Here is a 57,671-nt window from a genome sequence, read left to right on the forward strand (position 1 = left end):
AAACGCAAGCACGTCAGAAACGGAATGCTGTCACCCGTCGAGTTCGAGCGCTTGCAGAAAACATAACGCGAGGGTGTCTACGAAACTCGGGGCTATTCAAGATTTGAATCCTGCGCGTTGCCGAAATTTGTAGCGCATTGGCTTCCGTTCGAAGAATTCACGACGCCAGTGAGTTCATGCCCGCTCCCATGACCTGATGAGACGACAGAAAAATCTGCTCTGCCTCGTAGAACGCGTAGAAGCGACCGCCTGATTTCTCTCCAGACAAATCGTTCGGCCGGTTCGCATCCATGGCGAGGTAACAAGCGTTCTTCACCTTGCCGTCGCTGACTTTGTTTAGGCAGAGCGCTCGTGCACGCTCCGGCACAACCCGGGAGATTTGATAACCACCTTCGCCGACGTGGCTAATAAGCCAAGTGGAAATCGTGGCGGCCTCGGCAGCCGCCGCACCGAAGGCGGTGGCGAAAGACACTCCGACAAGAGCAAAAAGGCGAGAGCCAGACGACAAGGTGGGTCTCCTGAAATCGTGGTTCGATAGGGCCAGGGTCCGAACACGGGAGACGATCATCGCCATGAACTGGTTAACAGTGTATTTCTAGTAGAGTTGCACGAACTGAGAATGATCGGCTACCTCAGCTAGTGGTCACGCGATTTCTCGGATTTTGAAACGGCTCATGGCATTCGCTGATTGGGCATCTCACTTCGCTCGACGCCTACACCCGCCGCCAGTCGCGAATTGGAAGCTGGCTGCAATCCAGGGGGCAAAGATCCTTTAATACCTGAAATTTTCGCTCGATCGTCTGGAAAGGGCGTTCTCTTGTGCGCTGGAGCAGGGGGTGAGCCCTCGCGATCTACTGGCTGCGTTGCCGGCGGGACATTCATTCCCACACTTGTCGACCACTCGGTCCAAGCACCGAAACTCGCCGGATTAGGCATGGCGCTTCACCTGATCTAGCGGCGGGACCTGAGGGCGGTCGAGTAGATTCAGGAGGGCGTCGCCACGTGCGCTTAAAGCGTTGGCCTGACCGAAAACACAACTGCGAAAATGCAGCCCATCCTGACCAAAATGGCTGACATGGAGAAATCAGTTGGTGCATTCGACGCAATGGAACGAACTTGGCGGCAGACTTTATCTGGACCGACCAATCGACCCAGGGTGCCGTCTCCCGGCGTCATGGAAAGTCATTAGTAAATAACTGTTTAGATACAAAAATTAGCAATATAAAACAAACTGTTATATAGAAATTGCCGCTCAAATTTGTGGATTTCAACCTTGACAGGGTTGCACTTTCGCTGTCTGTTCTTCGCCGGGATCGACGCGGCTCCGCGTCGGGCATGAGGAGCTTCCAGGAGGACCTATCGTTATGCTGAGATTTGCCGTTGTCGGAATCGATCATGGGCACACATTCGACCATGTGAAGGGGTTGCTTGCCGCAGATGCCGAGTTCGTTGGCTACTGCCCGCAGACCTCCGTGCCGGCACTCCTGGAGACCTTCAAGAAAACATATCCAGAGGCGCGGCAGATCGACCGGGAGGCGATCTTTGCCGATCCATCGATCGACGTGATCTGCATCGCCGCTATCCCGCGTGACCGCGCGGGTCTTGCGGTTCGCGCCATGCGGGCCGGCAAGGATGTGATGACCGACAAGCCGGGCGTAACGACCGCTGCGCAGTTGGAGGACGTCAAGCGCGCGGTGGCTGAGACTGGCCGCATATTTTCGATCTGCTTTTCGGAGCGCCATTGCGTGCGCTCGGCAGTCAAGGCCGGCAAACTCGTCAAGCAAGGCGCGATCGGCACTGTCATCCAGACGCTGGGCATGGGTCCGCACCGTCTGCAGCTTCCAACACGGCCAAAATGGTTCTTCGATCCCGAGCAGTTCGGCGGCATTATCGTCGATATCGCTTCGCACCAGATCGACCAGTTCCTTTTCTATACGGGTTCGACAACGGGCGAAGTTGTCGCCAGCACGATCGGCAATTTCGGGATGCCCGAGGAGCCCGCGTTCCAGGATTTCGGGGAAGTCCTGCTGCGCTCGGACAAGGCCTCCGGCTACGTCCGTGTCGACTGGTTCACGCCGGAGGCGTTGCCGACATGGGGTGACGGTCGCCTGACCATCCTCGGCACCGAGGGCTATATCGAGTTGCGCAAGTACATCGATATTGCCGGTCGACCGGGCAAGGATCACCTGTTCCTCGTCAACGGCAAGGAGATGTCCCACATCGATTGCAGCGACGAGCGCCTGGACTATTTCGATGCTTTCGTTGCCGATGTGACGAACCGGACCGAGACGGCGATGCCGCAAGCGCATGTCTATGAAGTCTGCCGCCTGTCGATCGAAGCGCAATCGAACGCTGCCCGTCTCGGGCATCGCTGAGGAGGCGGCCATGTCGAAGAAATTTCGTGTTGGTGTGATCGGCGCAGGCATTGCCTCGCGCCACCTTGCAGGATTTGCCTGGAACAAGGAATTGTTCGACGTTCAGGTGTTGTGTTCCCTGGACGAGGATCGTGGCAAAGCGCTTTGCGCTGAATACGCCATTCCCGAATACACCCAGGACGCCGAGGCGATGATCGCGCGTCCCGATCTCGACATCATCGATATCTGCACCCCGCCGAGTTCGCATTTCGAACTTTGCCGCAAGGCGATCGAGGCGGGCAAACATGTGATCTGTGAAAAGCCGCTGTTCGGCTCGATCGCCGAGATCGACGAAATGGCCCGCATCGTGGCGCGTGCCGAAGGTCCGCGGCTCATGCCGATCTTTCAGTATCGCTATGGTTCCGGCCTGCAGAAGCTGAAGATGCTGATCGATCTCGGCCTGACGGGTGCCCCCTTCCTCACCACCATCGAAACGCACTGGTGGCGCGGGCCTGACTATTACGCGGTTCCATGGCGCGGCAAGTGGGCGACCGAACTCGGCGGCGGGCTGCTCGGCCACGCGATCCACGCGCACGACATGCTGAATTATGTGCACGGTTCGTGTGCCGAAATCTTTTCCTACGGGACGACCCTGGTGAACTCGATCGAGGTCGAAGACACCGCTGCCCTGTCCGTCAAGATGCAAAACGGCTCGTTGGCGTCGTTGTCGATGACCCTCGGCTCGCGCAAGGAGATCTCACGCCTGCGGTTTTGCTTCGCCGACCTCGTGGTCGAAAGCATCCTCGAGCCCTATACCATGGGTCGCGATCCATGGACATTCGTCGCCGGTGAGGACGCGCATCAACGCCGCGTTGACGAGGCTCTGGCCGCCTACGAGCACAAGGAGGATGGTTATACCCGCCAGTTTGAGCTGTTCCATGAGGCGCTGGTGCGGGGCGAGGAGCCGCCCGTCACCTTGGCGGATGCGCGCAACTCGCTGGAGCTCGTGACGGCAGCCTATTATTCGCAGCGCGCAGGCCAGCCGACCGCGTTGCCCATTCTCTCCGATCATCCGCTCTACCATTCCTGGCTGCCCGGCTAGGCCGCGCGGAGCTCGCTGTAAACAACATCAGATGAAAAACATGCCGGTAAAGTAACGACTTTCTAAGCTCGATTTGCCAGCCTCTCCGCAGGCATTTTATTTTAGCGTTTTGTCGGGGTCTTTCATGCAGCGTGATAAGGACGTTTGGATCAATCAACGGGCTTATGCGCTTTGGGAGGAAGAGGGGCGACCGGATGGACGAAGTGCCGAGCATTGGCAGCAGGCAGCGGAGGAATACCGTCTGCTGGAGCTGACCAAGGCATCGACCGACGGCAGCGACCTCATCGAGCGCCTCAAGGCGATGGGCCGACTGATGCGGAGCGCTGATGCTCCGGTAGAGCCACAGCGGTTGCCTCGCGCCAAATCCGGCTGACGTCGGTATTTTCCGTTCATGCACGCGCAGCGCTTGGCGAGGCCTCGGTCGCGTGCGTTTGGCACGCCGCGAACTTACTGATATATCTGGCGCGCAAATCTGATCGCTATTTCTCAAATCAAGCGCAAAAAATTTCGAAAGAACACTAAAACACTAGACAAAGCCGGGCTGCCTTTTCTAAGGGCTGCCGGATAGTTTGCATTCAACCAACAGAGCATTCCAATGAGCAAGATTTCCCAGATCGATTACGCCACCGCTTCCGAGGAAATTCGCTCCGCTCACGACGAAGAAGTCCGCGTGCGTGGTCGCATGACCAATATGAAGCGCACGCTCCTGCATTCGCCTGCCGCGCATCGCATCTATGCCGAATGGTTCACCCTGCGCAGCGAGCTTTCTGCCATCCCCGACCGGCCGATCTGGATTTTCTCGCATGCGATCTCCAAAGCTTCGAAATCGAAGATCGCGATAACCTTTTTCCGTCGCGCCCTGATCAATGCGGGCTTCAACCCCGATGCGCTCGAACTTTCCGAGGAAGAAGCGTTGCTGGCCGTTTTCGGCGAGGCAATCGTTACCGACTCAAACGCCGTTCCTGCCGAAATATGGGCGAAGCTGAAGCAGCGATATGATGCGAAGACGCTGGTGGATCTCGTTGCCTTCGCCGGCATCATGATCGCGACGTCCATCTTCAACAACGTTGTCGAGGTCGATTTCGATTCTGAATTGGAAGCCTTCGCAGAGACTTCAAACTGATTGCCGATACAGCAAAACATCACTTAAGGGAGTTCAAAATGTCTACCTCGACCCGCTATTCGCGCCGCCTTCTCGGCAGCGTATTCGGTCTGGCGCTTGCGCTGGGCGCGACCGCCGTTCACGCCGATACGCCGAACAACGTGCTCGTCGTTGCCCAGTCGATCGACGATGCCGTGAGCTTCGACCCGGCCGAAGGCTTCGAACTGACGACGGTACAGTCGTTCAACAACATCTATCAGCGCCTCGTCCAATCCAACCGTGAGGACGGCACCAAGATTGAGCCGGCACTGGCCGCCTCTTGGGAATCCGGCAGCGACGGCAAGAGCCTGACCTTTGCGCTGGCGGACGCCAAGTTCGCGTCGGGCAATCCCGTTCGTCCTGAAGACGTCGTGTTCTCGCTGACGCGGGCAGTCAAGCTCAACAAATCGCCGGCCTTCATCCTGAACGAACTCGGCTGGACAGCCGGCAACGTCGATGCCGCGGTCACCAAGGTTGACGATAAGCACGTCAAGCTGACATGGAGCGCCGATGTCGGTGCAGGCTTCGCCCTGTCGCTTCTGACCGCGCCTATCGCCTCGATCGTCGATGAGCAGACCGTCGCAGCCCAGGCCAAGGACAACGATTTCGGCAACGGCTGGCTGAAGACGAATTCCGCCGGCAGCGGCGCATTCGCGATTTCGGCCTACACGCCTCATGAGGCGCTGGTGCTTGAGGCAAACGCTAATTCCAGCGACAAGCCGAAGCTCGAGAGCGTTATCATTCGCAACGTTCCGGATGTCAGCTCCCGTCGCCTGCTCGTCGAGCAGGGCGATGCGGATATCGCGCGCGGCCTGGCCGCAGACCAGATCGACGCACTGAAGGACAAGAGCGGCGTCAAGGTTCTGTCGGTTCCTTCCGCTCGCACCGATTACATCCTTCTCAACACCAAGGCCAATGAGACGCTCGGCAAGCCGGCATTCTGGGAAGCGGCACGCTACCTGGTCGACTACAATGGCATTGCGAAGGACCTGCTACGTGGCCAGAGCAATGTTCACCAGGCCTTCCTGCCGGTCGGCTTCCCCGGTGCCCTGACCGATACGCCTTTCAAGCTTGACGTCGAAAAGGCAAAGAAGGTCCTGGCGGACGCCGGCATCAAGACGCCGTTCAAGGTAGAGTTCATCGTCTTCAACGATCAACCTTTCCTGTCGATTGCTCAGTCGCTCCAGTCGACCTTCGCAAAGGCCGGCATCGAGCTCGACATCCAGCCAGGCGTCGCGAGCGACATCTACGCTCGTGGCCGCTCGGGCAAGTTCGAGATGACCTTGCGTTATTGGATCCCGGACTACTTCGACCCGCACTCCAACGCCAGCGCGTTTGCCATCAATCGTGACAACGCCACCAACACGGCTGCGAAGTATGCCGGCTGGGTCATTCCCGAGTTGACGGATGAGACGCTCGCTGCCGTCAAGGAACAGGATGCTGCAAAGCGCGTCGCGCTTTATCGGGACCTGCAGAAGAAGATCCAGACCAGCTCGCCGTTCGTCTTTATGCTTCAAGGCAACGATCAGGTCGTGCTAAGCGACAAGGTGAAGAACTATGCTCAGGGCCTGAACGCGGATCAGGTCTACTACGACAAGGTGGAAAAATAAGTGCCGCAAGCGGCAAACTCGTCAACTCGCCTTCAGGACAACTCCCGCCAGCAGAAACGCTGGCGGGAGTTGTCTTTCGCATGGCCGCTTCTGAAGTGGCTTTGGTCATTCGCGCTGACATTGTTCGGCTTGGCGCTCGTGACCTTCGCGATGACAAGGCTTTCACCGATCGATCCGGCTCTGCAACTCGTGGGGGATCATGCGAGCCAGTCGACCTACGACGCGGCCCGCGTCCAGCTGGGCCTCGACCAGCCGCTTCCTATACAGTTTCTCCGCTATATCGAAACGGCGCTCTCCGGTAATCTCGGCCAATCCGTTTCGACCGGGCAGCCGGTCGCGCGAGATATTGCGCGTACGTTCCCGGCAACCATCGAGCTGGCGACCGCCGCAATCATCATCGGTGCAATACTGGGTCTCGCCCTTGGCATCGCCGCCGCGCTGCACCAGAAGACCTGGGTCGACACCATCGCACGAATAGTGTCCCTCTTCGGATACTCGGTGCCGATTTTCTGGCTCGGTCTCCTGATGCTCCTGCTCTTCTATGCGCGCCTGCACTGGGCGCCTGGGCCGGGCAGGGCCGACGTGGTGTTCCAATATACCGTCAAACCCATTACCGGCTTCGCGTTGATCGACACATGGATGTCTGGCAAGGCGGGCGCATTCCGGGATGCGATCGCGCATTTGGCGCTGCCGGCCACCGTCCTTGCCTTTCACGCGCTTGCCTCGATCTCGCGATTGACGCGCGCGGCTATCCTGACCGAGCTCGGCCAGGAGTATGTCACGACTGCGCGCGCCAAGGGCGCCGGTCCGCGTCGTGTCGTCTTCGTGCATATTCTGCCGAATGTTTCGGGAACGCTTCTGACAGTCATAGCGCTTGCCTACGCGAGCCTTCTGGAGGGCGCGGTCCTGACGGAAACGGTCTTCGCATGGCCCGGGATCGGTCGCTATCTGACGACGGCCATGTTCGCAGGCGATATGCCGGCCATTTTGGGCGCAACGCTTGTTGTTGGAGCGTCGTTCGTTCTGCTCAATGCCTTGACTGACCTCTTGGTCACGAACCTGGAGGCGGGGAGGAGACGATGAGCGCGATTTCAAAGCCGGTGCAGACCGGCCCAACTTTCCTCAGGCAGCTTCTGCGCTCGCCTTCGGCCACAGCCGGCCTGGCAGTTGTTGCCGTCATTCTGTTGGCAGCGCTTTTCGCCCCGCTGATTGCTCCCTATGATCCGACGCTGCAGGAGACGTCCAGTCGCCTCATGCCGGCAAGTGCCGCGCATTGGCTCGGAACCGATGCGTTTGGCCGGGATATCCTGTCGCGGTTGATCTACGGGGCCAGGCCCACCTTGCTGCTGGTGCTTGTCGTTGTTCTCGTCATGGCGCCGCTCGGCATTGCAGTCGGCATACTTGCCGGATTTTGGGGCGGCTTCGCGGAACGTGCGCTGATGCGCCTGACCGACATCGTCATGTCGTTTCCACGCCTGCTGCTCGCCTTTGCCTTCGTTGCGATCATGGGCCCGGGATTGATCAATGGCGCGTTGGCGCTCGCCTTGACCAGTTGGCCAGCCTATGCCCGCCAGGCGCGCGTCGAAACCGCCGCTCTGCGCCGCAGCGACTACCTCGCGGCCGCCGAAATGGTCGGGATTACGAGGCTCAGGCTCTTGTGGGGGCACATCCTGCCGCTCATCCTTCCATCGGCAATCATCCGTTTGGCGCTCGACCTCTCGGGCATCATCCTCGCCGCCGCGGGCCTTGGGTTTCTCGGGCTTGGCGTGCGCCCGCCGACGCCGGAATGGGGCTCCATGGTCGCCGACGGAACGCAGGTGATTTTCGACCAGTGGTGGGTTGCCGCGACGCCGGGCGTCGCGATCCTCGTGACCTCGCTGGGCTTCAATCTTCTGGCCGATGGCTTGCGCGATATATTGGATCCGCGTCATGGTTGAGCCTCTGCTGACAATCAATGATCTCCGCATCTCGTTTCCGTCGCCAAACGGGCCGGTGAGTGTCGTCAACGGCGTTTCGCTCGAGGTCGGCCGCGAGGTCGTCGCCCTGGTCGGGGAATCCGGATCGGGAAAATCCATGACCGGCCGCGCTGCCATGGGGTTACTGCCGTCGGCGGCAAGCATCGAGGCAAAGCAGTTCACCTTCGAAGGCCGGGATCTCACCCGACTTTCGGGAACACAGTGGAATGCGCTGAGAGGACTAGGGATCAGCCTGGTCCTTCAGGATCCCAAATATTCGCTCAATCCCGCCCACAAGGTTGGGCGCCAGGTCGAAGAGACGCTTCTTCTGCATACCAGGCTGTCGGCAAAGGAACGCCGTCAGCGTGCGCTCGAAATGCTTTCCAAGGTCGGGCTTGCCGATCCGGAGCGCGTCTATCAAAGCTACCCAGCCGCTCTTTCGGGCGGGATGGGACAGCGCGTGATGATCGCGGCGATGCTCATCAACAATCCACGCTTGCTCATCGCGGACGAGCCGACCTCGGCGCTCGACCGTGGCCTGCAGGACCAGATCCTGGCCTTGCTTCGGTCGCTGACAGCAGATCTCGGCATGGGGTTGCTGCTCATCAGCCATGATCTGCAGCAGGTTCACCGCTATGCTGATCGGGTGCTTGTCATGCGCCAGGGCGCCCTGGTCGAGGAATTGGCTTCGGCTAATCTCGCCAATGCAAGCTCCCCTTATACTCGTGCGCTTTGGGCAGCCCGCCCTTCCGCCGCGACCTACGGCACGCGTCTGCCGGTCTTTGAAGGTGAATGATGAGGGCAGTCCGCGTCGAGAATCTGTCGGTAACGTTCCATGGTGCGAGCAAGGGCTTCACTGCGGTCCATGACGTGAGCTTCGATGTCGAGGCAGGCCGTACCTTCGGTCTGATCGGCCCCTCAGGCTGCGGCAAGACCACAGTTTTGCGTGCGATCGCTGGCCTCAATACCGGCTGGAACGGCGAGATCGAAGTTTTCGGACAGTCTCTGCAACCCGAGCGAAAAATAACGGGTCCCTTGCGCAACGACATCCAGATGGTGTTCCAGGATCCGTATGCATCGCTGCACCCGCGTCATCATATCCGGCGGATACTGGGGGAGCCGCTCGCGATCAGGGGGGTGGCCGACGTGGATGGACATATCCAGACAGCGCTTGCTCAGGTCGGCCTGACAGCTGCGATGGCCGATCGCTACCCCCACCAGCTTTCCGGCGGCCAGCGCCAGCGCGTCGCGATTGCGCGTGCCTTGCTTCTGAAGCCGAAGCTGCTGTTGCTCGATGAGCCGACATCGGCCCTCGATGTTTCGGTGCAAGCCGAAATTCTTAATCTTCTCAATGATCTCAAGCGGTCTCACGGCATGACGTTCGTGCTGGTCAGCCATGATCCGGGTGTTGTCGCGCATATGTGCGACGATGCGGTCACGATGCTTGCCGGGCGCATAGAGCGCGAGCTCGATCGCGCTGCTTTGGCGGAAGGTGGGTGGGAAGTCGCCTAACGAACGGCGGTCTTCGTCTTCTCCGCAAGCTCGCGGGCGACAAAGACGGCATGCTCGGTGATTTGCGGCAGGCCCATCAGCTCTCCAAACGTCCCACGGGCCAGCGGGCCGGATATCAGCAGAGACGGATCCGCTTTGCCATCCGCGCCGATTGCCTCGGATCGCTCAGAGCAGCTGACACCCAGGCCGGTCGGGTCGAGTTGCAGGTGTGATTTGTCGCGCAGATCCGCAAGCCACGCCTGGCTTTCGAGAATACCGCCATGAGAGGGCCCGGTCGTGACGACGACAGCGTCGAAGCTGCGCTTTACCGACGGACCGTGGCGCAGCTTCAGGTTCGCCTCAATGACATCGCCGTTGCGATGCAGTTCGCCGAGAGAGGCGGCAAGGACCTCCATCCGGCCGGATGCGATCGCCTGATCGATCGCTTCTTCCACCTGCGGCGCGATCCGAAACCTGTGCACGTCCCAGAACGGTCTCACGTGACGGACGATCCGGCACCGTTCGGCGATCGGGAGATTTTGCCATATCTCATGACCATGACCCCGTACCTGATCGATGACCGCGTGCCAGGTCACGCCTGCGGCTTTCGCTTCGGCAATCGCCTGCCTGACGTGGCGCAAAAGGACAGTCGCGCTGTGCGCCGGGGCGGCTTCAAAATTTCCGAACGGCTCCTGTGGAACCGGTGCGTGTCCTCTCGAGCGCAGACCGCGCCGGGAAACCGACGTGATCGGCCCGCGATGGCCTTTTCGGGTCAGCGAGGCCACCACGTCGGCCGCCGTCAATCCGTTGCCGACAATCAGAACGCGATCGTCCGGGCGAACCACGTCCAGTGCCGTGGAGCCCGTGGAATCAGCCACAAAACGCGGGTGCCCGATCAGGCCGGAGAGGGCGCGGGGCGCGGATGGCGCAGGGTGGCTGGTGGCGATCACCAGATAATCTGCGGATGTCTGTCCACCCTGGTTGTCGAAGACCTGCCAGGCACCGCCCTCGCGGCGTACAGCATCGACGACCGTACGCCGATGCTCGATGCTACCCGCTTGAACGAGAGGCGAAAGGGCCGAGGCGACGTAGGCGCCGAAGACGTTGCGTCTCGGAAAAAGGGCGCCATCTGTCCGCAAGGCGTCACCGTCGTCCGCCACGGCGTTGTATCGCGCAATCCACTCGACGAAATCCTCGGGATGGTCTGGCAGCAAACTCATTCGGGCTGCGGGTACATTGATGCGGTGCGTGGGATCCGGGGTATCATAGGCGAGGCCCTTGCCCAGTTCCGCTCGCGGCTCGAACACGATGATTACCGGCGTTTCGTGCGCCGCCAGATGGGCAAGATGGTAGGCCACTCCAGCGCCGGAAACGCCTCCACCGATGATCGCCACGACTGGGCGGCGTTTGCCGTCCTTGTTAGCTTTTCCAGGAAGTATCACGCTGTCTTGCTTCACCGCGGCGGTCCAGGTCTTCATATAGGTTGGAGCGAATATTTGTCCTTCGCGCCAGGTTGGTTTAACTTAGAGTGCGGTAGACAAGCCGGCAACGACAATATTCTACAAAATCAGTAGAATTTTTATCCCGCTATTCCACTCAAGCGCCGAAGAGTTTTTCTGTGCTGCAGCGCAATAGAGATCGCCTTGCTTGGTTTATCTCACGCGGTTTTGAAATTATCTGGCCGTTCGGGGCTTGCCTCATCCATCAAGACGGGAAACACCACAATGAATAAGAAGACGTCCGCCACATCGAATTTGACGCGCCGCGCTAGCTTCGCCGCAATCGCTGCCTCGGCAGTTGCCATTGTCGCGTTCGCAGCACCGGTTGCTTCGTTCGCCGAGGACAAGTCGATCAAGGTCGGCATCATGAGCGGCGAAGACGAAGACGTCTGGCGCGTCGTTACCGCGGAAGCCGCCAAGAAGGGCCTGACGGTCGAGACGGTTGTTTTCAACGACTATACCCAGCCGAACGAAGCGCTCGAGCGCGGCGAAATCGACGCCAATGCCTTCCAGCACAAGCCATATCTCGACAACCAGGTCCAGCAGCACGGCTATCATATCGTATCCGTTGGCTACACCGCGGTCTGGCCGATCGGCCTCTACTCCAAGAAGCACAAGGCGGTCTCCGAGATCGCTGACGGCGCGACGATCGGCGTGCCGAACGATCCGTCGAACGAAGGCCGTGCGCTGCGCGTGCTGCAGAACGAAGGCCTCATCAAGCTGAAGGACGGTACGGGCATTCTCGCAACCGTCACCGACATCACCGAAAACCCGAAAAACGTCGAGATCAAGGAGCTTGATGCCGGCGTTGTCGGTCGTGCCATCGAAGATCTGGATGCTGCCGTGGTGAACACGGACTGGGCCTTGAAGGCCGGACTGTCTGCGTCCGACCGCATTGCGCAGGAGCCGGTTGCCGACAATCCGTACCGTAACTTCATCGCCGTCAAGCAGGGCAGCGAGAACGAAGCATGGGTGAAGACCCTCGTTTCGTCTTACCAGAACGATGCGGTTAAGGCGGAGTTCGACAAGGTGTACAAGGGAACTGGCGTCAGCGCCTACTGATCTATATTCGCGCCGAGGGGTTAGGCGCGTTGAACAAGGCGGTCCGGGCGTTCCTTGCCCGGGCCGCCTTGGGCGTTTCCGAAGGGAAAGAAGATGAACTCAATTATATCGGCCTCAGCAGTCGGGGCAAAGACGGAGGCGACATCGGAAGAGGTGGTCCGCCTCAAGGATGTGCAACGGCACTTTGGTGCGACCGCTGCGCTCGACGGCATATCGCTTACCGTCCACAAAGGCGAAATCCTTGGCATCATCGGGCGAAGCGGTGCTGGAAAATCCACGCTGATCCGCTGCCTCAACGGCCTTGAGCGTCCTGACAGCGGTGAGATCGAAATCGAGGGCCGCAGCATTGTCGGTCTCGACGAAAAAGATCTGCAGCCACTGCGCCGGCGTGTCGGCATGATCTTCCAGCACTTCAATCTGCTGTCGTCGAAGACAGTGGAAGAGAATGTAGCCTTGCCGTTGAAGATCGCGGGAGTCGGAAAGGCCGAACGCCTCAAGCGGGCCCACGAACTGCTGGATCTCGTTGGCCTCGCGGATAAGGCAAAGGCCTACCCGTCCTCGCTATCTGGCGGCCAGAAGCAGCGTGTCGGCATCGCGCGTGCACTTGCGGCAAGACCGGCGTTGCTTCTGTCCGACGAGGCGACCTCGGCACTCGACCCGGAGACGACGCGCTCGATCCTTGCCCTGCTCAAGGATATCAACCAGCAGCTTGGTCTCACGATAATCCTCATCACCCATGAGATGGAAGTCGTACGCAGTATAGCCGATCGCGTCGCCGTTATCGACGCCGGTCGCATCGTGGAGGAAGGGCAGGTCTGGTCGGTTTTCGCAGACCCCAAGGCACCCATCACCCAGAGCTTGCTTTCCGGCAGCCGTCCGCAGCTGCCGGAACACATTGCTGCACGCCTGTCGCTGACATCGGGAGACGAGGCGATCCTCAGCATCGACATGGCGGGGCCGGCGGCGCAGGGGGCGGTCTTTGCCGATCTTTCCTCCTCACTGCCAGGGTCCTTCCGGCTGGTACACGGCGGTATCGATCATATCCAGAACCAGCCGGTGGCGCGGTTCTTCATTGCCGTGCCGACGCGCGACCCAGCCTTGAAGGATAAGGTTCTGCAGTTCTTGAAGGCCCGCTCCGCGCGGGTGGAGGTTCTCGGCTATGACACCGATCATGTTTAATCTTCTGCTTCGTTCCCTCTGGGAAACGATCCTGATGACGGGTGCATCCGGGCTGATCTCGCTGGTCTTCGGCTTGCCGCTCGGTCTTGCGCTGGTTCTCACGAACAAGGGCGGAATTGCCGAGAACGCTTGGATAAACGGCACCCTTGGCGCCATCATCAACGGTTTCCGTTCGGTGCCGTTCATCATCCTGCTGGTCGCGCTGATCCCCGTCACCCGCCTGATCGTCGGCACGGCGCTCGGCACCTGGGCAGCCATCGTGCCGCTCGCCATCGCGGCAACACCCTACTACGCGCGTATCGCCGAGGTATCGCTGCGCGAGGTTGATCGTGGCCTGATCGATGCCGTGCGCGCCATGGGTGGTAATCGCTGGACGATCGTTCGCGAAGTGCTGGTTCCGGAAGCGCTGCCCGGCATCGTCGCGGGGTTCACTGTCACGCTGGTGACGCTGATCGGCGCCTCGGCAATGGCGGGCGCAATCGGTGCCGGTGGTCTTGGCGATCTTGCCATTCGCTATGGCTACCAACGCTTCGAGACGACAATCATGGTCGCGGTAGTCGCAGTTTTGATCGTACTCGTCTGCGGTATTCAATGGCTGGGCGATCGACTGGTCACCAGGCTCGACCACAAGTAATCAGTGACGAAACGCAGCGGCGGGATGCGAAAAAGGCAACCTGCCGCTGCCGCCGAACAACTTCTGTCTTAACGGCCCCTCGGCGTAATCGGCCTTGAACAGTCCTCGCTCCTGCAGGACCGGCACGACGAGATCGACGAAGTCGCGCAGGCTCTCGGGTGCAACGGTGCGCGCGAGGTTGAACCCATCCAGGCCGCCGTCGGAAATCCACGCCGCCAGCCGATCCGCCACCTGCTCGGCCGATCCGACAATCGGCTTCATGCGGCTGCCGAGGACCATCTGGTCGATGATCTCACGCAAAGTCACCGGTTTTGGTGCTTCCTTGGTGATTGCGGCGAGCGCGGACTGGTTGGCATTGGTGGATTTCTGTTCGATCGGGTCGTCCAGGCCGTATTTCGAGAAATCGACGCCCGTCGACGCCGAATAGTGCGCGAGTGAGGCTTCCACGCTCGCGTGCCTCCGGTAGTCCTCAAGCTTGTCCTGCGCTTCCCTCTCGGTGCGACCGACAACGACAGTGACCAGGCCGAGGACGCGCAGGGCATCGGCTCCGCGACCAATTGCTTCCGCCGTGCGTTTCAAGGCTTCCACGGTCGGTTTTGCCGCTTGCGGTGTCGGCGTCGCAATGAAGACGCATTCGGCATGGCGAGCCGCGAAATCCTGTCCGCGCGCCGAGGCGCCGGCTTGGAAGAGCAGCGGCGTGCGCTGGAGAGATGGCTGCGAGAGATGAACGCCTTCCATCTTGTAGTAGCGACCGTCATGTTTCACGGCCCGGACCTTGGATGGGTCGGCGAAGATAGCCTGTGTCCGATCGGCGCGCACCGCGTCGTCGTCCCAGCTGCCCTCCCAAAGCTTGTAGAGGATTTCGAGGTATTCCTCGGCGGCGTCGTAGCGTGCGTCATGCTCAGGCAGCGTGTCGAAGCCCATGGCCCGCGCGGCGCTGTCAAGATAGCCGGTGACGATGTTCCAGCCGATGCGCCCTTTGGTCAGGTGATCGAGCGTCGACAGCCGCCGTGCCAACAGGTACGGCGGCTCATAGGTAGTATTGACCGTGACACCGAAGCCCAGATGTTTGGTGGCGTAGGCCATGGCCGAGATCGGCATCAGCGGATCATTGACCGGAATCTGCGCGCCAGCCCTTATGACCGCTGCCGGGCTGCCCTCGAAGATGTCGTAGACGCCGACGATGTCAGCCAGGAAAATGCCGTCGAGCTTTCCCCGCTCGGCGGTTCGCGCAAAATCCACCCAGTAGTCGAGGTCGGTGTACAGCAAGGACGTATCGCGTGGGTGCGTCCACATGCCGTGATTGATATGGCTGACGCAGTTCATGTCGAATGCGTAGATCTGCATCTGCTTCATGTTTAGTTTCCTGTGCCGGCGGGCTTGCCGGTGGCGGGCTTTGAGAAGACAGCTGTCTTCTCGCTAGCTCTTACCTTTCCACGGAATGAGGGTGGCTTCCAAGAGCCTGATGGCTGCGCTGAAGGCAAATGCACAGGCGGCGATGATGCCGATGCCGACGAAGACGACATCGGTGGCCAGAAACTGGGACGCCGACATGATCATGTAGCCGATGCCGCGGTTGGAGGCGATCAGTTCGGCCGCTACGAGTGTGCCCCAGCCGATGCCAAGCGCGATGCGGATTCCCGTGAGGATTTCCGGTAGTGCCGATGGCAGGACGATATTGAGGAGAAGCTGCCACGGCCGCGCACCGAGCGACCGCGCCGCGTTGACGCGCTCTATCGGCAGCGATCGAACGCCAGCCTGGGCCGAGAGGCAGATCGGGGCAAACATCGCGAGCACGAGAAGCGTGACTTTCGAGGTCTCGCCAATGCCCAGCCAGATGATCATCAGAGGCAGGTAGGCGAGCGGCGGCAATGGCCAGTAGAATTCGATCGGCGTATCGAAGATGCCCTTTGCCCAGCGATTGAGCCCCATCAGCAGACCGATCGGGATGCCGGCGAGGATGGCGATCGCAGCTGCCGTGGCGATCCGGAACAGGCTGGCGGAGACATGTTCCCCTAGTGAAGCTCCGGCATAACCGTCGCGATAGATCGCGCCGATCTGCGTGACGACCTCCTGCGGCGTCGGCAGGAACAGGCGTGGCACCAATCCCAGCTTTGCAACGAGCCACCAGGCAAGGATCAGAACGACGGCGGTTGTCAGGCTGATGAGGACCGTGCTGCCTTCGCCGACGCCGAAACCCTTCATGTGGACGAATTTGGGCTGATCAGTTTCTGTACGGATGACCACGCCCCGTGTTTCGATAACGTCGCTCATTCCGCTGCACTCCTGATGTGGTCGGCGCCATGGAGAATGGTCCGGATTTCTTCTCGCAAGCTTGCAAACTCCGGCGTGGTCTTGACCGACCGCGCATCGCCGGTTCGAGCAAATTCCCGAACGAAATCGAGATCGAAACGCGCGACGATGCGTCCGGGACGCGGCGACATCACGATAACCTGCGTGCCAAGGAACAGGGCTTCCTCGATCGAGTGAGTGATGAAGAAGATGCGTTTGCCAGTCGCCGTCCAGATCGAGACAAGCAGTTCCTGCATCTGCTCGCGTGTCAGGCTGTCGAGTGCCCCAAACGGTTCGTCCATTAGCAGGATTTCGGGATCGGCCGCCAATGCGCGGGCAATGCCGACGCGCTGGCGCATGCCGCCGGAGAGTTCGTAGGGAAATGAATTCGCGAAATCCTGAAGTCCGACCAGGGAAAGAAGCTCTTCAGCTCGGGCGCGTCGCGCTGCCTTCTGAACGCCCGCAAACTGTAGGCCAAGCGCGACGTTGTCGACGACCGACTTCCACGGCAGGAGCGTGTCCTTCTGGAACACCACACCCCTGTCCGCGCCGGGACGTGTGACCGGTCGCCCGTCGAGGGTAATCGTGCCTGAGGAGAGCGGGAGGAAGCCCGCGATCGCGTTCAGCAATGTGGACTTGCCGCAACCGGAAGCGCCGAGCGCCACCACGAAGCTGTTGTCCGCAATATCGATGGAAACGCGGTCCAGGGCATGCACCGCGCGGCCTTCCCGCGTTCGGAAATAGACGCTTGCGTGATCAACTTTGAGCATGTGCCGTCTCTTCATGATGTGACGCTGGCGCGATACCGCGCCAGCGTGCCGGGATGGGAGGACTATTGGCTTTTTCAGTTGCTTGCGTTGACGAGCGCATCCGGTGTCACGAAAGCCGCGTAGCTCGGCAGAATTTCCGTCACCTTGCCCTGGTCCTTCAGGAACGCGGCCGTATCCTTGAGGATCTTGGCGGCGCCGGACTTTTCACCGCCGCCGAGCCAGGCTTCGGAAGCTTGCGCCTCGGGCGTCAAAAGGGTCAGGTTCTTGAGCGCCGCAGCCTGCTGTTCAGCCGTTCCGCCAAGCGCCTTGGCGAGCAGCTTGGTATTTTCGCTGTCGGCATCCCAAGCCTTCTTATCCGCCGCGAAGGAGGCGTAGTACTTGTTGATGACGCCGGCGAAGCCCTTCAGGAAGGCAGGGTTCTCATCGGCAAATTTCGAGGCGGCGACCCAGGCGGAGAACGTCGGAGCGCCTTTATCCGCGACGTCCTTCGAGGTCACGAGCACCTTGCCGTTCTTTTTCAGCTCGGTCAGTGCCGGATCCCAAACGAAGCCGCCATCGATGTCACCCCTATTGTAGCTGGCGACGATTTCCGGTTGCGGAATTGCAAAGACCTGCACATCCTTTTCCGTCAGTCCCAGCGACTTGATCAAAGCAAGCAGCTGATAGTGGTCCGTGGAGACAGGTGCAGCGGCAAGCTTCTTGCCCTTCAGATCGGAGAGAGACGAGATGCCCGATCCATCGCGAACGACGAGTGCCTCGTCGATGCCCGAGATCGAGGAGAGATAGAAGGCCTTGACCTCAAGGCCGCGGGAGGTGGCGGCCGCAAACGGGCTCGAGCCGACGTAACCGACCTGAACGTCACCCGAGGCGATCGCCGCGAAGATTTCAGCGCCTGAATTGAACTTGCGGAAGTCGATCTCGTAGCCTGTCGCCTTGGCGAATTCGCCATTGGCGATTGCGACCGAAGACGGCAGCGCGTCGGTCTGATAGGCAACGACAACCTTCTTGTCGGCGGCTTGGGCAACAAAAGGTGCCAGCAGGCTGGCGGAGCCGAGAGTAATCGCCGCCAATAGTGTTCTGATAGTCATGTTTCGCCCCCTTGCGGCTGAGCATTGGCTTCAGCGCTTGAACTTGTTTCGACATGGAAACACTAGGGCGGCGATTAGCCTGCACACAGATAAAACTATCTATTTTATATACTATAGAGACAATATTGTTTTCTGACTTATTTCTACGCTGGCGGTTGCGACCTAGACGACCGATATGTCTCGCCTGATCACTGGTCAGGCGGCGTCTATGGAGATGAGGTAAGAGAGTGCCTGGCCCGTGAGCGACAAGACGGTATCGGCAGCACCTTCGGCGAGAAACGTGTCGCCGGCATCGAGAACCATTGGCTCGCCAGCCAATCCTAGCGACAACGTGCCGTGCTGACACAAAACAAGCCAAGTCCCGGTGGCAACATGAACGCTGCACCGACCATCGACTTCGATGCGTTCGACTCGATGGCGCAAACGCGCACGACGCGTCATGACGTTCAGGTCCGTGATCGGGCCGCCGGGAAGGGTGGCTGACACGGCAACGTCAGCGGGGAAGGAGAGGGGCTCGCTCGTAGTCGTCAATACCCGCGGCTCCGCGCCATCGATCGCGAGCGCCATGCCGGCTCCCTCAAGGATCGACAGCGTCCGATCGATCCCAACGAAGATCGAAAACGGCCCATCGGTCGCAACCGTCGCCATGCTGACGCGCCAGTCGAAATCCGAAAGCGCAGCATCGGGAGGCGACACGGCAATCTCGACGGTCTCGCCACCGCCATTCTTCCACGGCATCCGGCGATAGGAACTGGCTTTGAGGACGCGGGCGTGAGGCATGGTGTCTCCAACATTGTAAAAGAAGGCCGAGTGAACTAAGTTCAGTGAACTAAGTCTAGACCGAGGCCGTCATGCAGACCGTAAACATACACGAAGCGAAAACGCATTTGTCGCGGCTGATCGATAAGGCCGCAAAAGGGGAGGCGTTTATCATCGCCAAAGCCGGCAAGCCGATGGTCAAAGTCGTGCCGATCGACGAGGCCGATATGCCGAAGAAGCGTCGGATCGGTTTCATGAAGGGCGAAATCTCCGTTCCGGATGATTTCGACACCATGATGGCCGACGAGATCGAAGAGATGTTCTATGGTGGCGAACTGCTTCCGGAATGAGGTTTCTCCTCGATACTCACATCCTGATCTGGGCCGCCGGCGATATCTCTAGGCTCACCACTCCCATCAGAAACCTGATTGAAGACGAACAGAACGAGCTCCTCTTCAGTCCTGCCAGCATATGGGAGACGGCGATCAAGCACGCGCAGGCACGATCGGACTTTCGCGCCGATCCCTATGTTCTCAGATATCGCCTGCTCTCGAACGGCTATACCGAGCTGCCGATCAACAGTGAGCATGCCATTGCGATCGCGGGCCTTCCGCAGATCCACAAGGATCCTTTCGACAGGATTCTCATTGCGCAGGCTATCATCGAAGGCGTGCCTCTGGTGACCGTCGATCAGGCTGTCCTGCAGTATCCGGGCCTCATGACGTTCTGAAGCCCGGTACAACGCCTTAGTTGCCGAGGATACCCGGCAGGCGCAGGCCCTTTTCCTTGGCGCAATCCAGCGCGATGTCATAGCCAGCGTCGGCGTGACGCATGACGCCGGTGGCCGGGTCGTTCCACAGCACCCGCTCGAGACGCTTGGCGGCATCATCGGAGCCATCAGCGCAGATGACGACACCGGAGTGCTGGCTGAAGCCCATGCCGACGCCGCCGCCGTGGTGCAGGGAAACCCAGGTGGCGCCCGATGCGGTGTTGAGCAGCGCGTTGAGGAGCGGCCAGTCGGACACGGCATCCGAGCCGTCCTTCATCGCTTCGGTCTCGCGGTTAGGCGAAGCGACCGAGCCCGAGTCGAGATGGTCGCGGCCGATGACCACGGGTGCAGACAGCTCGCCGCTCTTGACCATTTCGTTAAAGGCAAGCGCCAGGCGGTGACGATCGCCGAGGCCGACCCAGCAAATGCGCGCCGGCAGGCCTTGGAAGGCGATGCGCTCGCGGGCCATGTCGAGCCAGTTGTGCAGGTGCTTGTTGTCTGGCAGCAGCTCCTTCACCTTGGCGTCGGTCTTATAGATATCCTCCGGATCACCTGAGAGTGCCGCCCAGCGGAACGGACCGATGCCGCGGCAGAACAGTGGACGGATATAGGCAGGCACGAAGCCCGGGAATGCGAAGGCGTTCTCGAAACCTTCCTCCTTGGCCACCTGGCGGATGTTGTTGCCATAGTCGAGCGTCGGCACGCCGGCATCCCAGAAGGCGACCATGGCCTCGACATGCTGCTTCATCGAGGCACGAGCGGCGGCCTCGACGGCCTTCGGGTCGCTTTCGCGCTTGGCCCGGTGTTCAGCGACGGTCCAGCCGATCGGCAGATAGCCGTTGAGCGGATCGTGGGCTGAGGTCTGGTCGGTGACGATAGCGGGGCGCGGACCGCCTACCTTCATGCGGCGAACGAGTTCCGGGAAGACCTCGGCGGCGTTGCCGAGCAGACCGACGGACTTCGCTTCACCGGCCTTGGTCCACTTGTCGATCAGGGCGAGCGCTTCATCGAGCGTCTTCGCCTTCTCGTCGACGTAGCGGGTGCGCAGGCGGAAATCGATACGGGTCTCGTCGCTCTCGACGGCAAGGCAGCAGGCGCCGGCCATGACAGCTGCCAGCGGCTGCGCGCCACCCATGCCGCCGAGACCGCCGGTGAGGATCCACTTGCCCTTGAGGCTGCCATTGTAGTGCTGGCGGCCGGCTTCGACGAAGGTCTCGTAGGTGCCCTGCACGATGCCCTGCGTGCCGATATAGATCCACGAGCCGGCGGTCATCTGGCCGTACATGGCGAGACCCTTCTTATCGAGCTCGTTGAAGTGGTCCCAGGTCGCCCAATGGGGAACCAAGTTGGAATTGGCGATCAGGACGCGCGGCGCGTCCTTGTGGGTGCGGAAGACGCCGACGGGCTTGCCGGATTGGACTAGCAGTGTCTCTTCTTCCGTCAGCGTTTTGAGCGTCGCGACGATCTGGTCGAAATCGGCCCAGGTACGTGCAGCGCGGCCGATGCCGCCATAGACCACCAGCTCGTGCGGGTTTTCGGCCACGTCAGGGTCGAGGTTGTTCATCAGCATGCGCAAAGGCGCTTCGGTCATCCAGCTCTTGGCGCTGAGCTCGTTGCCGCGCGGCGCGCGGATTTCGCGAATGTTGTGGCGTGGATTCGAGGTCATGCGGGTTCCCCTGTCGAGTGATCGTTATCGTTTCAGGCCCAGCGCGATCTGTTCGATACGCACCAGAATGTCTTTGAGATGGACGCGTAGGCGCTCGGCCTTCGCGGTGTCGTATGCAAATGGCGGCACCTCGGTCTCGAGGTGCGTCGACTGCGCGAGCTCCATCTGGATGGCATGGACGCCGGCGTCCGGCTGCCCATAGTGTCGCGTGGTCCATCCGCCCTTGAAGCGGCCATTGAGGACGCTGTCGTAACCTTCGGCAGCTCTGACGGCCGTCAGCGTCGCCTGTTCGATGGCGCTGTCGCAGGTCTTGCCGATATCCGTGCCGATGTTGAAATCCGGCAGCTTTCCTTCGAAGAGGAACGGGATGTGAGAGCGGATCGAATGGCAGTCATAAAGGATCGCCACGCCGTGGATTGCACGGACGCGTTCGATCTCGGCTGCGAGAGCCGCATGATAGGGAGCATGGAAGTCCCGCAATCGCGAGGCGATGTCGGCCTCGGTCGGCGCCTGTCCATCCTTCCAGATGGCCTTGCCGTCGAAATCCGTCTCGGGAACGAGGCCCGTCGTGTTCTGGCCCGGATAGAGGCTCACGCCAGCCGGATCGCGGTTAGCATCGATCACGTAGCGATGGAATGTCGCCCTGACCGTGGTCACGTCGGACAACAGGCCGTCGTAGAGATGGTGAATGTGCCAGTCGGTGTCGGCAAGAATCCTGCCGTTATCGTTCAGGCGCTCCCAGATGCCAGCCGGTACCTCGGTGCCGGTATGGGGAAATCCGAGGATAACGGGCGATGAGCCCTGTTTGACTTCGAATACAGCCATCTCAGCTCTCCAGGACCGGCAGGATGCCGGACGAGACGGAGGCGTTGAGCGCGCCGGTCGCGATCAGATCGCCAGCCGCCTGCAGATCGTTTGCCATGTAGCGGTCGAGTTCCAGCGTCGGCACAACGCTGCGGATGGTCAAAATCGCCTTCTGCAGCTCGGGGCTCGTCGTCAAGGGAGCGCGAAACTCGACGCCCTGGGCTGCCGTCAGCGCTTCGATGCCGATAATATTGAAGAGGTTTTCGGTCATTGGCAGCAAGCGGCGAGCGCCGTGGCAGGCCATAGATACGTGGTCTTCCTGGTTGGCGGAGGTCGGCGTGGAGTCGACCGAGGCCGGATGCGACATCTGCTTATTTTCAGACATCAGGGCGGCCGACGTCACTTCCGCGATCATCAGGCCAGAGTTTAGGCCCGGCTTCTTCGCGAGGAAGGCCGGCAGTCCGTAGGAGAGGGCAGGATCGACCAGCAACGCGATGCGTCGCTGCGCGATTGCACCGATCTCGCAGACGGCAAGCGCGATCTGGTCGGCGGCAAAGGCCACCGGCTCGGCATGGAAGTTGCCGCCTGAAACTACGGAGTTATCCGAGAGCACCAGCGGGTTGTCGGTGACGGCGTTTGCTTCGATCTCAAGTGTTTGCGCCACGGACCGCAGCAGATCCAGGCAGGCGCCGTCGACCTGCGGCTGGCAGCGGATGCAATAGGGATCCTGTACCCGCTCGTCGCCTTCGATGTGGCTTTCACGGATAACCGAATTCGCAAGGAGTGCCCGAAGCGCCGAGGCTGTGTCGATCTGGCCTCGGTGGCCGCGCAGCGTGTGGATATCCGGGTGGAACGGAGCCGAGGAGCCCATGGCTGCGTCGGTGGACATGGCGCCGGTGATGAGCGCCGCCTGTGCTGCCCGGTGCGCCCGGAAAAGACCGGCAAGTGCCAGTGCGGTCGAGGTCTGGGTTCCGTTGATCAGCGCGAGGCCTTCCTTGGCGGCAAGCACGACGGGCTTCAGGCCAGCCTTTTCGAGCGCGGCGCTGCCGGAAAGACGTTCACCGGCATAGAAGGCTTCGGCTTCACCCATCATGACCGCCGCCATGTGCGCGAGCGGTGCAAGATCGCCTGAGGCGCCAACGGAGCCCTTTTCCGGAATGAGGGGTATGACGCCCTTTTCCAGCATATTCTCGATCAGCCGCACCAGCTCAAGCCGCACGCCGGACGCGCCGCGACCAAGCGAAACAAGCTTCAGGGCCATGATCAGACGAATGACATTCTCAGGAAGCGGTGCCCCGACGCCACAGCAATGGGAGAGGATGAGGTTGCGCTGGAGCGTCGCCACATCGGCGCTGTCGATCTTGATCGAGGCGAGCTTACCGAAACCGGTGTTGATGCCATAGACGGGCGCATTGCCGGCGGCGATCTCGGCGATCCGTGCGGCCGCCTTTGCGATGCCGGCATCGAAGGATGCATCGAGCTTTGCCGGCTCGCCGGTCCAGTAGATCGTTTCCAGATCCTTGAGCGAAACGGAGCCTGGATGAAGGGTAATGGTCAACGGTCGATCCTTTCGCCCTTGAAGACATGTGCATGAAGCGGGTTGAAGCCGATGCGGTAAACGAGCTCGGCGAGGCTCTCGACGTCCCAGATGGCGAAGTCGGCCGATTTGCCGGTCTCAAGCGTTCCGGTCTCGTCCAGGAGGCCGAGGGCGCGTGCGCCTTCGCGGGTCGCACCGGCGATGCATTCCTCGACCGTGAGCTTGAAGAGCGTCGCGGACATGTTCATCGTCAGCAGCAGCGACGTCAGCGGCGAGGTGCCGGGATTGCAATCGGTCGCGATGGCAATATGAGTGCCGGCATCGCGCAACGCCTGGACAGGCGGGAGTTGCTTTTCGTTGATCGCATAAAAGGCGCCCGGCAGCAGGACGGCAACGGTGCCGGCCGCAGCCATCGCGGCAGATCCCTCTGCGTCGAGATATTCGAGATGGTCGGCGGAGAGGGCGCCGTAGGATGCCGCGAGTTTCGCGCCGCCGAGGTTCGACAATTGCTCCGCATGCAGCTTGACCGGCACGCCGAGCGCCTTGGCCGTGTCGAAGACCCGCGCGATCTCGGCAGTCGAGAACGCGATCCCCTCGCAAAAGCCATCGACAGCATCGACCAAACCTTCGGCGCGAGCGCGCTCGAGGGCTGGAATGACGACATCCGTGATGTAGTCGCCGTTGCGACCCTTGTATTCGACCGGTGTGGCATGTGCGCCGAGATAGGAAGTGAAGACGCGAACCGGGCGGATACGCTCCAGCTGCCGGGCGGCCCGCAGCATCTTCAGTTCGCCGTCGATGTTCAGGCCGTAGCCCGACTTGACTTCGATCGTCGTCAGACCTTCGGAGATCAGCGTATCCAGGCGCGGCAGCGCAGCTTCGATGAGCCCGTCCACGCTGAGCGCGTTCGTGGCCTTGACGGAAGAGACGATACCGCCGCCGGCACGGGCAACCTCCTCATAGGTCGCGCCTTCCAGTCGCATTTCGAATTCTCGGGCGCGATTGCCGCCATAGACAATATGGGTGTGGCAGTCGACGAGGCCGGGGGTGACCCAGCGGCCTTCGAGGTCGGTGATCTCGGCGCGCTCGATCGCCGACACTGGCAATTCCGCTTCCGGACCGACGAAACTTATGCGGCCGCCCTGTGTAACGATCGCGCCCTTCTCGATGACGCCGAGGCCCTGTTTTTGCGGGTCGAGTGTTGCCAGTCGCGCGTTCCGCCACAGATGCTGACGGCGGTCTCCGGACGCCTTATCGCTTGAAAATTTGTTCCCATTCATCAGCTTTGCGCCTTCCTTTATGTGGAAACATGTATATACATAATAATCGGGTGACAAGTGAAATTTTGTGCGGCTCCATCGAAAAGAAAGATGCGCGGCGCTAAAGAGGAGAAAAAGCGTTATGGCTCAGACGGTAACGACCAGACTTCATTCGAGCGCAGCACTTCTTCCGTCGGGATGGGAAACGGACGTGCGTCTGACGATCGCGGACGGCCGTGTCGCCAGCATTGAAACGGGCGTTGCGGCTGAGCCCGGCGACGAGCATTACGACACCCTCGTCCCCGCAATGAGCAATCTCCATAGCCATGCCTTCCAGCGCGCGATGGCCGGGTTTGCGGAAGTGAGGGGACCGGCGAACGACAGCTTCTGGAGCTGGCGCACAGTGATGTACAAGTTCGCGCTTTCGATGGCGCCCGAGCATGTCGAGGCCGTGGCTAGCCAGCTCTACATGGAGATGCTGGAGGCCGGCTTCTCTCGCGTCGGCGAGTTTCACTACCTGCATCACGACAAGGACGGCACGCCCTACGCGAACATTGCCGAGCTCGCCGAACGGATCGGGGCGGCCGCAAATATGAGCGGAATCGGCCTGACGCTGCTTCCGGTGTTTTATGCCCATTCCGGCTTTGGCGGCGCGGCGCCGATCGACGGTCAGCGGCGCTTCATCAACTCGCTCGACAGCTTTGCCGCATTGATGGATGGCTGCCGCAAGATGACATCAGCGCTTCCCGGCGCGGAACTGGGCCTGGCGCCCCACAGTCTCCGGGCTGCAACGCCGGAGGAGCTCACCAAGGTCGTGCCGCTGGCGGGCGAAGGACCGGTCCATATCCACATCGCCGAACAGATGAAGGAAGTCGAAGATTGCATCGCCTGGTCGGGGGCGCGGCCGGTTGAATGGCTTCTGGCAAATGCGCCGGTCGATGGCCGCTGGTGCCTGATCCATGCGACACATATGACCGACGAGGAAACCCGCGGCATGGCGCGAAGCGGGGCGATCGCCGGCCTTTGCCCGATCACCGAAGCCAACCTCGGTGATGGCACCTTCCAGGCGCCGCTTTTCATCGAAGAAGGTGGTCGTCTCGGCATCGGTTCGGATTCCAACGTGCTGATCTCGCTTTCGGGTGAACTGCGGCAGCTCGAATACTCCGAGCGTCTGGCGCTGAGGGCCCGCAATGTGGTCGCGGTGCCGGGTGGCTCGACGGCTCGCAGCCTCTTCGATCACGCCATCATCGGCGGGGGGGCAGCACTGAAGGCGCCGGGCGGAATCGCGGTCGGTAATCATGCCGATTTCATTTCGCTGGACAAGTCAGCGGTGCCCTATCTATCCGAGGATCAGTTGCTCGATCACTGGGTTTTCGCCGGAGGCGTGGCAGTCGACAGCGTTTGGACGCTCGGTCGCAAGCAGGTCGCCGGTGGGCGCCATGTGCAGCGCGAGGCAATCAACCGACGTTTCCTGCAGGCGATGGGTGAGCTTCTCGCAGCGTAGGGCTTTCCAGGCAGCAATATACGCATTAGAGCGGGAGGCATTAAACGGAGCGTGACGATGAACCATAGCAAGGACACAACCTTGCACCAGCGGATCGTGAGCGATATCGAAGGCCGCATCGTTTCGGGCGAGTGGCCGCCGGGCCACCGCATTCCGTTTGAGATCGATCTTACCAAGGAATACGACTGTTCGCGCATGACCGTGAACAAGGCGCTGACCCAGCTTGCCAAGGCTGGGCTGATCGAGCGCCGGAAGAAATCGGGCAGTTTCGTCACGCAGCCGCAGGCGCAATCGGCGGTGCTCGAGATTCACGACATCCGGGCTGAAGTTCAGTCCCTGAATCTTTCCTATGCCTTTACGGTGACCAAGCGTGAGCAACGCAAGGCGAAGGCCGACGATATCAGGCGCCTCGATGTTGCGCCGGGATCGTCCGTCGTTGATGTCGTCTGCGTTCACTTCGCGGGTGGACGGCCGTTCTGCCTGGAGCAGAGGCTGATCAGCCTCGCAACTGTACCGGAAGCGGCGAGCGCCGATTTTTTGGAAACCGCGCCCGGCGCATGGCTCATCAATCAGATCCCGTGGAGTAGCGCTGAACATCGCATTCATGCAGTCTCGGCCGGACCCGATGAGGCGGCGGCTCTCGATATCGCGCGGCACACCGCATGTCTGGTCGTTGAACGACGGACCTGGAGCAATGTCGGACCGGTCACGCATGTTCGTTTCACCTATCCCGGCGACCGGCATGCTCTGGTTGCGCGGTTCGCGCCCGCCTCGCAGTGAACGCGAAACTGGCACGACACGCGAAGTCCCTGCGTTGCAGTCGGAGCCGTCACGCTCCATGATGTCACTATTCGACAGCGGGAAATGCGGATAGCTGATGCGGTTTATTCTTCTTCGACATGGTGAGTCGCTTGGCAATCTGGACGAACGAGCCTACCGGCAGTTCGGGGATCACGCGGTTCCGCTGTCTCAATGGGGTTATCGTCAGGCTCTGACCGCCGGGCAAGCGATCGCGGCCTACCTCCGCGACCACCCGCCTGGTGAAGCGCACAAGCTTGACATCTGGTACTCGCCGTATCTCAGGACGCGGCAGAGCAAGGACGCCGTTCTGGAAACGCTGCCGTCCGATGTCGTCGGTGACGTCCGTGAAGACTATTTGCTGCGCGAGCAGGATTTTGGACTGTTTACCGAGATCTACGATCACGCCGAGCGCAAACAGAAGTTTCCAGACGAATTCGAGAAGTGGGCGCGCCTGCGCAACAACAGCGGAAAATTCTACGCGCGTCCGCCAGATGGGGAGAGCCGCGCGGACGTCGCTCAGCGCGTACGGCTATTCCTGCAGAACATCGCGCACGAGGGAGATGATGGTGTCGACGTGATCGTCGTTGGCCACGGCGTCACCAACAGGGCGATAGAGATGACCCTCCTCCGCCATCCGGTCGATTGGTTCGAGCGCTCGGACAATCCCGGAAATTCCGACGTGACTTTGGTGGACGGCTCTTACAAGGCGGGCTTCACCTCGACGCTATTGCACAAGGCCACAGACCGCAGCGCTGGGGACACCGAGCTGCGGGACGCGTACGGAACCAGGCTGACCGTGACGGCGAAGGCCACCGAGTAAATCCAGATATCTCCGCGCGTCACCTGCGGTTTCACGAATTTCTTTTCGAACTGATGTCGAATTTCCCACTCGCCAAACGTTTCTTGTCTTGAGGTGGAAAGATCCGCCCGTCAAGAACCGGAGGAGGTTGACATGATGGATGCGAATAATCTTGTTTCCGCAAGAGAGCTGGCCAGACGGAACGGCCTCAGTTTTCCGAATGAAAGCCCGGAGTATCGGCGCGCTCGTGACGAATTGCTCGCCGAAGAAATCGAACTACGCCGGCATATCGAACGCGTCGCGGAGCAGCGCCGTGCCTTGCCGCCCGGCGGGAAAGTGACCAAGGATTACCGCTTTCAGGGTCCGGACGGTGAGGTTAGCCTGAAAGCCCTCTTCGCGGACAAGCCAACGCTCGTGATCTACAGCTATATGTACGGCCCGCAGAGTGAGCGGCCATGCCCGATGTGCACCTCCATGCTATCGGCGCTCGATGGCGAAGTGCCCGATATTTCTCAACAGGCTGCCTTTGCGGTTGTCGCGCGCTCGCCGATCGAGCGATTGCTGGCATTCAAGAAGGAGCGAGGCTGGCACCATCTGCCGCTCTACTCGGACACGACAGAAGAGTTCAGTCGCGACTACCACGCCATTGGCCCGGAAGGCGGTGATGATCCTGCCTACAACGTCTTCACGATCAAGGACGGTGCGATCCGTCACTTCTGGAACCCGGAAATGGGGCCGGTAACGGCTGATCCCGGCCAGGACCCGCGGGGTGCACCGGACTTCATGCCGCTCTGGAACGTGCTTGACACAACCCCTGAAGGCCGACCGCCAAGCTGGTATCCAAAGCTCAGCTACGATAGCGCGGGCTAGTTCCGCGCTCGCCGCGAGCGTCAGCGCCCCTTGCCGACGCTCGCATACATGCCTGTTGTACGGAACTCGGTTGGATTTGTGCCATAGACCCGGCGGAATACCTTCGAGAAGTAGTTGGCGTCCTCGAAGCCTGAGCGGATCGCCACTTCCTTGACCGGCATGTTTGCGGTCTTCGTCAGCAATTTGACGGCCCGCTTCAGCCGTTTCTGCAGGACGAATTCGGCCGGCGGCAGGCCCTCGTTGGCTGCGAACATCCGCGAAAAGTGCGCCCGGCTGAGGCCGGCGACCCGCGCAAGATCCTCCACGGGTAGCGGGCGCTCGAGGTTTGCCATGATGTAGTCGATGACATGCTGCATCGTCCGGTATTCCTCGCTGAAGACCGGATGCGAGCCAAAGACGTCGTCATAAAGCGCCATGGCGGCCTCATAGGCGATTGCCGAGGCCAGCCCCGGCGTTTCCCCGCCATTGATCAGCCGGAGACTGCAATCCGCCAGATGCTCGATCGTTTGCGGCTGCAGTTTCAGAACCGGGCCGGTCACAGCGAGGATCGAGCGGTGGATGCGCAGTGCCTCCTCACCGTTCATGGAAATCCAGAAAAACTCCCAACGGTCCCCTTCTTCGAGCCAATAGCGATGATTGTGCGGGACGAGGACAAGCAGCGTCTCCCCTTCCTTGACGCGAAACTCGCGATTCTCGTAGCGCAAGTTGCCCGCGCCTTTGATCGTATGCTGCAGGACGGTAAAAGGCGTCTGTCCGCGCTTTCTGCCGTCCCAGTCATAGGTCGCATTCTCGCGAATTTCGTAGCCCGTGCTGGTCGGCATTGTGTGCAGGCTCTGGCGGCCGCGCGGCAGCGACACCGTCCGCATGACTGGCCCATTGTTAATCAATTTCTGCAGCACAGAATTACCCATGAAAGCATAATCCTTCTCTGGCGGCCCCGCCGAATATGCGCATAATCCGCCCTCAAGAGAGAGAACACCGCCAGCATCGAGGAGTGGCGGGGAGGAGAATAAGCCGGATTTCTGGCCTTTTTTGGCGTAGAGCGCAAGCCCGCGTCCCATTCTTCTTCTCATCATTCAGCGCCGGCACATTTGATCGCATTGAGGCAAGGATCATGAGTTTCAAAATCGCTATCATCGGCGCAGGCAGCGTCGGCTTCACAAAAAAACTGTTCACCGATATCCTCTGTGTGCAGGAATTCCAGGACGTTGAGTTCGCGCTTACGGACATGAGCGAACACAATCTCCAGATGATCAAGCAGATCCTCGACACGATTGTTGCATCGAACAAATTGCCGACCAAGGTGACGGCGACGACGAACCGCCGCGAGGCGCTGACCGGCGCGCGCTACATCATCAGCTGCGTGCGCGTCGGCGGTCTCGAAGCCTATGCCGACGATATCCGCATTCCGCTGAAGTACGGCATCGATCAGTGCGTCGGTGACACGATCTGCGCCGGCGGCATTCTCTATGGCCAGCGCAATATTCCTGTCATTCTGGATTTCTGCAAAGACATTCGCGAAGTCGCCGAACCGGGCGCGAAGTTCCTGAACTACGCAAACCCGATGGCGATGAACACCTGGGCTGCGATCGAATACGGCAAGGTCGACACGGTCGGTCTCTGCCATGGCGTCCAGCATGGCGCCGAACAGATCGCGGAAGTGCTCGGCGCGAAATCGCCTTCCGAACTCGACTACATCTGCTCGGGCATCAACCACCAGACCTGGTTCGTCGATCTCAAGCTTAACGGTCGCAAGATCGGCAAGGACGAGTTGGTTGCCGCCTTCGAGGCGCATCCCGTGTTCTCGCAGCAGGAAAAGCTCCGCATCGACGTGCTGAAGCGCTTCGGGGTTTACTCGACGGAAAGCAACGGCCACCTGTCCGAGTACCTTCCCTGGTACCGCAAGCGGCCAGATGAAATTACCAAGTGGATCGACATGTCCGATTGGATCCATGGCGAAACCGGTGGTTATCTCCGTCACTCCACCGAGACCCGCAACTGGTTCGAAACCGAATTCCCGCAGTTCCTGGAGTCGGCAGCGAAGCCGATCGATCGGTCCAAGCGTTCGAATGAGCATGCGAGCCACATTCTCGAGGCGTTGGAAACCGGGCGCGTGTACCGGGGCCACTTCAACGTCAAGAACAACGGCGTGATCACCAACCTGCCATCGGATGCGATCATCGAATCGCCCGGCTTCGTCGACCGCTTCGGCATCAACATGGTGTCAGGCATCACCATCCCGGAAGCCTGCGCCGCGACCTGCATGGCCTCGATCAACGTCCAGCGCATGTCGGTTCATGCCGCTATCAGCGGCGATATCGATCTCCTGAAGCTCGCCGTCCTGCACGACCCGCTGGTCGGCGCCGTGGCGACGCCCGAGGAAGTCTGGCAGATGGTCGATGAAATGGTCGTCGCCCAGGCCCGCTGGTTGCCGCAATATGCGGACGCAGTTCCGGCTGCGAAGGAACGCCTGGCCAAGTCGACTGTCAAAACCCGCGAATGGGCAGGTGCTGCACGCCGCAATGTTCGCTCGATCGACGAACTGCGTGCCGAGAAGGCCGCGCTCAAGCAGGCGGTCTGAATTTCGCTGACGACGGGTGGCGATGGGGCTCGGGAGGGCCCCATCGCCACAAGCCCGTCATCGGATCGTTGAGGAGAAGCGGGGCTGCCGAAGGCACCCTGAAGCAAGAGGGAGAAACGATGAGAAATTTCCGCAATATTGGCATTATGGCCGGACTGGCGCTCAGCGTCTCCGTTTCGGCTCTGAGCGCCTACGCCTCGGAGCCGACCGCACCGCCCGTTCCGCCGCAGTTTCCGGCGGAAGGCAAGATCAAATACGTATCGAGAGACTCCATCGAGGAGTTCAAGGCGCTTCCTTCGTATAACGAACCGGATTGGGTGAAGAAGAACTTCGTCGATACCGGCAAGCTTCCGCCGGTCAAGGATCGTCTGCCGAAGGAGCCGCTGGTCTTCAAGACCGAGAACATGGTCGACGGCGTCGGCGTTTATGGCGACACGCTGCGCCACGTCATCGGTGGCCGGCCCGAGGGCTGGAACTATGGCGCCGGCCAGACTCAAGGCTGGGGCGGCATCGACATTGGCCTCTCCGAGTGCCTGACGCGCACCGCACCGCTCTTCCAGGTCGAGGCCAAGGACACCGAACCGCTTCCGAACCTCGCCAAGAGCTGGGACTGGTCCGCCGACGGCCACAAGCTGACCATGCACCTCGTCGAAGGCGCCAAGTGGTCGGATGGGGTCGCCTTCAACGCTGACGACATCATGTTCTACTGGGACGACGAGGTCATCGACCCTAACGTTTCGCCGCTCGGTGGCGGCGCATCGCCGGAAGCCTTCGGCGTGGGAACGACACTGAAGAAGATCGACGACTACACGGTCGAATGGACCTTCAAGGAAGCCTTCCCGAAGCAGTATCTCTACACGATGTCCTATCCGAGCTTCTGCCCGGGTCCGTCGCACATCCTGAAGCCGCAGCATCCGAAGTATTCGAAGAACACTTACGACCAGTTCAAGAATGCCTTCCCGCCTGAGTACATGAACCTGCCGGTCATGGGTGGCTGGGTGCCGGTCGAATATCGCCCCGACGATATCATCGTGATGCGCCGCAATCCCTACTACTGGAAGGTCGACGAGAAGGGCAACCAGCTGCCTTACCTCAACGAACTGCACTACAAGCTCTCCACCTGGGCTGACCGCGACGTGCAGGCCGTTGCCGGTTCCGGCGACATTTCCAACCTGGAGCAGCCGGAAAACTTCGTGGCGTCGCTGAAGCGCGCCGCCGAAAAGACGGCACCCGCCCGTCTCGCCTTCGGCCCCCGTCTCATCGGCTACAACATGCGCATGAACCTCTCTGCCAATGGCTGGGGCGATCCTGACGCACGTGGCCAGGCTGTTCGCGAACTGAACCGCAACGAGGACTTCCGCAAGGCGATCACCATGGGCCTCGACCGCAAGGCGATCGGCGACTCGCTCGTCAAGGGTCCGTTCACCGCGATCTATCCGGGCGGCCTGTCCTCCGGCACGAGCTTCTACGACCGCAACTCCGTGGTCTACTACCCGTTTGACCTGAAGGGCGCCAAGGCATTGCTTGCCAAGGCAGGCCTCAAGGATAGCGACGGCGACGGCTTCGTGAACTTCCCGGCCGGCACTGAAGGCGGCAAGAATGTCGAAATCGTTCTTCTCGTCAACAACGCCTATGCGACCGACAAGAGCCTTGCTGAAGGCGTGATCGGGCAGATGGAAAAGCTCGGCATCAAGGTCATCCTCAATGCCCTGGACGGCCCCAAGCGTGACGATGCCCACTATGCGGGTCGTTTCGACTGGTTGATCCAGCGCAGTTCACCGGAGCTCGCTTCCGTCGTGCAGAACACCGAACAGCTCGCACCTGTCGGTCCGCGCACCAGCTGGCAGCACCGCGCCGGCAAGGACGGCAAGGTCGATCTGATGCCATACGAAGAAAAGCTCGTGGACATCGTCACCAAGTTCCAGACGAGCCAGGATAACAACGAGCGCGTCGAACTGATGAAGCAGTACCAGAAGGTTGCGACCGAAAACGTCGATACCGTCGGTCTCACGGAATATCCGGGTGCGCTGATCATCAACAAGCGCTTCTCGAACGTGCCGGCCGGAACACCGATCTTCATGTTCAACTGGGCTGAAGACTCCGTCATCCGCGAACGCCTGTGGGTGGCCGCCGACAAGCAGGGCAAGTACGAGCTGTTCCCCGAGCAGCTGCCCGGCAAGCCCGGCGAAAAGGGCCCGATCAACTAAGTTCTCCTCCCGAAGAAACGGACCGGCCGCGCGTGACGCGCGGCCGGGCAAGATCAACAAGCCGGCCGCACCGAAAGGCGCGACTGGCCGCAAGGAGAAACGAGCCCGATGTTACGCTTCCTGCTCGTGCGCATAGCGTCCGCCATCCCCGTCCTGATTATCCTGAGCATCGTCACCTTCGCGATCATCCAGGCTCCGCCGGGCGACTATGCCGACTACATCAGATCGCAGCTGATCAACCAGAGCGGCGCGTCCTTCGAAGCCGCCGACGCACAGGCCCAAGCCTACCGCGTCGCCCATGGCCTCGATCAGCCGATGGTCATCCAGTATTTCGCCTGGATCAAGGGCATCATCACCGAGGGCAATTTCGGCTACAGCATGTTCTACAACAAGCCGGTCGCTGACGTCGTGGCCGAGCGCCTGCCGCGCACGCTGCTGCTCGCCCTCGTCTGTCACATCTTAGCGTCGGTTCTTGGCATCGGCTTCGGCATCTGGGCGGCCACCCGCCAGTACAGCTGGATCGACAGCCTGCTTTCGGGCGTCTCCTTTCTCGGCATGACGGTGCCGCGCTTCCTGATGGCGCTGATCATCGTCTACCTCCTCGTCTTCCAGTTCAACGTCTCGGAGATCGGCAGTTTCTTCTCGCCGCAATATGGCGGAGCGCCGTGGTCTTGGGCGAAATTCGTCGACCTCGTCAGCCATGTCTGGCCTGTTGTCGCCATCGCCACCTTCGGTGGGCTCGCCTACAACATGCGCGTCATGCGCGGCAATCTGCTCGACACGCTGAATGCCCAGTATGTGGAGACCGCGAAAGCCAAGGGATTGTCGGGCAGTGCTGTGGTTATGCGCCATGCCGTGCCGAACGCGCTACACCCGCTCGTCATGTACCAGGGCGTTGTGCTCCCCTACATGCTGACAGGAGAAATCGAGACGGCGATCATCTTCTCGCTGCCGACAGTCGGCCCCGCGATCGTCGGCTCCATGGCGATCGGCGACGTCTATGTCACCGCCACCTTCATGATGGTTCTTTCGGCAACGCTGATCGTCGGCAACATCATCGCCGACATGCTGCTTGCCATGCTGGACCCGCGCGTCCGCCAGTACGGAGGAGCCTGATATGCTCGCCTTCGATTCCGCTCCCCCACCGCCGCACGAAGAGACCGTCAAGGGCCTGCCGAACGGCAATGAAAGCTACCTGTCGCTGGTCTGGCGTCGGCTCCGCCGTTCCTGGACCGGCTTGATGGGCCTCGTCCTCGTCGGCTTGCTGCTCTTCATGGCCGTGTTCGCCGATTTCTTCGCGCCGATGGACCCCAAGGCCACCGATACCGGCTTCGCGCCGCCGCAGATGGTGAGCTTCCACGACAAGGACGGGAACCTGACCTATCCGCCGCGCGTCTATGCGCTTGGTGAATCCGAGGAACTTGACCCCGTCACCTTCCAGCCGATCGTCGGCCCTGATTACGACAATCCGCGCAACCTCGGCTTCTTTGTGAAGGGCGCCGAATACAAGCTGCTCGGTCTCATTCCAGCCGATCGCCACTTCTTCGGCTCGGTGGACGGGCAGCCGGTTCATTTCCTCGGTACAGACAAGTTCGGTCGTGACGTGCTGTCCCGCGCTATTATCGGCTCTCGGATATCCTTGACCATCGCGCTAACGGTCGTTTTCATCGTCACGGTCATCGGCACGACGGTTGGCATGGTTTCCGGCTATTTCGGCGGCTCGTTCGACACATGGGTGCAGCGTTTCGTGGAAGTGGTTCTGGCCTTTCCGCAGCTACCGCTCTATCTGGCGCTGACCTCCCTGATCCCGGTGACCGCGCCCACCAACGTCTTCCTCGCCTTCGTGATCGTCGTCATGTCGGCGCTCGGCTGGGCGCAGATGTCGCGCGAGGTGCGCGGGAAGACGCTGGCGCTCGCCCGCATCGACTATGTCCGTGCGGCGATGGCCGTCGGTGCCACCGACCGGCGCATCATCTTCCAGCACATCTTCCCGAATGTGATGAGCCACGTCATCGTTGCCGTCACGCTGCATATCCCGAGCGTCGTGCTGCTCGAATCCTTCCTCGGCTTTCTCGGCTTTGCCGTGAAGCCGCCGCTGATCTCCTGGGGGCTGATGCTGCAGGACACCGCCAACTATTCGGTGATCGGCACCTACCCCTGGATCCTCGCCCCCGTCGGCTTCGTGCTCGTCACCGTCTTCGCGTTCAACGCGCTCGGCGACGGTCTGCGCGACGCGGTCGATCCCTATTGATTGAGGTGAAGAACATGGCTCTCGCACTCGTCAACTCGTTTGCCCCGCCCGTCCGTTTCGATCACGATGCGCACAAGGAAAGCCCCGTCATCGACGCCCGCAATATCGGCGTCAACTTCAAGGTCGAGCATGGCACCGTGGAAGCGGTGAAGGACATCTCCTTCCAGCTCTACCGCGGCGAGACCATTGCCATCGTCGGCGAATCCGGCTCCGGCAAGTCCGTAACAGCCCGCACCGTCATGGGGCTCTTGTCGAAGCGCGCCGTCGTCGCGCCGAAATCGACCGTTGAATATGACGGCGCCAATATTCTGAAATATCCGGAGCGTGAGCGCCGCAAGCTGCGCGGCGACCGGATCTCGATGATCTTCCAGGAGCCGATGAGCTCGCTGAACCCGATCTACACGATCGGCAGCCAGATCGTTGAAGCGATCCGCGTGCATCGGAAGATGAGCAAGAAACAGGCATATGCTCGCGCGCTGGAACTGTTGAAGCACGTGCAGATCCCCGATCCGGAAGCGCGCCTGAAGCAGTATCCGCACCAGCTGTCCGGTGGCCAGCGCCAGCGCGTGATGATCGCCATGGCGCTCTCCAACGAGCCCGATGTCCTGATCGCCGACGAGCCGACCACCGCGCTCGACGTGACGGTGCAGGCGCAGATCCTCAACCTCATCCGCAACCTGCAGAAGGAAATGCGGATGGCGGTGATCCTGATCACCCACGACCTCACCGTCGTCCGGCAGTTCTCCGACTACGTCTACGTGATGCAGCACGGTGAGATGCGCGAGCACAACACGACGGAAAAGCTCTTCGCCAATCCGCAGCATAGCTACACCAAGCATCTTCTGAGCTCGGAGCCGCGCGGCCAGGCGAACCCGCTGCCCGAGGGGTCCGAGGTCATCCTCGACGCCAAGGGCGTGCGCGTGTCCTTCATGATGCGCCACGGTAGCTTCTTCAAGCCGGAGCTGAAGGAACTCGTGGCCGTCGACAGCCTGGGGCTGACGCTGCGCAAGCATGAGACACTTGGCCTCGTCGGTGAATCCGGCTCCGGCAAGACGACCTTCGGGCAGGCGCTGTTGCGGTTGAACGATGCCGACAATGGCGAGATCTATTTCGACCGCGAGCCGATACACGGCAAGTCACGCGCCGAGATGCGGCCGCTGCGCTCGCGCATGCAGGTCGTGTTCCAGGACCCGTTCTCATCGCTCAACCCGCGCATGACGATCGGCCAGATCATCGAGGAAGGGCTTGTGGTCAACAAGCTCGGCGCGACCAAGGCCGAGCGGCTGGACCGGGTGCGCGAAGCGCTGATCGCGGCAGGCATGCCGGGCAATATCCTGTCGCGCTTTCCGCACGAATTCTCGGGCGGCCAGCGCCAGCGTATTGCCATTGCCCGGGCCATCGCGCTCGAGCCGGAATTCATCCTCCTCGACGAGCCGACGTCGGCGCTCGACCTTTCGGTCCAGGCGCAGATCATCGAGCTATTGCGCAAGCTGCAGGACGAGCGAGGCCTCAGCTATCTCTTCATTTCGCACGATCTCAAGGTCGTGCGTGCCCTCTGCCACCGGGTGATTGTCATGCAGCATGGCAAGATCATGGAAGAGGGACCCGTCAACGAAGTTCTCACCAATCCCAAGACCGCCTACACCGAACGGCTCGTGAAAGCCGCTTTCGAGGTAGCGTGATTGCCAATGCCGGAGGATATTATGGCAAGAAACCCCAAGATCACCTTCATCGGAGCTGGTTCCACCGTCTTCATGAAGAACATCATCGGCGACGTGCTGCAGCGGCCCGCGCTGTCGGGCGCGACCATCGCCCTGATGGACATCAATCCGCAGCGCCTGGAAGAAAGCGCCATCGTCGTCAACAAGCTGATCTCGACGCTGGGCGTCAAGGCCAAGGCCGAGACCTATTCGGACCAGCGCAAGGCGCTCACAGGCGCCGATTTCGTGGTCGTCGCCTTCCAGATCGGCGGCTATGAGCCCTGCACGGTAACCGACTTCGATATCCCGAAGAAGTTCGGCCTGCGCCAGACGATCGCCGATACGCTTGGCGTAGGGGGCATCATGCGCGGCCTGCGCACTGTGCCGCATCTGTGGAAGATCTGCGAGGACATGCTCGTGGTCTGCCCGGAAGCGATCATGCTGCAATACGTCAACCCGATGGCGATCAACACCTGGGCAATCGCCGAGAAGTATCCCACGATCAAGCAGGTCGGCCTCTGCCACTCGGTGCAGGGCACGGCGATGGAGCTCGCCCACGATCTGGACATCCCCTACGAGGATATCCGCTACCGCTCGGCCGGCATCAACCACATGGCCTTCTACCTGAAGTTCGAGCATCGCCAGCCCGATGGTTCCTACAAGGACCTCTATCCGGATCTTGTGCGCGCCTATCGTGAAGGCCGCGCGCCGAAGCCGGGCTGGAACCCGCGTTGCCCGAACAAGGTGCGCTACGAGATGCTGACCCGCCTCGGCTATTTCGTCACCGAAAGCTCCGAGCATTTCGCCGAGTACACGCCCTACTTCATCAAGGAAGGCCGCGAGGACCTGATCGAGAAGTTCGGCATCCCGCTCGACGAATACCCGAAGCGCTGCATCGAGCAGATCGAGCGCTGGAAGGGTCAGGCGGAAGCCTATCGCTCGGCCGAGAAGATCGAGGTCAAGCAGTCGAAGGAATATGCCTCCTCGATCATCAACTCGGTCTGGACCGGCGAACCCTCGGTGATTTACGGCAACGTCCGCAACAATGGCTGCATCACCTCGCTGCCCGCCAATTGCGCCGCCGAAGTCCCGTGCTTGGTCGATGCATCCGGCATCCAGCCGACCTTCATCGGCGACCTGCCGCCGCAACTCACCGCGCTGATGCGCACCAACATCAACGTGCAGGAACTCACCGTTCAGGCTCTGATGACCGAGAACCGCGAGCACATCTACCATGCCGCGATGATGGACCCGCATACAGCCGCCGAACTCGACCTCGACCAGATCTGGACGATGACGGACGAACTTTTGGCCGCGCACGGCGAGTGGCTGCCGGCATGGGCGCGCACTGCGCGCAAGGTTCAGGCCGCCTGACCAACTCTCTCCCGGTCACGGCCTCAAGAAGTCCCGCGGCTCAGCCGCGGGGCTTTTTTTATAAAAGGGCGAGAGGCTAGCGGGCAAACTTTCGAGCGCCTGCGACGCAGACGATGACGGCGACGGTTACCGCGAACATCGAGACGCTTACAGTCTCGTGCAGAAGTGTCGCGGCGAGCGCCAGGCCGAGAAACGGTTGCAGGAGCTGCAATTGCCCGACAGCCGCAATTCCTCCCTGCGCAAGCCCGCGGTACCAGAAAACAAAACCGATCAGCATGCTGAACAAAGAGACGTAGGCAAGGCCGGCAAAGGCGGAGGGACCGATGCCGGAGAAGCTTGGCGGCATCATTGCGGCCGCGATCACGAGCATCAATGGCAGCGCCAGAACAAGCGCCCAGCAAATGACCTGCCAGCCGCCGAGCTCCCGCGAGAGGCGTGCGCCTTCGGCATAGCCGAGCCCGCAGACAACAATGGCGGCCAACATCAAGGCGTCGCCGACAAAGGACGCGGCAATGCCTTGCCATAGCGCGAAGCCGACGACCAGGGCGCTACCAAGGCCGGAGAACAGCCAGAAAAGTGGCTTCGGGCGCTCGCCGCCACGGATGACCCCAAATATTGCGGTCGAAAGCGGCAGCAGACCGATGAAGACAATGGAATGCGCGGAGGTGACGTGCTGCAGGGCGAGTGCGGTCAGCAGGGGGAAGCCGACAACAACGCCGAGTGAAACGACGATTAGCGGAACAATGTCACGTCGGCTCGGACGGCTTTCGCGAAACAGAGCAAGCAGCGCAAGCCCAAGCATCCCGGCGATCGCCGCCCGCGCTGCCGTCAGAAACACGGGATCAAACTGCATCACCGCCACCCGCGTCGCCGGCAGCGATCCGCTGAAAATTACCACGCCCACAAATCCGTTGAGCCATCCCGACAGTGTCCGGTCCATTTTTCACTCCATTATTGCAGCGGTGTTATCGAACAAAGCCGATGGTGTCGCCAGCGACGAAGTGGTACGCTTTCGTAAAACTGTTATGGTCCCGAAAGCAATACAGATGGTTATGGATGCAGAATCTGGGAACACCACCCGGGTGGCAATGGTCATGGCGACAATTCGCCAGCGGATCGCAAGCCGCAGCCTGGCGGCGGGCGCCAAGCTCCCCTCCGTCAGAGGCCTGGCGACTGGCCTGAAGGTGTCCACCTCCACAGTAGTCGATGCCTACCAGCGTCTGGTCGCCGAAGGCGTCATCCATGCGCGGCCCGGATCGGGGTTCTATGTCGCAAATCAGGTGGCGCCGTTTTCCGTGGCGGAAAGCGGCCCGAAGCTCGACCGCGATGTGGATCCGTTCTGGGTCTCCCGGCAGTCGCTGGAAACAGCGAGCGATGGATTGAAGCCGGGCTGCGGATGGCTTCCTGCCAGTTGGCTTCCTGAGGAGGGAATGCGGCGCGCGCTCAGGACGCTTTCGCGGGCTCAGGGCACGTCGTTGGCTGATTACGGCTCGCCGCTTGGATTGTCACCGCTTCGACAACTGATTGCCCGGCGTCTGGCCGACCGAGCATTGGAGGCGTCACCGGATCAGATCATGCTGACGGAGTCGGGAACGCAGGCAATCGATCTGCTGTGCCGGTTTCTGCTTGAGCCTGGCGACACGGTACTGGTCGACGATCCGTGTTACTTCAATTTTCATGCCCTGTTGCGCGCTCATCGCGCCAAGATCGTCAGCGTGCCCTATACGCCGATCGGGCCGGACCTGGAGATATTTGCGCAGGTGGTCGCGAAAGAGCGGCCACGCCTCTACATCACAAACTCAGCGATCCACAATCCGACGGGCGCAACTCTCTCGCCAGTCACGGCACACCGGGTGCTGAAGATTGCCGAGCAATTCGGTGTGACCATCATCGAAGATGATATTTTCGCGGATTTCGAATTCACGCCGGCGCCGCGCCTGGCGGCATTCGATGGCCTCGATCGGGTCATTCATATCGGAAGTTTCTCGAAGACCCTGTCCGCCGCAGCGCGCTGCGGCTTCATCGCCGCGAAACCGGAATGGATCGAAGGGCTGACGGACCTGAAGATCGCAACCTCGTTCGGTGGCGGCCGGCTCTCGGCGGAATTCGTGTTCAATGTCCTCAGCGACGGCAGCTACCGTAAGCATGTCGAGGCGCTGCGCTCAAAGCTCGCCCACGTCATGCTCGACGTGTCTTCCCGCCTGAAGGCGATCGGGATCAATCCCTGGCTGGAGCCGCAGGCAGGGTTGTTCCTGTGGTGCAGGCTGCCCGATGGCATTGATGCTGCCGAGGTTGCGCGGCTCGCCTTGAAGAAGGGGGTCGTGTTGGCGCCGGGCAACGCCTTCAGTCTGTCGCAGACCGCCACGAACTACATCCGCTTCAATGTCTCCCAGACACTTGAGCCGCGCATCTTCGATATTCTGAGCCAGACGCTGGGGGCCATTCATCAACAGAAGCGCGCCTGATGCAATTGATTAGATCAATATATCTGATATAGAACAGATATACGCATTTCTATCTCGCCCGCCGGAGCCCCATGAGCCGTAACTTTCTCGTCGTTGATCCCGAAGAAGGCATGCCCATTCTGAAGGGACTTGCATCACCGGCGCGTGTCGCTGTTTTGAAGCTTTTGCACGAGAAGGGGGCGCTGAATGTCAACGAAATCGCTGAGATTCTGGGGCTTCCTCAATCCAGCGTGTCGACCAACGTGCAGATGCTCGAGGATGCCGGCCTGATCCGCACGGAAAGCCAAAAGGCGCGCAAGGGCAACCAGAAGGTCTGCCACAGCGTCTATGACGAAATCCTCGTCGTTTTCAAGAATGAAATCAAGGAAACGGAACCGGATGCCATTGAGGTCTCCATGCCTCTCGGTCTCTATACCGGCTTTGAGGTGACGGCGCCCTGCGGCCTCTGTTCCGCCGACGGCATTATCGGGCTGCTCGATGTCCCGAATACATTCCTCGATCCGGACCGCATGAAGGCCGGGCTCATCTGGTTTACCAGGGGCTATGTGGAGTACCAGTTTCCGAATAATGCGAGACTGACGAACACCAGCATCCGCGAGATCGAATTCGTGATGGAGTTGAGCTCGGAGGTCCCCGGCACCAGCGCGGACTGGCCCTCGGATATCACGCTGACAGTCAATGGTGCTGACATCGGGACCTGGACCTCGCCAGGCGATTTTGGCGACAAACGCGGGGTCTTTACCCCCGATTGGTGGAAGCTGAAGGGCTCCCAGTACGGAAAACTGAAGAATTTCCGCATCAATGACGATGGCGCCTTTGTCGACGGCTTGCGCATCTCCGACGTCTCGCTTGCCGACCTGAAGCTCGATGTGCATCACTCGATTCGCCTTCGTATCGGTGTGCGTGATGACGCAAAACATCCGGGCGGTATCAACATTTTCGGCCGCGGATTTGGCAACTACGACCAGGACATCCTGCTGCGCTTGAAGACTCGGTGAGTCTATCCAGTTTTCTGAATTTTATGCTTGACCGGGTGGCAGGCTTCCGCTTTATTCATCTTAATTTGTGATATAGATCACAAAAGACGATACAGTGGGAGGATACCATGAAGGCTGCGGTCACGGCGCACAGCAAATACACCATCTCGGACATCGATCCGCGCCTTTACGGCTCGTTCATCGAGCATCTTGGTCGTGCTGTTTATACCGGGATCTACGAACCCGACCACGCGACCGCAGATGAAAACGGCATGCGCAAGGATGTCATCGAGTTGGTCAAGGAACTCAATGTTCCTATGGTGCGCTATCCCGGCGGCAACTTTGTGTCAGCCTACAATTGGGAAGACGGTATCGGCCCGAAGGAAAGCCGTCCGACGCGGCTCGATCTCGCCTGGCATACGTCGGAGAGCAACCAGGTCGGTATTCATGAATTCGCCGACTGGTGCGTATCGGCCAACACCGAGATGATGCTGGCCGTCAACCTCGGCTCGCGCGGCCTCGACGAGGCGCGCAACTTCCTCGAATACGTCAATCATTCCGGCGGCAGCGAGTGGAGCGACAAGCGCATTGCCAACGGCCGCAAGGAGCCTTGGGACGTCAAGCTCTGGTGCCTCGGCAACGAAATGGATGGCCCCTGGCAGATCGGCCACAAGACCGCGGACGAATATGGCCGTCTTGCGCACGAGACGGCGAAGGCGATGCGCGCTTTCGACAGCTCGCTCGAGCTCGTGGTCTGTGGTTCGTCGAACGCGCATATGCCGACCTACCCGGAGTGGGAGGCCACCGTTCTTGATCACACCTACAACGAGGTCGACTACATCTCGCTGCATATGTATTTCGAGAACCGCGCCAAGGACACGGCCAACTATCTCGCTCGTAGCGTCGAGCTCGACAACTACATCGGCACGGTTGCTGGCGTCATCGACTACGTCAAGGCGAAGAAGCGGTCCTCGAAGGATGTCTATATCTCGTTTGACGAGTGGAACGTCTGGTATCACTCCAAGGAACGTGACAAGGCGACGCTTGCCGGTGCCAACGGCTGGCCGCATGCCCCGGCTCTGCTGGAGGACGACTACAATTTCGAGGATGTGCTGCAGGTCGGTTGCATTCTCAACACCTTCATCAATCGCGCCGATGTCGTGAAAATTGCCTGCCTGGCGCAGCTCATCAACGTCATCGCGCCGATCATGACGGTTCCGGGTGGTCCCGCATGGCGTCAGACGATCTTCTACCCCTACTACTTCGCATCGGTTTACGGCCGCGGCACCGCGCTGAAGCTAATGGTCGATAGTCCGACCTACAAGGTGGAAGAGCTGGGTGATGTTCCGTACCTCGACGTCTCCGCTGTGCATGATGCGGAGAAGAAGACGGTGACGTTCTTCATCGTTAACCGCCACGGTACCGAAGCGCTCGATCTCGATGCAAGCCTTCTCGAGTTTGGCGCTCTGCGCGTCATCGACGACCAGGTTGTCGCTCACAGCGATCTCAACATCACCAATACGGCCGAAAAGCCTGACAACGTTGTACCCAAGGCCGTTCTCGGCACCAGCTTCGTCGACGGCAAGCTCAACGCCAAGATCGCTCCGCTCTCTTATCGGATGATCCGACTGCAAGCTTAAGTAAATCAGAAAATTAGATACATATCGAAAGATATGTTGACAAGTTAATTGTATGATTTAACGTCAGCGCACAGGTTTTGACGTGCCACTGGGAGGAACGGATGGAAGCAATAGCTTCTGTTTTGGCACTATCACCGACCGTGGAGGGCTCGCTTTCAAAGGCGAGCGCTTCCCCGGCGGAAGCATGCCAGCTGCTAGTCTGTATCGGCATTTCGGGTTCTGACTGCAATCGAGGAGCAGTCGAATGACCGCGAATATCGAAATCCAGAATGTTACCAAGCGTTACGGCTCGATGACTGTCCTTGATGGACTGTCGCTGTCGATCAAGGCAAACGAGTTCATGGTCTTCCTTGGGCCTTCGGGCTGCGGCAAGTCCACGCTTTTGCGCATGATCGCCGGATTGGAAAGTGTCGATGAAGGCACGATTTCGATCAACGGGGAGCGGATCGACACGCTCCCTCCCGGTCAGCGCGATATCGCCATGGTCTTCCAGTCCTATGCGCTTTATCCGCACATGACGGTGGCCGACAACATGGCCTTCGGACTGCGCAACATCAGCGTTTCCCCGGACGTGATTTCTTCACGCGTCGCGGAGGCGGCCCGTATGCTCGAGATCGGGCATTTGCTGGAGCGCAAACCCGGTCAGCTTTCCGGGGGGCAGCGCCAGCGCGTTGCCATCGGCCGGGCGATTGTGAAGGAGCCGAAAGCCTTCCTGTTCGACGAGCCGCTCTCGAACCTGGATGCGGCGCTGCGTGTCCGCACCCGCGTCGAACTTGCGCAGCTGCGCAACCGAGTACGATCGACGATGATTTTCGTCACCCACGACCAGATCGAAGCGATGACACTGGCCGATCGTATCGTCGTCATGAACAATCGAAAGATCGAGCAGATCGGTACGCCGATGGAGATCTATTCGCGACCGGCAAGCCGCTTTGTCGCGACTTTCGTCGGCTCGCCGACGATGAATTTCCTGAATGTCGGCCTCACGGAAGAAAACGGCTTCCTGCGCGCCAAGCTGCCGGATGGAACCGAGTTGCAGACGGCGATCCGGTCGAGCGGTCCAAAGGCGGGCGAATTCGCGCTCGGCATCCGCGCCGAGGCGGTCAAGCTTGCCAACGGCGTGCCTGCCACGACGACAGGCAAGGTTGACGTGCTCGAACGGCTCGGAGACCGTACGCTTCTCTATACCAGCCTCAAGGATGGAACCGTCGTCGTCGCCGAAGACATCGGCAACAGCCGGGTTGCTATCGGTGACGAGGTCGCACTGACGCTCGATGGTTCGCGCACGCATCTTTTCGATACGGCTGGCAACGCCTGGCATAACGAGGAGGGCGGTCATGGCTGAGGCCACTCTCTCGTCGGCTCCCTCTGCGGCCACGGTGGCCGCCCGGCAAAAGGTTCAGGACATCAATGCACCGCTCTGGCGCAATGCCCTGTTCGTTGCTCCCTATCTCTTCTTTTTCGTCACGCTTCTGATCGTGCCCCTGTTATGGGGCATGTGGCTCAGCCTCCACAAGGCCGATGCCTTCGGTGCCGGGCGGTTTGTCGGTCTCGACAACTACGTCAGGCTGTTCAAGGACAAGATCTTTATCCAGGCGGTCGGCAACACGTTCTATTTCGTGCTGCTGACGGTTCCCACACTTGCCATAATCGGCCTGTTGCTGGCTCTTGCGCTCAATCGCAAGACAAAGATGGCGGCGGCGCTGAGAGCGGTTTACTTCTCGTCGTCGGTGCTGTCGGTCACCATCGTAACGCTCATCTGGCGCATCGTTTTCATCGGCAATTTCGGCCTGCTGGCAACGATTTACGGATGGTTTGGCGTGCCGGCACCTGCCTTTCTCTCCAATCCGAACCTTGCGATGATCGGGATCGCGATTGCGACTGTCTGGTGGTGCATCGGTTTGCCGATGATGCTGTTTCTGTCGGCGCTTCAGCAGGTTCCTGCCGAGATCTATGAGGCCGCCGCGCTCGACAATGCCAGCCGCTGGCGCACCCTCTGGTCCATTACGCTGCCTTCGATCAGACGCACCTTTTTTCTCGTCCTGATCATTCAGGTGGTGCTTCAGTTCCAGCTCTTCGGGCAGGCGAAACTGATGACGCTCGGCGGACCGAACAACGTCTCGAAACCGATCGTGCTCTACATCTACGAAGCCGCCTTCACCAAGTGGGACCTCGGTCTCGGTGCTGCTGCATCCGAAGTGCTCTTCATACTGATCCTGATTGCTGCGATGGCGCAGTACTTCATCTCGCGCCGCAAAGGAGAAGAAGGATGAGCGCAGTATCCGGTGGAAATATGGTCGGTCGTTCGACCGGCGATCGCGTGATCCTTATCCTGGCCGTTGTCTGCGCAGTGATCATGATGGCGCCGGTGCTCTGGGTGATTGGGCTGTCCCTCAAGGACAACAAGGAACTGATGGCGGATATGAACTCCGTCTTCCACGCGCCCTACACGATCACCAACTACGTCAATATCCTGGCCACATCGTCGGTGTTCCGTTGGATCTTGAACAGCATTGTTGTCGCCGGCGGATTGACGCTCTTCACGCTGATCCTGGCATCGCTTGCAGGCTACGGCTTTGCTCGCCTGAACTTTCCGTTCCGCAACACGCTGTTCATTATCGTGTTGCTCGGGCTTGCCATTCCGGAACAGGCGGTGCTCATCGCCCGCCATCAGATCTTCAGCTGGCTGAAGTTTCACAACACCTATCACGGTCTGATCCTGCCGGGGTTGTCGGCACCGTTCGGCGTGTTTCTGATGACGCAATACTTCCGCGCCATTCCGAAGGAGCTCGACGAGGCGGCGCTGCTGGACAATGCCAGCCGCTTCAAGATCTTCTGGAAGGTCCTGCTGCCGTTGACGGTGCCCGCGCAGGCAACGCTCGGGATCTTCACCTTCCTTGGTGCCTGGAACGACTACTTCTGGCCGTTGATCTCGGGCACCAAGAAGGAAATGTACACACTGACGATCGGCATAGCCTCGACACAGACAAACTTCGCGCAATCGGAGGGCCTCGGCTTCCTGATGTCGCAAGCGGTTTTCGCCGGTGCGCCGATCCTCATACTCTACCTGTTTTTCCAGAAATACATCGTGACGGCAGTATCGGGCGCCGCCGTGCGCTGACGCCTGTCCCGCGATCAACCTGCTCCCGGGGAGGGGGCTTGAAGCCAAGGGTCGAAGACCCATTGTGGAGGAGATGGAAATGACGCTTAATTTCAGAAAATACATGCTGGTGGCGGCTTCGGTCATCGCGCTTGCGGGTGCAAGCCCGGCTTTTGCCGCCACCGAGCTGACCGTGCAGCGCTTCTTCGGCGCCTGCGATGCAGACTGGGGCACCAACACCGATGTCACCAAGGCGGTCGGCGAGTGCGGCATCATCACGTCGCTGATCAACAAGTTCAACGCCGACAATCCGGATGTTCATGTGACCGTGACGACCGTCGAATGGCCGGGATACGACCAGTTGACGGCTCAGTTTGCTGCCGGCGACCCGCCAGATATCGTCACCATCCACCAGTCCGTCCTTGCCGACTACCAGTCCAAGGGCCTGATAATGCCGCTGGATGACGTCCTGAAGTCCGTTGGTGTTGCGTCTTCCGACTTCACGGATGCCAGCCTGAACGGCGTGACCAAGGACGGCAAGGTCTACGGCCTTCCGATCGACAACTGGACCATGTTGTATCACATCAACCTGGACCTCTTCAAAAAGGCCGATCTGCTCAATGCCGACGGCACGCCGAAGCTCCCGACCAGCGTCGACGAACTCCTGGCGCAGGCCAAGCAGTTCAAGGAGAAGACCGGCAAGCCGTACTTCGTTCAGAACCTCGCCAACGAAGTCGCTCTCTACACCCGTAATCTCTATACCTACCTGTTCCAGCAGGACTCGAACTTCTTTGCCGATCCGAAGCAGGTCAAGATCAACACGCCCGAGGCCAAGAAGGTCGTCGAGATGTATAAGGCGATCTACGACAACGGCTACACGACCAAGGATCTCGACTACGCGGCTGGCATCAACGCCTTCCTCGCAGGCGAAGGCGGCGTTCATCTGAACGGTACCTGGGTGATCGGCGACTACACGGCATCCTCCGAGAAGGCAGGTACGGCTCTCAACGCCGGCGGTTACGCCGTCTATCCCTATCCGCAGCTCTTCCCGGGCAAGAAGTCGCAGTATGCCGACGGTCATAGCTGGGCAGTGTCGCAGAAGGACCGGAACGAAGAACAGACCGCCGCAATCGGCAAGTTCCTGAAGTTCTTCCATGACAACGACTTCGACTGGTCGCGGACCGGCCACCTTCCGGCTGTCAAGGCGGTGCTGGATTCCGAACAGTTCAAGGCTCTGCCGCATCGTGACACGATCTCGGCGATCGCAACGCTTGGAACGCCACTGCCGTCCACCGTCCAGCGCCAGTTCGCAATTCAGGACATCATCGGCCAGGAAATGAGTGCTGCGATCACCGGCCAGAAAGAGGTCGACGCCGCGCTTACCGACATGGAGCAGCGTATCAACGATCTGCTCGCCAACATCTGAGGCTCAACTCTCTCCCGAGCCTAGGAGCCGATGCCCGCCGCTGGTCTCGCGGCGGGCATTTCCGTTTGTTCGGTTAGGCAATGCCGCCAAGGCAGACGTACTTTATCTCGGTGAATTCCTCGATGCCGTACCTGGAGCCTTCGCGTCCGAGGCCTGACAGCTTGACGCCGCCGAACGGCGCTTCGGCGGTCGAAATCAGCCCCGTGTTGACGCCGACCATTCCATATTCAAGCGCCTCGGCGACGCGGAACACGCGGGCGAGATCCTTTGCATAGAAATAGGACGCCAGACCAAACTCGGTGTCGTTGGCCTGTGCGATGACATCAGCCTCGTCCTTGAACCGGAAGAGCGGTGCCACCGGACCGAAAGTCTCTTCGCGGGCAACGGCCATATCCTTGGTTACGCCTGCAAGCACGGTCGCCTCGTAGAAAGTGCCACCAAGCGGATGGCGCTTGCCGCCGACGACGACCTTGGCACCCTTGGCGACGGCATCGAAGACATGCTCTTCGACCTTTTCGAGCGCCGGCTTGTCGATCAACGGTCCGAGAACAACACCGTCGTCGAAGCCGTTGCCCGTCTTCAGTTTCCCAACGGCCGCCGCAAGCTTCTCGGCAAATGCCTCGTAGACGCCGTCCTGGACGTAGAGGCGATTGGCGCAAACGCAGGTCTGGCCGTTGTTGCGGTATTTCGCGATAAGAGCGCCCTCGACGGCGGCATCGAGGTCGGCATCATCAAAGACGATAAAGGGGGCGTTGCCGCCGAGCTCGAGGCCGAGCTTCTTGATGGTCGGTGCACTCTGCTTATAGAGTTCCGCACCCACTTCCGTCGACCCGGTAAACGTCAGTTTGCGGACGGTCGGATTGGCCGTCATCTCCGCGCCGATCTCGCGCGCGGAGCCGGTCACGACTGAGAACAGTCCCTTCGGCAGTCCGGCGCGCTCGGCCAGAACGGCAATTGCGATTGCCGAGAACGGCGTCTGGCTGGCTGGCTTCAGGACCATCGCGCAACCGGCTGCAAACGCCGGACCGGCTTTTCGCGTGATCATCGCGTTGGGGAAATTCCAGGGCGTGATTGCCGCCACAACGCCGATCGGCTGTTTCATCACCATGATGCGCTTGTCCGGCTGATGCCCGGGGATCAGGTCGCCATAGATGCGCCGTCCCTCCTCGGCGAACCATTCGATGAAACTTGCACCGTAGACAATTTCACCGGCCGCTTCGGCGAGTGGCTTGCCTTGCTCAAGGGTCAGGATGCGGCCGAGATCATCCTTGTTCTCGACCATCAATTCGAACCACTTGCGGAGAATGGCCGAACGCTCCTTGGCGGTCCGTGCGGCCCAAGCCTTTTGCGCGACGCTTGCGGCATCGATGGCCGCCTTTGTCTCGGCGGTGCCAAGCTTCGGGACGCGGCCGATGATTTCGCCCGTCGCCGGATTGTTGACCCCGATGGCGTTCTTCGGATCGGCTTCGATCCACTCGCCGCCGACAAGAGCTGCTTCCCGAAAAAGGCTTGTGTCTTTCAGATGCATGATTTCCATCCCGATTATGTCTGGCCGTGCCATCCAGTCCATTAGTTGGGCGGATTGTGCGACGTGTCAAACTGTGGCGGAAATTCTGTTCGCTCGTCAATCAACCGTATCGGGATGCGTGGCGGCCTTCAGATCGGCCAAGCCGCGATAGCCATCCTTGTTGCCTGTCGCGGCAGCCGCGTTGAAGATGCGCTCGGCATCGCCATACATTTGCAGATTGAGATAGCAGTACCCGCGCAGCACCATCAGGTCGATCCGCTCCTGCTGCAATTGCGCGCGCTGGTCCAGATAGACGAGGGTCTCGCGATAGCGCTTTGCGCCGTATGCGGACAATGCCCGGTCGGAGAGAATAGCGACCTGAAGCTCAGCGGCGCGCTGGCGGCTCTGGGGAGCCTTGGTCGCGGCGACTGCGGCGTTGTTGGACAGCCCCGCTCTCAGATAGGCAAGGCTCTGGCCGTAGGCCGCGTCTTCCCGCGCCTTCCGCGTCGGGCTCGCAAGGGCCGCCTCGAAAGCTTCGACGGCTTCCATCGGGCGGTTGAGGTCCATGAGGCACCATCCACGCGTCAACGCGCTGCCAGGATCGAGCAGACGAGCGTCGACGGTCGTCGAGCAGCCACGCGCTGTCCTGCCGCCTCGTTGGACGGCCACTGTTCGCATGGCGGGTCTCGCCATGGTCGGTGCCTGCGCGACATCAACGGTCGAAGCCGGCGCCGTCGTTGTCCGTGGTTGGGCTGCGAGCGGAGACGCCGGCGACTGTGATACCGGCTGTACGCCTGCCGGAACCGGCGCTGCGATCTGGGCCGGTGGGGTCAGCGAAGACGTATCGCCGAGGTGGGCAATCCGTTCCGATCGTCCCGCCCAAAGGCGCTGCACGTCCTGCACGCCCTTCCGGTCGTTCAGTTGCTCGAGGGTGATCGCCAATCCGTAGGCGGAGGGTTCGTCGTCGGCCTTCCAGCGCAGGGCAGTGTCGAACCAGCGCGCAGCCGTCTGCGGTTGATTGAGGGTACGCGCGTACCAGCCGAACTGCTGGGCGGTTGGAACGTATTTCTCAGCTATCACGACCGTCGCGATACGACCGAGGACGGTCTCGCTCAGATTTGCGGGCGGTTGAAGCGCCATCAAGTTGGCCGTCGCGGCGAGATAGGTTGCCTTCGCATCGTCGGAATCGTCGTGCCACTTGAACATGACATCCTCGGCTTCCTGTGGCTTTTTCTCGGCTATCAACGCCAAGGCAAGGCCCTGTGAGGCACTTGCCGAGTCTTCCTTGCTGCGTGCCGCGCGGAACCATTTTTCCGCGTCCGCGTAGTTTTCACGCCGCACCTGATACCAGCCAAGCAGGAGGTTGTCGGACACCAGCCCCTGCGCCGCCGCAAGCTTCTCGACCACTGAAATGTATTCGGGAGCAACCGCGAGATTGGCATCCGCGTTTCCGGCTGCAACGAAGGTTCGCGCCAGGTCGTTGCGGATGCTGTCGAACTCGCGACCGCCGTTTCCGTCGGGCCGCTCAAGCGCGAGGAGGGGCTGAATGGCGCCATAAGGCAAGAGAGCAGATGCCTTTTGTACGGTCGCCAACCGCTCTTGCGGATTGGTGCAGCTCTTCAGAATATAGCCGTAGGCATCCTGTCCGCGGTGGGCACGGTTCGTGCGCACGAAAGCCTCGGCAACGCGCCAGAGGATGTCGATGTCGCTGCAGGTGAGAAGGCTTGGGGTGTTCGCACCGATATCGACAACCGTGGCATATTGCTTGAGATCAGAGGCGTTGACGAGCCGAGCGCGGGCTTCAGCGACATCCAATCTGTCAAGAAGATCCGCGGGCGGTTGCCAGCCAGCCTCCACCGTCTGTCGGTCGGTGATTGCTTTTCTCAGTTCGGCATAGCGGCCCTCCGAGTAGAGGCTCCACATGGTCTCAAGCTGTTTGTCGCCGCTTTGCGGAACCGCCAACGGGTCGGCAGGCGGCACCCAGTTCGGGTAGAGAGCCTGGAGGCGCGAGATTTCTGCTTGAAGACGAGCCTTGTCGCCACGGCTGGCGAAATAGCGAAGCGCGCTTTCGTCGACCTTCGGCTGATTGGCGGCCTGGGTTGGCGGCGCTGCCTGAGTGGGCGCTGGCGTCGCTGCCGGTGCCGGAGTCGAGGGCGCCGCCTGGGCGACGTCGTTCATCGGTTCCGGAGCAGCCGGCGGCGCAGCAGGCGTGGATGGAGGAGCGGTGCCAGCCGCCGCCTGGATCTGATCGGCAACGAGGTCGAGATCGCGGGGAGAATTCTGCGAAGGTGTCTCGGGACCGGTGATGCGCCCCATCAACATCAGCTGCGGTGCCGACCGTCCTGGCGTCGCCAGGCCAAGCGCTTCCTGGATCGCAACGCGATCCTTCAGCGCGGTGACCAGACCGGCCACAACGACAGCAACACCAACTGCTATGAAAGAGGATCTCACAGACACTCCGGATGTTTCTCCCCGACGAAAGCCAGCCCGAGGAGCTGAAGCGTGGATGGATAATACAGCGACGGCGCAAACTGCCGGGACGACGCAGGAATCTTTGTCCCACGGGTTACACAGGCCACAACATCGTTAACAATTCGATAACCGGGGTCCGGCAGCGATTGCTTCGGGCGACCGCTCGGCAGGTCGAATGTCGCCGGTGCTCCGTCGCCTGCCGTCATTCCGGTTGTAAGGCGATTGAGCAGCGCCTTGTCGGTCACACCGGCACGGGCCAGATAAAGCGGAATGCGAATGGCGTTGTAGCCAAACTCTGGATCGAAGCCTTCTGCGGGCTGCGGATGGCGGTTCAGGCTAACCCAGTCGGCCGGGAGCTTCCGCGGCCCGAATTGCATGTCACGCAAGAGCGCCATGCCGTCGTCCGTCAATGTCTGCCAAGCGTCCGAAGGAGCGAGAACGGCCATGACGGGAATGGCCTCGAAGATGAGGTAAGATGGGTTGACGACCGGCCCATCCTTGCGGCCGGGAGCCATGAACCCCTCGGCACCGGGCAATAGAATTGTGCGCCCGCCAGACTTTACGACGACGTTGGACAGGAGCGCTTCTGCGATCTTGGTTGCGGCTGTCAGGTAGTTCTGTTTGCGCCAGGATGAACCCGCCATCGCCAGTGCATAGGCAATCAGGATGTCGCCGTCGGACGCGTTGTTGGTGTCTGTGACGTGCGGCGTTACGGTCGGATCCCATTTCCACACCGCAAGTCCGTCATCTCGCAGAAGCAGTTCCGTCCGCGTGAAGTACCAGATCTGCTCGAAGTCGGAGGGGTTGTTGGCAAGGTAGGCAAGAAGGAGCCCATAGCCCTGTCCCTCGCTGTGGCTGATACCGCCATTGGCATTATCGATGATCCGGCCGCTGGCATCGAGGAACTTGGCCTTGTAAGCCTCCCATGCCTGCGCAGGGATGGTCGGGCTCTGCGCCGAGGCCGGCGCGCAAACGCAGAACAGCCCCATGCAGAGCGCAAGGATGAAGCTTTGCAGCACCCTCATTGCTTTCTGCCCAGCCGCCCCAGCATGCTTGCCGTGGTGACCCCGATCAGCAGGGCCAGGGCAACCAGCAGGAATACGTAGGAGAGAATGTTGGTTGAAAGCCAGTTGGCTGCGATCAAGCGATAGTTCGCGAGGCTCCATTGGTCCGAGGTGACAAAGTCGAAGCGGCTGACGGGCACGCTGTCGATTTTGCCGGTGCTCGCCGAGTAGGTGGTGATGTGACCTGCGATCTGTGGCCAGCGCGCCTGAGCCGTGATCGCGTTGGCGCCGTCGCGGAGGTCCTTTGCCGATGGTGCCGTTACAACGGTCCAGGTCGCGTCGCCGGTGGCGCTGCGTCCCTGGGCAACCATGAAGCTGTTGCTGTTCGAAGGTGAGAACTGGTCCTCGGCGCCGGGCACGAACTGCAGGGAGCTGAGGGACATATCGAAATTGCGTCGCAGCCACTCCTGGAACGAGGTGATCTGGCCGCGCCAGACACCGCCGCTGACCTTGGAGCGCCATTCGTCGAACATGACGGTGGTTTCCGTCTGCGTCGTCTGGGTGGCGGCAAGCGGGCGCCAGCCTGCCTGGCTGGTCGTTGCGATGTTCATCTGCGTGAGCACCGCTGGCGGCATTTGCGAGATCGAACCGACGAAAATGGCGTCACGTTCGCCGATGGCACCGGGAGACGCCGCGGGCTCGACTTCAATCGGGCGGCCGGCGACGATCGCCATCTGCGCAAGAATGGTTGCTGTTGCAGACAGTGTGTCGGGATCGACGCGATCGATGAACAGCGGGATCGCCTGCGTGGCGCGACCGTAGGGGTAGCCGGTGCCTGCAAAGGCTGCAAGATTGGGGCGCTGCCCAACGCGCGCGAAGTCAGGAATATGAAGTTCGCTTGTATCGAACAGCGCAAATCGCGGCCCGCTACCGGCTGTCGTGCCGGGTACGCAAATGTCGTCTTCCTTGGTGAGCAAAATGGCTTCCAATGACAGGGTGTTCAGTCCTGGCTTGAAGTGCCGCATCGTGACCCGGATCGGCAGATGCCGGAAGATGCCGCCGCCCGACGCGGTGATCGGCAGCGTCGAGGCGATATTGCCGTTTACGTAGATATCCACATGGCTGCCGGGCTGCACGGTCTGCGTATAGGCGGCATCGAGCAGAACTGTCGCCTCGCCATAGGCATTGGCGTAAAAATCCGCGGGGACAGCGACATTGAAGCTGGTCCGGAAACGCCTGCCGGAAAATTCACTCGACTTCACGCCCAATTGCGAAAGGGCGATCGTCTTGTCGGAGAAGACGAGCGGTGCGTCGGGTGCGGTCCAGCGCTGGGTTGCCACCACGTCGCGCCGGACGCTCGGTGCGCGGTCCGTCGTTGCAACGATCGTTTCGATGGCGGAGGAGATCGATGGCCACGAAGGTCCGGTGACCAGAAGCACCGGTGCTCCGGTGCGTGGGTCGGTGGCAAACGTCGCCATGGGAGCCGCCTGGGCTGCCACTGGCACGGCGAAGACAGGCTGCAATTCCGCCGGAGTGCCGACCAGAACGGTCATCTTGCCCGGGCCGGATTGCGGCAGCGTTCCGGTGCTGAACGAGAATGTCTCATTGGGCATGCCGCTCAAGACGGCAATGCCCTGCACGAGCCGCAGCAGTGGCTTGGTTGTTCCCGGTTGCTCCAGTGCCGGTACGACGAAATTGAACTCGGTCTTTCCGGTGCCATCGACGCCGATCGCTCGGATGGCGTCGGTGCTGGAGAGCCTTGCGGCTTCCTCACCCGCAAAGCTCAGGTAGGTCTTCGAGGGGTCGATGTCGGACCAGAGCTCGTAAGTCGACTGCACGGTGCAATCCGTGCGGTGGCGATGCGTCGCCTCGAACGTCAGGAGATTGGCGCCGGGTTGCAGCAGCCGTGGCGGGACATCGAACGTCACATTCGACTGGCCATCCGGCGAACCGACCTGCTGTTGGCCGATCACGCGGTTGTTGAGGAGGACTGTGAATTCGGATGCCTCAGGCGCAACCACGATCGCGTTCTGGTAGGCGAAGTTGAACTTCGCCGGAGCGGCGGCCTGTTCGGGCGTGAGATAGATGGACCAGGACTTCCGATCATATTCGCCGTCAAAGCCTAGCTTGGCCGAGGGAATGAGGTAGCGCAACACCCCGCCCTGTGGGGGCTGACCCGGTTGAGCGGCGGCTGTGGTCGTAGCAGGTGCCGACGGCGCGCCTTGCGGAGCTTGCGCGGGCTGCATCGGAGCCGGCTGGCTGGGAACGACCGGTGTTACGGGTATGATCGCCGGGGGGGTATCGGTCGCTGGAGCAGGAGCCGCCGAGAAGGGGGGAACAATGCTTGGTTTGGGCGCCTCTACCTGTGCTGGAGCGCTTGGGGCTGGTGTTGCTGGAACCGGCGCAACGGCGGGCGCTTGTGGTGTCGGCGGAACAACGGGCAGCGTAAGACGCGGCGCTGCCGGCGCCGTCGTGCGCTCACCCGACATATCGAACGGTGTGGTTTGAGCAAGGGCGACGGCGGTGCAGGTCGTAACCAGAAGCAGGACGGCGGAGGCGAGTTGCTTCATCAGCCTTGCGCCTTTGCAAGTTCGCGCTGTTCCTCGCGTTCCGGGCGCAGACTGCGGAAGAAGTACAGAAGGCCGCGGCTGGTCTGATAAAGCGACAGACCGAGGAACCATATCGTTCCGCGAATGAGGCCCGGATTGTAGCGGCGGGCTTGCTGGAACTGGGTCCACTGCGCCGAGTTCGCGAAGATAAGATCGGCAATCAGTCGGTGGTCAAGAGCGCTTTTCGGCAGGTACTGACATCCGACGGCCAGAAGTCCATCTGACGATTGGATGTTGCGAACCACCAATGGCAGCGTTTCCATTTCCGCGCCGCTGTAGGGCTGGAAACGGATTTCGCCTTCGATGCCGACCATCGATTGATCGAGCTCCTTGTCGAAGACGTGCAGTCGAGCTCCGTGCACGGATACGTCCTCGATCGAAGCGGCATGCCATTTGCCGTTGATCCCGAATTCGCAGCGCCGGTTGACCCGGACACGACGGGAGGATGCGCGTTCGCCGCGTTCAGACACGACGCCGAGCGCGCAACCGGCCATGATCAGATTGATCACGTTCCAACCACCAACGACGAGCGTAACGTCGGCCTTGTAGGGCTCGGTGTAGATGCGGAAGATCGTCACTGCCAGAGCGATGACCTGCACGGCAAAGATCACGAAGAATGGCCGGCTGATTTCGGAAAGGCGGCTGACCGCGATCGACTCGTCCTTCGCGGTCACCTTGAACGTCGGTTTGCGCGGATTGAGCATGACCGAGATGACAGCGGGCAGCAGGTGAACCGTTTGGACGTATTCGTAAAGCTCGGAAATCCAGGGCCAGCGGAACGAACCGTACAGGTAGTTCTGCATCATCAGGTTCACGAGCATGTAGGCGAGCGTGTAGGCGAGGAATTCGCCGCCCGATGCGGTGAAAATCTCCAGGTCGAAGAACAGGTAGAAGAGCGGCGCGAACAGAAACACCGTGCGCGGGAACGGGAAGAGCCAGAAAAGCGTCGACGACATGTAGCAAAGGCGCTGCGGGATCGTCAGGCCGCGCTTCAGAAGCGGGAAACGGAAACGCAGGATCTGCATCATTCCCTGCGCCCAGCGGCTGCGCTGGCCGATAAAGCTTGCGAACGTCGCCGGCTGCAGCCCGGCAATCAGCGGCTTGTCTACGTAGATGCTGTTCCAGCCGCTGCCGTGCAGGGCAAGAGCCGTCTCGCAATCCTCGGTGATGCTGATGCCGCTGAAGCCGTTTTGCGATTCGAGTGCCTTGCGGCTGAGGACCGCCGCGGACCCGCAGAAGAACGCTGCGTTCCATTTGTCGAGGCCGCGCTGGATGATCCCGTAGAACATCTCGTTCTCGCTCGGCATCTTCTCGAATGTGCGCAGGTTGCGTTCGAGCGGGTCGGGATTGATGAAGAAGTGCGGCGTCTGGACCAGAAAAAGCTTCGGATCGTCGTCAAAGTAGCCGACCGTC

Annotated in this window: 49 protein-coding genes (1 of these 49 cut by a window edge); 31 read left to right on the plus strand and 18 right to left on the minus strand. The window is 60.7% G+C overall.

What is annotated here, in order from left to right; translation table 11 throughout:
* Positions 1-157: 157 nt before the first annotated feature.
* The gene (locus ASE04_RS08750; RefSeq protein ID WP_056815178.1) at positions 158-574 is read right to left on the minus strand and encodes a hypothetical protein; all 417 of its coding nucleotides are present in this window, start codon (positions 572-574) and stop codon (positions 158-160) included.
* Positions 575-1,364: 790 nt separating this feature from the next.
* On the opposite strand from ASE04_RS08750, the gene ASE04_RS08755 reads away from it, so the two are divergent.
* The 9 genes from ASE04_RS08755 to ASE04_RS08795 all read left to right on the plus strand — a co-directional run bounded on the left by ASE04_RS08755 (position 1,365) and on the right by ASE04_RS08795 (position 9,674).
* Positions 1,365-2,375, plus strand: coding sequence for a Gfo/Idh/MocA family protein (locus ASE04_RS08755; protein WP_056815182.1), 1,011 nt, complete (start codon positions 1,365-1,367; stop codon positions 2,373-2,375).
* Positions 2,376-2,385: 10 nt separating this feature from the next.
* Entirely contained in the window at positions 2,386-3,456 is a 1,071-nt protein-coding gene (locus ASE04_RS08760; protein WP_056815185.1) for a Gfo/Idh/MocA family protein, read from the plus strand.
* Positions 3,457-3,580: 124 nt separating this feature from the next.
* Positions 3,581-3,829: a DUF2934 domain-containing protein gene (locus ASE04_RS08765; protein WP_056815189.1), complete on the plus strand. Its 249-nt coding sequence runs from the start codon at positions 3,581-3,583 to the stop codon at positions 3,827-3,829.
* A gap of 222 nt (positions 3,830-4,051) precedes the next feature.
* The gene (locus tag ASE04_RS08770; protein WP_056815194.1) at positions 4,052-4,579 is read left to right on the plus strand and encodes a hypothetical protein; all 528 of its coding nucleotides are present in this window, start codon (positions 4,052-4,054) and stop codon (positions 4,577-4,579) included.
* Positions 4,580-4,617: 38 nt separating this feature from the next.
* The gene (locus ASE04_RS08775) at positions 4,618-6,207 is read left to right on the plus strand and encodes an ABC transporter substrate-binding protein (protein WP_056815200.1); all 1,590 of its coding nucleotides are present in this window, start codon (positions 4,618-4,620) and stop codon (positions 6,205-6,207) included.
* Positions 6,208-7,290, plus strand: a complete 1,083-nt coding sequence (locus ASE04_RS08780) for an ABC transporter permease (protein WP_082597291.1) — start codon at positions 6,208-6,210, stop codon at positions 7,288-7,290. It begins immediately after the preceding gene.
* Positions 7,287-8,144: an ABC transporter permease gene (locus tag ASE04_RS08785; RefSeq protein WP_056815205.1), complete on the plus strand. Its 858-nt coding sequence runs from the start codon at positions 7,287-7,289 to the stop codon at positions 8,142-8,144. Before ASE04_RS08780 ends, ASE04_RS08785 begins: the two co-directional genes overlap by 4 nt.
* The gene (locus tag ASE04_RS08790; protein ID WP_056815208.1) at positions 8,137-8,958 is read left to right on the plus strand and encodes an ABC transporter ATP-binding protein; all 822 of its coding nucleotides are present in this window, start codon (positions 8,137-8,139) and stop codon (positions 8,956-8,958) included. Before ASE04_RS08785 ends, ASE04_RS08790 begins: the two co-directional genes overlap by 8 nt.
* Positions 8,958-9,674 carry an ABC transporter ATP-binding protein gene (locus tag ASE04_RS08795; protein WP_056815212.1) on the plus strand — a complete coding sequence of 239 codons (717 nt, stop codon included), beginning with the start codon at positions 8,958-8,960 and terminating at the stop codon, positions 9,672-9,674. Before ASE04_RS08790 ends, ASE04_RS08795 begins: the two co-directional genes overlap by 1 nt.
* On the opposite strand, the gene ASE04_RS08800 is transcribed toward ASE04_RS08795, so the two are convergent.
* Positions 9,671-11,110 carry an FAD/NAD(P)-binding protein gene (locus ASE04_RS08800; RefSeq protein ID WP_244490368.1) on the minus strand — a complete coding sequence of 480 codons (1,440 nt, stop codon included), beginning with the start codon at positions 11,108-11,110 and terminating at the stop codon, positions 9,671-9,673. The genes ASE04_RS08795 and ASE04_RS08800 overlap by 4 nt on opposite strands.
* A 267-nt stretch (positions 11,111-11,377) precedes the next feature.
* On the opposite strand from ASE04_RS08800, the gene ASE04_RS08805 reads away from it, so the two are divergent.
* The 3 genes from ASE04_RS08805 (at position 11,378) to ASE04_RS08815 (ending at position 14,027) form a co-directional block, all read left to right on the plus strand.
* On the plus strand, positions 11,378-12,214 hold the full coding sequence (locus ASE04_RS08805) for a MetQ/NlpA family lipoprotein (protein ID WP_056815216.1): 837 nt from the start codon (positions 11,378-11,380) through the stop codon (positions 12,212-12,214).
* Positions 12,215-12,307: 93 nt separating this feature from the next.
* Complete coding sequence (locus ASE04_RS08810) at positions 12,308-13,393, plus strand: methionine ABC transporter ATP-binding protein (RefSeq protein WP_056815220.1); 1,086 nt, start codon at positions 12,308-12,310, stop codon at positions 13,391-13,393.
* Complete coding sequence (locus tag ASE04_RS08815) at positions 13,374-14,027, plus strand: methionine ABC transporter permease (RefSeq protein WP_056815222.1); 654 nt, start codon at positions 13,374-13,376, stop codon at positions 14,025-14,027. The genes ASE04_RS08810 and ASE04_RS08815 overlap by 20 nt, the downstream gene beginning before the upstream one ends.
* Here ASE04_RS08815 and ASE04_RS08820 read toward each other — a convergent pair whose 3' ends face one another.
* The 5 genes from ASE04_RS08820 to ASE04_RS08840 all read right to left on the minus strand — a co-directional run bounded on the left by ASE04_RS08820 (position 14,028) and on the right by ASE04_RS08840 (position 18,957).
* Positions 14,028-15,383 (minus strand): LLM class flavin-dependent oxidoreductase, encoded by a 1,356-nt coding sequence (locus ASE04_RS08820; protein WP_056815226.1) that lies wholly within the window; start codon positions 15,381-15,383, stop codon positions 14,028-14,030.
* 63 nt (positions 15,384-15,446) lie between these two features.
* Positions 15,447-16,301: an ABC transporter permease subunit gene (locus ASE04_RS08825; protein WP_056815229.1), complete on the minus strand. Its 855-nt coding sequence runs from the start codon at positions 16,299-16,301 to the stop codon at positions 15,447-15,449.
* Entirely contained in the window at positions 16,298-17,089 is a 792-nt protein-coding gene (locus ASE04_RS08830; RefSeq protein WP_056815232.1) for a taurine ABC transporter ATP-binding protein, read from the minus strand. Before ASE04_RS08830 ends, ASE04_RS08825 begins: the two co-directional genes overlap by 4 nt.
* A 74-nt stretch (positions 17,090-17,163) precedes the next feature.
* A complete protein-coding gene (gene tauA / locus ASE04_RS08835) occupies positions 17,164-18,177 on the minus strand; it encodes a taurine ABC transporter substrate-binding protein (RefSeq protein WP_056815235.1) in 1,014 nt (337 codons plus the stop codon).
* Positions 18,178-18,372: 195 nt separating this feature from the next.
* The gene (locus ASE04_RS08840; RefSeq protein WP_056815238.1) at positions 18,373-18,957 is read right to left on the minus strand and encodes a HutD/Ves family protein; all 585 of its coding nucleotides are present in this window, start codon (positions 18,955-18,957) and stop codon (positions 18,373-18,375) included.
* Positions 18,958-19,028: 71 nt separating this feature from the next.
* Between ASE04_RS08840 and ASE04_RS08845 the strand changes: the two genes are divergently transcribed.
* Both ASE04_RS08845 and ASE04_RS08850 read left to right on the plus strand, forming a co-directional pair.
* Positions 19,029-19,286 (plus strand): type II toxin-antitoxin system Phd/YefM family antitoxin, encoded by a 258-nt coding sequence (locus tag ASE04_RS08845; protein ID WP_056815241.1) that lies wholly within the window; start codon positions 19,029-19,031, stop codon positions 19,284-19,286.
* A complete protein-coding gene (locus ASE04_RS08850) occupies positions 19,283-19,666 on the plus strand; it encodes a type II toxin-antitoxin system VapC family toxin (protein ID WP_056815243.1) in 384 nt (127 codons plus the stop codon). The genes ASE04_RS08845 and ASE04_RS08850 overlap by 4 nt, the downstream gene beginning before the upstream one ends.
* A gap of 16 nt (positions 19,667-19,682) precedes the next feature.
* On the opposite strand, the gene hutU is transcribed toward ASE04_RS08850, so the two are convergent.
* The 4 genes from hutU to hutI are packed head-to-tail and all read right to left on the minus strand — an operon-like array spanning position 19,683 to position 24,992.
* Positions 19,683-21,371 carry a urocanate hydratase gene (hutU, locus tag ASE04_RS08855; protein WP_056815245.1) on the minus strand — a complete coding sequence of 563 codons (1,689 nt, stop codon included), beginning with the start codon at positions 21,369-21,371 and terminating at the stop codon, positions 19,683-19,685.
* Positions 21,372-21,395: 24 nt separating this feature from the next.
* The gene (gene hutG / locus ASE04_RS08860; RefSeq protein ID WP_056815248.1) at positions 21,396-22,196 is read right to left on the minus strand and encodes an N-formylglutamate deformylase; all 801 of its coding nucleotides are present in this window, start codon (positions 22,194-22,196) and stop codon (positions 21,396-21,398) included.
* Position 22,197: 1 nt separating this feature from the next.
* Positions 22,198-23,733 carry a histidine ammonia-lyase gene (gene hutH, locus ASE04_RS08865; RefSeq protein WP_056815252.1) on the minus strand — a complete coding sequence of 512 codons (1,536 nt, stop codon included), beginning with the start codon at positions 23,731-23,733 and terminating at the stop codon, positions 22,198-22,200.
* On the minus strand, positions 23,730-24,992 hold the full coding sequence (hutI, locus tag ASE04_RS08870; protein WP_056815255.1) for an imidazolonepropionase: 1,263 nt from the start codon (positions 24,990-24,992) through the stop codon (positions 23,730-23,732). The genes hutH and hutI overlap by 4 nt, the downstream gene beginning before the upstream one ends.
* Positions 24,993-25,113: 121 nt before the next feature.
* Between hutI and ASE04_RS08875 the strand changes: the two genes are divergently transcribed.
* The 4 genes from ASE04_RS08875 to ASE04_RS08890 all read left to right on the plus strand — a co-directional run bounded on the left by ASE04_RS08875 (position 25,114) and on the right by ASE04_RS08890 (position 28,945).
* Positions 25,114-26,475 carry a formimidoylglutamate deiminase gene (locus ASE04_RS08875; RefSeq protein ID WP_056815260.1) on the plus strand — a complete coding sequence of 454 codons (1,362 nt, stop codon included), beginning with the start codon at positions 25,114-25,116 and terminating at the stop codon, positions 26,473-26,475.
* A 57-nt stretch (positions 26,476-26,532) separates the two neighbouring features.
* Positions 26,533-27,255: a histidine utilization repressor gene (gene hutC, locus ASE04_RS08880; protein WP_056815263.1), complete on the plus strand. Its 723-nt coding sequence runs from the start codon at positions 26,533-26,535 to the stop codon at positions 27,253-27,255.
* A gap of 97 nt (positions 27,256-27,352) precedes the next feature.
* The gene (locus ASE04_RS08885; protein ID WP_056815266.1) at positions 27,353-28,096 is read left to right on the plus strand and encodes a histidine phosphatase family protein; all 744 of its coding nucleotides are present in this window, start codon (positions 27,353-27,355) and stop codon (positions 28,094-28,096) included.
* Positions 28,097-28,231: 135 nt separating this feature from the next.
* Complete coding sequence (locus ASE04_RS08890) at positions 28,232-28,945, plus strand: DUF899 family protein (RefSeq protein WP_056815645.1); 714 nt, start codon at positions 28,232-28,234, stop codon at positions 28,943-28,945.
* A 20-nt stretch (positions 28,946-28,965) separates the two neighbouring features.
* On the opposite strand, the gene ASE04_RS08895 is transcribed toward ASE04_RS08890, so the two are convergent.
* Positions 28,966-29,856, minus strand: a complete 891-nt coding sequence (locus tag ASE04_RS08895; protein WP_056815649.1) for an AraC family transcriptional regulator — start codon at positions 29,854-29,856, stop codon at positions 28,966-28,968.
* Between the two features lie 203 nt (positions 29,857-30,059).
* Here ASE04_RS08895 and ASE04_RS08900 point away from each other — a divergent pair, with 203 nt between their 5' ends.
* The 6 genes from ASE04_RS08900 to ASE04_RS08925 all read left to right on the plus strand — a co-directional run bounded on the left by ASE04_RS08900 (position 30,060) and on the right by ASE04_RS08925 (position 39,058).
* Positions 30,060-31,526: an alpha-glucosidase/alpha-galactosidase gene (locus ASE04_RS08900; protein WP_056815270.1), complete on the plus strand. Its 1,467-nt coding sequence runs from the start codon at positions 30,060-30,062 to the stop codon at positions 31,524-31,526.
* A 119-nt stretch (positions 31,527-31,645) separates the two neighbouring features.
* Positions 31,646-33,733, plus strand: coding sequence for an ABC transporter substrate-binding protein (locus tag ASE04_RS08905; protein WP_056815273.1), 2,088 nt, complete (start codon positions 31,646-31,648; stop codon positions 33,731-33,733).
* A gap of 108 nt (positions 33,734-33,841) precedes the next feature.
* Entirely contained in the window at positions 33,842-34,849 is a 1,008-nt protein-coding gene (locus ASE04_RS08910) for an ABC transporter permease (protein ID WP_056815276.1), read from the plus strand.
* A 1-nt stretch (position 34,850) separates the two neighbouring features.
* Positions 34,851-35,984: an ABC transporter permease gene (locus tag ASE04_RS08915; protein ID WP_056815279.1), complete on the plus strand. Its 1,134-nt coding sequence runs from the start codon at positions 34,851-34,853 to the stop codon at positions 35,982-35,984.
* Positions 35,985-35,998: 14 nt separating this feature from the next.
* The gene (locus ASE04_RS08920; protein WP_056815281.1) at positions 35,999-37,666 is read left to right on the plus strand and encodes an ABC transporter ATP-binding protein; all 1,668 of its coding nucleotides are present in this window, start codon (positions 35,999-36,001) and stop codon (positions 37,664-37,666) included.
* A 21-nt stretch (positions 37,667-37,687) separates the two neighbouring features.
* On the plus strand, positions 37,688-39,058 hold the full coding sequence (locus ASE04_RS08925; protein ID WP_056815285.1) for an alpha-glucosidase/alpha-galactosidase: 1,371 nt from the start codon (positions 37,688-37,690) through the stop codon (positions 39,056-39,058).
* Positions 39,059-39,134: 76 nt separating this feature from the next.
* Here the strand turns inward: ASE04_RS08925 and ASE04_RS08930 are convergent, their stop codons facing one another.
* Positions 39,135-39,998: a DMT family transporter gene (locus ASE04_RS08930; RefSeq protein WP_056815288.1), complete on the minus strand. Its 864-nt coding sequence runs from the start codon at positions 39,996-39,998 to the stop codon at positions 39,135-39,137.
* A gap of 85 nt (positions 39,999-40,083) precedes the next feature.
* On the opposite strand from ASE04_RS08930, the gene ASE04_RS08935 reads away from it, so the two are divergent.
* The 7 genes from ASE04_RS08935 (at position 40,084) to ASE04_RS08965 (ending at position 48,666) form a co-directional block, all read left to right on the plus strand.
* The gene (locus tag ASE04_RS08935) at positions 40,084-41,523 is read left to right on the plus strand and encodes an aminotransferase-like domain-containing protein (RefSeq protein WP_056815290.1); all 1,440 of its coding nucleotides are present in this window, start codon (positions 40,084-40,086) and stop codon (positions 41,521-41,523) included.
* Positions 41,524-41,594: 71 nt separating this feature from the next.
* On the plus strand, positions 41,595-42,521 hold the full coding sequence (locus tag ASE04_RS08940; protein WP_056815293.1) for an ArsR/SmtB family transcription factor: 927 nt from the start codon (positions 41,595-41,597) through the stop codon (positions 42,519-42,521).
* 107 nt (positions 42,522-42,628) lie between these two features.
* On the plus strand, positions 42,629-44,140 hold the full coding sequence (arfA, locus tag ASE04_RS08945; protein WP_056815297.1) for an arabinosylfuranosidase ArfA: 1,512 nt from the start codon (positions 42,629-42,631) through the stop codon (positions 44,138-44,140).
* A 244-nt stretch (positions 44,141-44,384) separates the two neighbouring features.
* A complete protein-coding gene (locus ASE04_RS08950; protein WP_056815299.1) occupies positions 44,385-45,485 on the plus strand; it encodes an ABC transporter ATP-binding protein in 1,101 nt (366 codons plus the stop codon).
* Entirely contained in the window at positions 45,478-46,413 is a 936-nt protein-coding gene (locus ASE04_RS08955; protein ID WP_056815301.1) for a carbohydrate ABC transporter permease, read from the plus strand. The genes ASE04_RS08950 and ASE04_RS08955 overlap by 8 nt, the downstream gene beginning before the upstream one ends.
* The gene (locus ASE04_RS08960; RefSeq protein ID WP_056815304.1) at positions 46,410-47,261 is read left to right on the plus strand and encodes a carbohydrate ABC transporter permease; all 852 of its coding nucleotides are present in this window, start codon (positions 46,410-46,412) and stop codon (positions 47,259-47,261) included. Before ASE04_RS08955 ends, ASE04_RS08960 begins: the two co-directional genes overlap by 4 nt.
* 79 nt (positions 47,262-47,340) lie before the next feature.
* Positions 47,341-48,666 (plus strand): ABC transporter substrate-binding protein, encoded by a 1,326-nt coding sequence (locus ASE04_RS08965; protein ID WP_056815653.1) that lies wholly within the window; start codon positions 47,341-47,343, stop codon positions 48,664-48,666.
* A gap of 73 nt (positions 48,667-48,739) precedes the next feature.
* Here the strand turns inward: ASE04_RS08965 and gabD are convergent, their stop codons facing one another.
* The 5 genes from gabD to bcsA form a co-directional block, all read right to left on the minus strand.
* Positions 48,740-50,194, minus strand: a complete 1,455-nt coding sequence (gene gabD, locus ASE04_RS08970; protein ID WP_056815656.1) for an NADP-dependent succinate-semialdehyde dehydrogenase — start codon at positions 50,192-50,194, stop codon at positions 48,740-48,742.
* A gap of 96 nt (positions 50,195-50,290) precedes the next feature.
* A complete protein-coding gene (locus ASE04_RS08975; protein WP_056815306.1) occupies positions 50,291-52,624 on the minus strand; it encodes a hypothetical protein in 2,334 nt (777 codons plus the stop codon).
* Positions 52,621-53,670 carry a glycosyl hydrolase family 8 gene (locus ASE04_RS08980; RefSeq protein WP_056815309.1) on the minus strand — a complete coding sequence of 350 codons (1,050 nt, stop codon included), beginning with the start codon at positions 53,668-53,670 and terminating at the stop codon, positions 52,621-52,623. The genes ASE04_RS08975 and ASE04_RS08980 overlap by 4 nt, the downstream gene beginning before the upstream one ends.
* Complete coding sequence (locus tag ASE04_RS08985; RefSeq protein WP_056815315.1) at positions 53,667-56,219, minus strand: cellulose biosynthesis cyclic di-GMP-binding regulatory protein BcsB; 2,553 nt, start codon at positions 56,217-56,219, stop codon at positions 53,667-53,669. The genes ASE04_RS08980 and ASE04_RS08985 overlap by 4 nt, the downstream gene beginning before the upstream one ends.
* Positions 56,219-57,671 carry the 3' portion of a UDP-forming cellulose synthase catalytic subunit gene (gene bcsA / locus ASE04_RS08990; protein ID WP_056815320.1) on the minus strand. Its footprint extends 737 nt past the window's final position, so the window shows 1,453 of its 2,190 coding nt (coding positions 738-2,190); the start codon falls outside the window, past its right edge; its stop codon occupies positions 56,219-56,221. Before bcsA ends, ASE04_RS08985 begins: the two co-directional genes overlap by 1 nt.

Origin of the sequence: Rhizobium sp. Root708 (assembly GCF_001429725.1) — a bacterium.
Lineage (GTDB): Bacteria > Pseudomonadota > Alphaproteobacteria > Rhizobiales > Rhizobiaceae > Rhizobium.

Bases quoted from the DNA above. Each gene is read 5' to 3' on its own strand.
- ASE04_RS08750 (WP_056815178.1), bottom strand. From the start codon at position 574: ATGGCGATGATCGTCTCCCGTGTTCGGACCCTGGCCCTATCGAACCAC.
- ASE04_RS08755 (WP_056815182.1), top strand. From the start codon at position 1,365: ATGCTGAGATTTGCCGTTGTCGGAATCGATCATGGGCACACATTCGAC.
- ASE04_RS08760 (WP_056815185.1), top strand. From the start codon at position 2,386: ATGTCGAAGAAATTTCGTGTTGGTGTGATCGGCGCAGGCATTGCCTCG.
- ASE04_RS08765 (WP_056815189.1), top strand. From the start codon at position 3,581: ATGCAGCGTGATAAGGACGTTTGGATCAATCAACGGGCTTATGCGCTT.
- ASE04_RS08770 (WP_056815194.1), top strand. From the start codon at position 4,052: ATGAGCAAGATTTCCCAGATCGATTACGCCACCGCTTCCGAGGAAATT.
- ASE04_RS08775 (WP_056815200.1), top strand. From the start codon at position 4,618: ATGTCTACCTCGACCCGCTATTCGCGCCGCCTTCTCGGCAGCGTATTC.
- ASE04_RS08785 (WP_056815205.1), top strand. From the start codon at position 7,287: ATGAGCGCGATTTCAAAGCCGGTGCAGACCGGCCCAACTTTCCTCAGG.
- ASE04_RS08790 (WP_056815208.1), top strand. From the start codon at position 8,137: ATGGTTGAGCCTCTGCTGACAATCAATGATCTCCGCATCTCGTTTCCG.
- ASE04_RS08795 (WP_056815212.1), top strand. From the start codon at position 8,958: ATGAGGGCAGTCCGCGTCGAGAATCTGTCGGTAACGTTCCATGGTGCG.
- ASE04_RS08805 (WP_056815216.1), top strand. From the start codon at position 11,378: ATGAATAAGAAGACGTCCGCCACATCGAATTTGACGCGCCGCGCTAGC.
- ASE04_RS08810 (WP_056815220.1), top strand. From the start codon at position 12,308: ATGAACTCAATTATATCGGCCTCAGCAGTCGGGGCAAAGACGGAGGCG.
- ASE04_RS08815 (WP_056815222.1), top strand. From the start codon at position 13,374: ATGACACCGATCATGTTTAATCTTCTGCTTCGTTCCCTCTGGGAAACG.
- ASE04_RS08820 (WP_056815226.1), bottom strand. From the start codon at position 15,383: ATGAAGCAGATGCAGATCTACGCATTCGACATGAACTGCGTCAGCCAT.
- ASE04_RS08825 (WP_056815229.1), bottom strand. From the start codon at position 16,301: ATGAGCGACGTTATCGAAACACGGGGCGTGGTCATCCGTACAGAAACT.
- ASE04_RS08830 (WP_056815232.1), bottom strand. From the start codon at position 17,089: ATGCTCAAAGTTGATCACGCAAGCGTCTATTTCCGAACGCGGGAAGGC.
- tauA (WP_056815235.1), bottom strand. From the start codon at position 18,177: ATGACTATCAGAACACTATTGGCGGCGATTACTCTCGGCTCCGCCAGC.
- ASE04_RS08840 (WP_056815238.1), bottom strand. From the start codon at position 18,957: ATGCCTCACGCCCGCGTCCTCAAAGCCAGTTCCTATCGCCGGATGCCG.
- ASE04_RS08845 (WP_056815241.1), top strand. From the start codon at position 19,029: ATGCAGACCGTAAACATACACGAAGCGAAAACGCATTTGTCGCGGCTG.
- ASE04_RS08850 (WP_056815243.1), top strand. From the start codon at position 19,283: ATGAGGTTTCTCCTCGATACTCACATCCTGATCTGGGCCGCCGGCGAT.
- hutU (WP_056815245.1), bottom strand. From the start codon at position 21,371: ATGACCTCGAATCCACGCCACAACATTCGCGAAATCCGCGCGCCGCGC.
- hutG (WP_056815248.1), bottom strand. From the start codon at position 22,196: ATGGCTGTATTCGAAGTCAAACAGGGCTCATCGCCCGTTATCCTCGGA.
- hutI (WP_056815255.1), bottom strand. From the start codon at position 24,992: ATGAATGGGAACAAATTTTCAAGCGATAAGGCGTCCGGAGACCGCCGT.
- ASE04_RS08875 (WP_056815260.1), top strand. From the start codon at position 25,114: ATGGCTCAGACGGTAACGACCAGACTTCATTCGAGCGCAGCACTTCTT.
- hutC (WP_056815263.1), top strand. From the start codon at position 26,533: ATGAACCATAGCAAGGACACAACCTTGCACCAGCGGATCGTGAGCGAT.
- ASE04_RS08885 (WP_056815266.1), top strand. From the start codon at position 27,353: ATGCGGTTTATTCTTCTTCGACATGGTGAGTCGCTTGGCAATCTGGAC.
- ASE04_RS08890 (WP_056815645.1), top strand. From the start codon at position 28,232: ATGGATGCGAATAATCTTGTTTCCGCAAGAGAGCTGGCCAGACGGAAC.
- ASE04_RS08895 (WP_056815649.1), bottom strand. From the start codon at position 29,856: ATGGGTAATTCTGTGCTGCAGAAATTGATTAACAATGGGCCAGTCATG.
- ASE04_RS08900 (WP_056815270.1), top strand. From the start codon at position 30,060: ATGAGTTTCAAAATCGCTATCATCGGCGCAGGCAGCGTCGGCTTCACA.
- ASE04_RS08905 (WP_056815273.1), top strand. From the start codon at position 31,646: ATGAGAAATTTCCGCAATATTGGCATTATGGCCGGACTGGCGCTCAGC.
- ASE04_RS08910 (WP_056815276.1), top strand. From the start codon at position 33,842: ATGTTACGCTTCCTGCTCGTGCGCATAGCGTCCGCCATCCCCGTCCTG.
- ASE04_RS08915 (WP_056815279.1), top strand. From the start codon at position 34,851: ATGCTCGCCTTCGATTCCGCTCCCCCACCGCCGCACGAAGAGACCGTC.
- ASE04_RS08920 (WP_056815281.1), top strand. From the start codon at position 35,999: ATGGCTCTCGCACTCGTCAACTCGTTTGCCCCGCCCGTCCGTTTCGAT.
- ASE04_RS08925 (WP_056815285.1), top strand. From the start codon at position 37,688: ATGGCAAGAAACCCCAAGATCACCTTCATCGGAGCTGGTTCCACCGTC.
- ASE04_RS08930 (WP_056815288.1), bottom strand. From the start codon at position 39,998: ATGGACCGGACACTGTCGGGATGGCTCAACGGATTTGTGGGCGTGGTA.
- ASE04_RS08935 (WP_056815290.1), top strand. From the start codon at position 40,084: ATGGTCCCGAAAGCAATACAGATGGTTATGGATGCAGAATCTGGGAAC.
- ASE04_RS08940 (WP_056815293.1), top strand. From the start codon at position 41,595: ATGAGCCGTAACTTTCTCGTCGTTGATCCCGAAGAAGGCATGCCCATT.
- arfA (WP_056815297.1), top strand. From the start codon at position 42,629: ATGAAGGCTGCGGTCACGGCGCACAGCAAATACACCATCTCGGACATC.
- ASE04_RS08950 (WP_056815299.1), top strand. From the start codon at position 44,385: ATGACCGCGAATATCGAAATCCAGAATGTTACCAAGCGTTACGGCTCG.
- ASE04_RS08955 (WP_056815301.1), top strand. From the start codon at position 45,478: ATGGCTGAGGCCACTCTCTCGTCGGCTCCCTCTGCGGCCACGGTGGCC.
- ASE04_RS08960 (WP_056815304.1), top strand. From the start codon at position 46,410: ATGAGCGCAGTATCCGGTGGAAATATGGTCGGTCGTTCGACCGGCGAT.
- ASE04_RS08965 (WP_056815653.1), top strand. From the start codon at position 47,341: ATGACGCTTAATTTCAGAAAATACATGCTGGTGGCGGCTTCGGTCATC.
- gabD (WP_056815656.1), bottom strand. From the start codon at position 50,194: ATGCATCTGAAAGACACAAGCCTTTTTCGGGAAGCAGCTCTTGTCGGC.
- ASE04_RS08980 (WP_056815309.1), bottom strand. From the start codon at position 53,670: ATGAGGGTGCTGCAAAGCTTCATCCTTGCGCTCTGCATGGGGCTGTTC.
- ASE04_RS08985 (WP_056815315.1), bottom strand. From the start codon at position 56,219: ATGAAGCAACTCGCCTCCGCCGTCCTGCTTCTGGTTACGACCTGCACC.